The sequence below is a fragment of the Anaerobacillus arseniciselenatis genome, assembly GCF_001865995.1.
Lineage (GTDB): Bacteria > Bacillota > Bacilli > Bacillales > Anaerobacillaceae > Anaerobacillus > Anaerobacillus arseniciselenatis.
In genome coordinates this window covers 57,672-115,342 of the sequence record NZ_MLQQ01000026.1, presented here as the reverse complement: position 1 = coordinate 115,342, position 57,671 = coordinate 57,672, and the positions used below count along the sequence as shown (strand labels likewise).

General features: G+C 36.6%; 56 protein-coding genes. 13 read left to right on the top strand and 43 right to left on the bottom strand.

The genetic code is table 11. From position 1 onward, the window contains the following. Positions 1-699: 699 nt before the first annotated feature. The gene (locus BKP35_RS11910; RefSeq protein ID WP_084031621.1) at positions 700-1,593 is read left to right on the top strand and encodes a polysaccharide deacetylase family protein; all 894 of its coding nucleotides are present in this window, start codon (positions 700-702) and stop codon (positions 1,591-1,593) included. 228 nt (positions 1,594-1,821) lie between these two features. After that, complete coding sequence (locus BKP35_RS19590; RefSeq protein ID WP_169819210.1) at positions 1,822-1,998, top strand: hypothetical protein; 177 nt, start codon at positions 1,822-1,824, stop codon at positions 1,996-1,998. A gap of 115 nt (positions 1,999-2,113) precedes the next feature. Here the strand turns inward: BKP35_RS19590 and BKP35_RS11905 are convergent, their stop codons facing one another. The 7 genes from BKP35_RS11905 to BKP35_RS11875 all read right to left on the bottom strand — a co-directional run bounded on the left by BKP35_RS11905 (position 2,114) and on the right by BKP35_RS11875 (position 7,792). Next, positions 2,114-3,277 carry a CaiB/BaiF CoA transferase family protein gene (locus tag BKP35_RS11905; protein WP_071313569.1) on the bottom strand — a complete coding sequence of 388 codons (1,164 nt, stop codon included), beginning with the start codon at positions 3,275-3,277 and terminating at the stop codon, positions 2,114-2,116. 210 nt (positions 3,278-3,487) lie between these two features. Then, positions 3,488-4,084 carry a DedA family protein gene (locus tag BKP35_RS11900; protein ID WP_071313568.1) on the bottom strand — a complete coding sequence of 199 codons (597 nt, stop codon included), beginning with the start codon at positions 4,082-4,084 and terminating at the stop codon, positions 3,488-3,490. A gap of 299 nt (positions 4,085-4,383) precedes the next feature. Further along, positions 4,384-5,094, bottom strand: a complete 711-nt coding sequence (locus BKP35_RS11895) for a hypothetical protein (RefSeq protein WP_071313567.1) — start codon at positions 5,092-5,094, stop codon at positions 4,384-4,386. Then, positions 5,095-5,844, bottom strand: a complete 750-nt coding sequence (locus BKP35_RS11890) for a hypothetical protein (protein WP_139192869.1) — start codon at positions 5,842-5,844, stop codon at positions 5,095-5,097. Continuing rightward, the gene (locus tag BKP35_RS11885) at positions 5,822-6,724 is read right to left on the bottom strand and encodes an ABC transporter ATP-binding protein (protein WP_071313565.1); all 903 of its coding nucleotides are present in this window, start codon (positions 6,722-6,724) and stop codon (positions 5,822-5,824) included. The genes BKP35_RS11890 and BKP35_RS11885 overlap by 23 nt, the downstream gene beginning before the upstream one ends. Beyond that, positions 6,721-7,107 (bottom strand): GntR family transcriptional regulator, encoded by a 387-nt coding sequence (locus BKP35_RS11880; protein ID WP_071313564.1) that lies wholly within the window; start codon positions 7,105-7,107, stop codon positions 6,721-6,723. Before BKP35_RS11880 ends, BKP35_RS11885 begins: the two co-directional genes overlap by 4 nt. 193 nt (positions 7,108-7,300) lie before the next feature. Next, a complete protein-coding gene (locus BKP35_RS11875) occupies positions 7,301-7,792 on the bottom strand; it encodes a thioredoxin family protein (protein ID WP_071313563.1) in 492 nt (163 codons plus the stop codon). Between the two features lie 289 nt (positions 7,793-8,081). Between BKP35_RS11875 and BKP35_RS11870 the strand changes: the two genes are divergently transcribed. Next, positions 8,082-9,185, top strand: a complete 1,104-nt coding sequence (locus BKP35_RS11870) for an alanine racemase (protein ID WP_071313562.1) — start codon at positions 8,082-8,084, stop codon at positions 9,183-9,185. 207 nt (positions 9,186-9,392) lie between these two features. Here BKP35_RS11870 and trhA read toward each other — a convergent pair whose 3' ends face one another. Continuing rightward, positions 9,393-10,028, bottom strand: a complete 636-nt coding sequence (trhA, locus tag BKP35_RS11865) for a PAQR family membrane homeostasis protein TrhA (protein ID WP_071313561.1) — start codon at positions 10,026-10,028, stop codon at positions 9,393-9,395. A gap of 341 nt (positions 10,029-10,369) precedes the next feature. On the opposite strand from trhA, the gene BKP35_RS11860 reads away from it, so the two are divergent. Next, entirely contained in the window at positions 10,370-10,771 is a 402-nt protein-coding gene (locus tag BKP35_RS11860) for a hypothetical protein (protein WP_071313560.1), read from the top strand. A 135-nt stretch (positions 10,772-10,906) separates the two neighbouring features. Here the strand turns inward: BKP35_RS11860 and BKP35_RS11855 are convergent, their stop codons facing one another. From BKP35_RS11855 to BKP35_RS11820, 8 genes are all read right to left on the bottom strand, one after another. Beyond that, positions 10,907-11,998: a polysaccharide deacetylase family protein gene (locus BKP35_RS11855; protein ID WP_084031619.1), complete on the bottom strand. Its 1,092-nt coding sequence runs from the start codon at positions 11,996-11,998 to the stop codon at positions 10,907-10,909. A 213-nt stretch (positions 11,999-12,211) separates the two neighbouring features. After that, positions 12,212-13,135, bottom strand: a complete 924-nt coding sequence (locus BKP35_RS11850; RefSeq protein WP_071313559.1) for a DMT family transporter — start codon at positions 13,133-13,135, stop codon at positions 12,212-12,214. Between the two features lie 222 nt (positions 13,136-13,357). Then, positions 13,358-15,160 (bottom strand): oligoendopeptidase F, encoded by a 1,803-nt coding sequence (pepF, locus tag BKP35_RS11845; RefSeq protein WP_071313558.1) that lies wholly within the window; start codon positions 15,158-15,160, stop codon positions 13,358-13,360. 253 nt (positions 15,161-15,413) lie between these two features. After that, on the bottom strand, positions 15,414-15,866 hold the full coding sequence (locus BKP35_RS11840) for a hypothetical protein (RefSeq protein ID WP_071313557.1): 453 nt from the start codon (positions 15,864-15,866) through the stop codon (positions 15,414-15,416). Between the two features lie 202 nt (positions 15,867-16,068). After that, positions 16,069-17,046 carry an aldo/keto reductase gene (locus BKP35_RS11835; RefSeq protein ID WP_071313612.1) on the bottom strand — a complete coding sequence of 326 codons (978 nt, stop codon included), beginning with the start codon at positions 17,044-17,046 and terminating at the stop codon, positions 16,069-16,071. A 295-nt stretch (positions 17,047-17,341) separates the two neighbouring features. Beyond that, positions 17,342-18,613, bottom strand: coding sequence for a sensor histidine kinase (locus BKP35_RS11830; RefSeq protein ID WP_071313556.1), 1,272 nt, complete (start codon positions 18,611-18,613; stop codon positions 17,342-17,344). A gap of 286 nt (positions 18,614-18,899) precedes the next feature. Then, positions 18,900-19,190, bottom strand: coding sequence for a hypothetical protein (locus tag BKP35_RS11825; RefSeq protein ID WP_071313555.1), 291 nt, complete (start codon positions 19,188-19,190; stop codon positions 18,900-18,902). Between the two features lie 185 nt (positions 19,191-19,375). Next, positions 19,376-19,843 carry an RDD family protein gene (locus BKP35_RS11820; RefSeq protein ID WP_071313554.1) on the bottom strand — a complete coding sequence of 156 codons (468 nt, stop codon included), beginning with the start codon at positions 19,841-19,843 and terminating at the stop codon, positions 19,376-19,378. 458 nt (positions 19,844-20,301) lie between these two features. Between BKP35_RS11820 and BKP35_RS11815 the strand changes: the two genes are divergently transcribed. Then, a complete protein-coding gene (locus BKP35_RS11815) occupies positions 20,302-20,910 on the top strand; it encodes a class I SAM-dependent methyltransferase (protein ID WP_071313553.1) in 609 nt (202 codons plus the stop codon). A 191-nt stretch (positions 20,911-21,101) separates the two neighbouring features. Here BKP35_RS11815 and BKP35_RS19975 read toward each other — a convergent pair whose 3' ends face one another. From BKP35_RS19975 to BKP35_RS11785, 7 genes are all read right to left on the bottom strand, one after another. Then, positions 21,102-21,218, bottom strand: a complete 117-nt coding sequence (locus BKP35_RS19975) for a DUF6254 family protein (RefSeq protein ID WP_245741955.1) — start codon at positions 21,216-21,218, stop codon at positions 21,102-21,104. A 222-nt stretch (positions 21,219-21,440) separates the two neighbouring features. Then, complete coding sequence (locus BKP35_RS11810; protein ID WP_071313552.1) at positions 21,441-21,980, bottom strand: LOG family protein; 540 nt, start codon at positions 21,978-21,980, stop codon at positions 21,441-21,443. 357 nt (positions 21,981-22,337) lie between these two features. After that, positions 22,338-23,282 carry a DMT family transporter gene (locus BKP35_RS11805; RefSeq protein ID WP_139192866.1) on the bottom strand — a complete coding sequence of 315 codons (945 nt, stop codon included), beginning with the start codon at positions 23,280-23,282 and terminating at the stop codon, positions 22,338-22,340. 445 nt (positions 23,283-23,727) lie between these two features. Next, entirely contained in the window at positions 23,728-23,934 is a 207-nt protein-coding gene (locus BKP35_RS11800) for a zinc ribbon domain-containing protein (RefSeq protein WP_071313551.1), read from the bottom strand. Between the two features lie 173 nt (positions 23,935-24,107). Further along, entirely contained in the window at positions 24,108-26,126 is a 2,019-nt protein-coding gene (locus tag BKP35_RS11795; protein ID WP_071313550.1) for a DUF6449 domain-containing protein, read from the bottom strand. Beyond that, complete coding sequence (locus tag BKP35_RS11790) at positions 26,101-27,003, bottom strand: ABC transporter ATP-binding protein (RefSeq protein WP_071313549.1); 903 nt, start codon at positions 27,001-27,003, stop codon at positions 26,101-26,103. Before BKP35_RS11790 ends, BKP35_RS11795 begins: the two co-directional genes overlap by 26 nt. After that, positions 26,987-27,385 (bottom strand): GntR family transcriptional regulator, encoded by a 399-nt coding sequence (locus tag BKP35_RS11785; protein ID WP_071313548.1) that lies wholly within the window; start codon positions 27,383-27,385, stop codon positions 26,987-26,989. The genes BKP35_RS11790 and BKP35_RS11785 overlap by 17 nt, the downstream gene beginning before the upstream one ends. Before the next feature lie 548 nt (positions 27,386-27,933). Here BKP35_RS11785 and BKP35_RS11780 point away from each other — a divergent pair. Then, complete coding sequence (locus tag BKP35_RS11780) at positions 27,934-28,356, top strand: ferritin-like domain-containing protein (protein ID WP_071313547.1); 423 nt, start codon at positions 27,934-27,936, stop codon at positions 28,354-28,356. Between the two features lie 366 nt (positions 28,357-28,722). Here BKP35_RS11780 and BKP35_RS11775 read toward each other — a convergent pair whose 3' ends face one another. Continuing rightward, a complete protein-coding gene (locus BKP35_RS11775) occupies positions 28,723-29,226 on the bottom strand; it encodes a hypothetical protein (RefSeq protein WP_071313546.1) in 504 nt (167 codons plus the stop codon). Positions 29,227-29,237: 11 nt separating this feature from the next. Then, positions 29,238-30,278 carry a DUF3231 family protein gene (locus tag BKP35_RS11770; RefSeq protein WP_071313545.1) on the bottom strand — a complete coding sequence of 347 codons (1,041 nt, stop codon included), beginning with the start codon at positions 30,276-30,278 and terminating at the stop codon, positions 29,238-29,240. Between the two features lie 251 nt (positions 30,279-30,529). Here BKP35_RS11770 and BKP35_RS11765 point away from each other — a divergent pair, with 251 nt between their 5' ends. From BKP35_RS11765 to BKP35_RS11755, 3 genes are all read left to right on the top strand, one after another. Beyond that, complete coding sequence (locus BKP35_RS11765) at positions 30,530-31,315, top strand: alpha/beta hydrolase family protein (RefSeq protein WP_245741954.1); 786 nt, start codon at positions 30,530-30,532, stop codon at positions 31,313-31,315. A 246-nt stretch (positions 31,316-31,561) separates the two neighbouring features. Then, positions 31,562-32,077 (top strand): CBO0543 family protein, encoded by a 516-nt coding sequence (locus tag BKP35_RS11760; RefSeq protein WP_071313543.1) that lies wholly within the window; start codon positions 31,562-31,564, stop codon positions 32,075-32,077. 80 nt (positions 32,078-32,157) lie between these two features. Then, entirely contained in the window at positions 32,158-32,517 is a 360-nt protein-coding gene (locus tag BKP35_RS11755; RefSeq protein ID WP_071313542.1) for a Lin0512 family protein, read from the top strand. A 76-nt stretch (positions 32,518-32,593) separates the two neighbouring features. On the opposite strand, the gene BKP35_RS11750 is transcribed toward BKP35_RS11755, so the two are convergent. Then, positions 32,594-33,952, bottom strand: coding sequence for an aldehyde dehydrogenase (locus BKP35_RS11750; protein WP_071313541.1), 1,359 nt, complete (start codon positions 33,950-33,952; stop codon positions 32,594-32,596). Between the two features lie 280 nt (positions 33,953-34,232). Here BKP35_RS11750 and BKP35_RS11745 point away from each other — a divergent pair, with 280 nt between their 5' ends. Beyond that, on the top strand, positions 34,233-34,691 hold the full coding sequence (locus BKP35_RS11745) for a hypothetical protein (protein ID WP_071313540.1): 459 nt from the start codon (positions 34,233-34,235) through the stop codon (positions 34,689-34,691). Between the two features lie 214 nt (positions 34,692-34,905). Here BKP35_RS11745 and BKP35_RS11740 read toward each other — a convergent pair whose 3' ends face one another. Then, complete coding sequence (locus BKP35_RS11740; RefSeq protein ID WP_071313539.1) at positions 34,906-35,250, bottom strand: hypothetical protein; 345 nt, start codon at positions 35,248-35,250, stop codon at positions 34,906-34,908. A 300-nt stretch (positions 35,251-35,550) separates the two neighbouring features. On the opposite strand from BKP35_RS11740, the gene BKP35_RS11735 reads away from it, so the two are divergent. Then, positions 35,551-35,976, top strand: a complete 426-nt coding sequence (locus BKP35_RS11735; RefSeq protein ID WP_071313538.1) for a hypothetical protein — start codon at positions 35,551-35,553, stop codon at positions 35,974-35,976. A 275-nt stretch (positions 35,977-36,251) separates the two neighbouring features. After that, a complete protein-coding gene (locus BKP35_RS11730) occupies positions 36,252-37,682 on the top strand; it encodes a hypothetical protein (protein WP_084031617.1) in 1,431 nt (476 codons plus the stop codon). A gap of 509 nt (positions 37,683-38,191) precedes the next feature. On the opposite strand, the gene BKP35_RS19585 is transcribed toward BKP35_RS11730, so the two are convergent. The 6 genes from BKP35_RS19585 to BKP35_RS11705 form a co-directional block, all read right to left on the bottom strand. After that, positions 38,192-38,329 (bottom strand): hypothetical protein, encoded by a 138-nt coding sequence (locus BKP35_RS19585; RefSeq protein ID WP_169819208.1) that lies wholly within the window; start codon positions 38,327-38,329, stop codon positions 38,192-38,194. 284 nt (positions 38,330-38,613) lie between these two features. Next, positions 38,614-40,065, bottom strand: a complete 1,452-nt coding sequence (locus BKP35_RS11725; protein WP_084031616.1) for an alpha-glucosidase — start codon at positions 40,063-40,065, stop codon at positions 38,614-38,616. 285 nt (positions 40,066-40,350) lie between these two features. Next, on the bottom strand, positions 40,351-40,947 hold the full coding sequence (gene cysC, locus BKP35_RS11720) for an adenylyl-sulfate kinase (RefSeq protein WP_071313537.1): 597 nt from the start codon (positions 40,945-40,947) through the stop codon (positions 40,351-40,353). Positions 40,948-40,972: 25 nt separating this feature from the next. Then, positions 40,973-42,049 carry an inorganic phosphate transporter gene (locus BKP35_RS11715; protein ID WP_071313609.1) on the bottom strand — a complete coding sequence of 359 codons (1,077 nt, stop codon included), beginning with the start codon at positions 42,047-42,049 and terminating at the stop codon, positions 40,973-40,975. A gap of 43 nt (positions 42,050-42,092) precedes the next feature. Next, a complete protein-coding gene (gene sat, locus BKP35_RS11710) occupies positions 42,093-43,247 on the bottom strand; it encodes a sulfate adenylyltransferase (RefSeq protein WP_071313536.1) in 1,155 nt (384 codons plus the stop codon). Between the two features lie 154 nt (positions 43,248-43,401). Continuing rightward, entirely contained in the window at positions 43,402-44,112 is a 711-nt protein-coding gene (locus BKP35_RS11705) for a phosphoadenylyl-sulfate reductase (protein ID WP_071313535.1), read from the bottom strand. Between the two features lie 544 nt (positions 44,113-44,656). Between BKP35_RS11705 and BKP35_RS11700 the strand changes: the two genes are divergently transcribed. After that, the gene (locus BKP35_RS11700) at positions 44,657-45,511 is read left to right on the top strand and encodes a vanadium-dependent haloperoxidase (protein WP_071313534.1); all 855 of its coding nucleotides are present in this window, start codon (positions 44,657-44,659) and stop codon (positions 45,509-45,511) included. Positions 45,512-45,659: 148 nt separating this feature from the next. Here BKP35_RS11700 and BKP35_RS11695 read toward each other — a convergent pair whose 3' ends face one another. From BKP35_RS11695 to tatA, 10 genes are all read right to left on the bottom strand, one after another. After that, on the bottom strand, positions 45,660-46,634 hold the full coding sequence (locus BKP35_RS11695) for a 4Fe-4S binding protein (protein ID WP_071313533.1): 975 nt from the start codon (positions 46,632-46,634) through the stop codon (positions 45,660-45,662). 401 nt (positions 46,635-47,035) lie between these two features. Beyond that, complete coding sequence (locus BKP35_RS11690) at positions 47,036-47,692, bottom strand: response regulator transcription factor (protein WP_071313532.1); 657 nt, start codon at positions 47,690-47,692, stop codon at positions 47,036-47,038. Next, a complete protein-coding gene (locus BKP35_RS11685) occupies positions 47,667-49,562 on the bottom strand; it encodes a histidine kinase (RefSeq protein WP_071313531.1) in 1,896 nt (631 codons plus the stop codon). Before BKP35_RS11685 ends, BKP35_RS11690 begins: the two co-directional genes overlap by 26 nt. Before the next feature lies 1 nt (position 49,563). After that, positions 49,564-50,448, bottom strand: coding sequence for a substrate-binding domain-containing protein (locus BKP35_RS11680; RefSeq protein ID WP_071313530.1), 885 nt, complete (start codon positions 50,446-50,448; stop codon positions 49,564-49,566). 414 nt (positions 50,449-50,862) lie between these two features. After that, positions 50,863-52,002: an NrfD/PsrC family molybdoenzyme membrane anchor subunit gene (gene nrfD / locus BKP35_RS11675; protein ID WP_071313529.1), complete on the bottom strand. Its 1,140-nt coding sequence runs from the start codon at positions 52,000-52,002 to the stop codon at positions 50,863-50,865. 56 nt (positions 52,003-52,058) lie between these two features. Then, the gene (locus tag BKP35_RS11670) at positions 52,059-53,147 is read right to left on the bottom strand and encodes a 4Fe-4S dicluster domain-containing protein (protein WP_071313528.1); all 1,089 of its coding nucleotides are present in this window, start codon (positions 53,145-53,147) and stop codon (positions 52,059-52,061) included. A 35-nt stretch (positions 53,148-53,182) separates the two neighbouring features. Beyond that, complete coding sequence (locus BKP35_RS11665; RefSeq protein WP_071313527.1) at positions 53,183-53,815, bottom strand: TorD/DmsD family molecular chaperone; 633 nt, start codon at positions 53,813-53,815, stop codon at positions 53,183-53,185. A 39-nt stretch (positions 53,816-53,854) separates the two neighbouring features. After that, positions 53,855-54,544, bottom strand: a complete 690-nt coding sequence (locus BKP35_RS11660) for a 4Fe-4S dicluster domain-containing protein (protein WP_245741953.1) — start codon at positions 54,542-54,544, stop codon at positions 53,855-53,857. Positions 54,545-54,576: 32 nt separating this feature from the next. Continuing rightward, positions 54,577-57,126 (bottom strand): molybdopterin-dependent oxidoreductase, encoded by a 2,550-nt coding sequence (locus BKP35_RS11655; protein WP_071313526.1) that lies wholly within the window; start codon positions 57,124-57,126, stop codon positions 54,577-54,579. A 204-nt stretch (positions 57,127-57,330) separates the two neighbouring features. Further along, a complete protein-coding gene (gene tatA / locus BKP35_RS11650; RefSeq protein WP_071313525.1) occupies positions 57,331-57,501 on the bottom strand; it encodes a twin-arginine translocase TatA/TatE family subunit in 171 nt (56 codons plus the stop codon). Positions 57,502-57,671: the final 170 nt, after the last annotated feature.

Below are 57,671 nucleotides of genomic sequence, written 5' to 3'. Positions count from 1 at the left end.
TAACAAAATTCACATTATTCGACAATCAGTTTAGTTTATAAGAAAAATAATAGTATGCTTGTTTAATAAAATACCTATTACTTTAACTACAAGCTCTATTATTTTTTTAGAACTGTTATAAGAATAACATGTTCAATTATTTCATTTCTGTGACATTCATCACGCATTGAAATAAAGCGTTTACTAACATTTGTTATAAGACAGATTTCATTTTTCAACAAAAGTTAAACAGATAGAAATTATAGGAACTTTTTCTCTTTAAGTTCGTATGTCTCATACCAAATAAGGATTGTTTATGACTCCACTTTTACACATAGTGTTATTCTAATATAATTTTATTTTTTTAAAACGTTCACAATATGTTCAAATCTTTTTCGACATTATTTTTAAAGTTCGACAATTCCATATTACATATATATTACTTTTCGTATTAAAATAAACTTATACATCTTTCATACAAAACCCGCATGACGGTATTCCGTCACCATTTAACACGAAAAAATTCCGGTCGATTTCCCTCACTGCGCTGTAAATCCGTTCCGGCTTTAGAGGCTTGTTCGGAAAAGTCGACCGTCATTTTACTTTATACAAAACTCTCATTGCGGTATCACGTTACTATAAAACATATAAAAGTCAGGCGGGTGCTCAGCCTAACCAACAATCCACAAACCCACTATTACATACAAAGGATTTGAAATTATGATTCGAAACATTATTTTATTTGTATCAATCGGTCTAATGATTTTCTTTAGTTTTCTTTTGTTTAATTTTAATAAAAACAATACTGTTATGACCGTAAAGGATCACACATATATAACGAAAAGCAATTTGGCGCTAAAAATGACAGAGCCTCCTTCATTTCTTAAAACTGCTGATGATTTAATGGAAAAAGTGAAGCTCATCAAGGAAAATCAATACCCTGAACCGACTCGATGGGGCGAAAGTGTAAATGGTGTCATTCAAAAAATTGATACGGATGAGAAAGTGATCGCATTGACATTTGATGCATGCGGTGGAGATTTTGGAAGTGGATACGATAAGGAATTAATCGACTTTTTAATTGACGAGGGAATTCCGGCTACTCTATTTATTAATAGTCGTTGGATAGAGGCTAACCTTGAACAATTTCACTATTTAGCTTCGGTGGATCTTTTCCAAATTGAAAATCACGGTACTGAACATCGCCCGTTATCTGTTAATGGAGGTACTGCTTGGGGTATCCAAGGAACAACAAGTGTAGAAGAAGTGGTCACTGAAGTTATTACAAATTATAAAATGATCAAAGAACTCACTGGTCACGAGGCGCGTTATTTTCGTTCAGGAACAGCTTTTTATGATGATGTTGCTGTTCAAATTGTTACCGACTTAGGGATGAAAGTTGTCAATTACGACATTCTCGGAGATGCAGGAGCGACTTTTTCAGCCTCCCAAGTACGGGACGCTCTATTGAGAGCAAACCCAGGATCGATTGCTTTATTACATATGAACCAACCGTCGAGCGGAACTGCCGCAGGTGTGAAAGCAGCAATCCCAAAACTAAGAGAACAAGGCTTCACTTTTGTTACTCTTGAACAAGGTTTTAAATTAGAGTAAGATAAACTACTATTTTTATTTTATTGAGTGAATTTCATAATTACCAAAAACGAGCCACATCACGCAATATATAGTTTGCGAATGGTGTTGACGCAACTATATATTGATCTTAGTGGCGAAATTAATGAATTATGAAATTCATTAATTTCAAAACTTTAGTCAAATACTCTTCCTATAAGCTACTATTTTGAATACGTTATTGTAAGAAGTCTTAAGGAGGGTTACAAAATGACTAGTAAAGATTTCCATGAGCTTATGGACTTACTCGATCAGATCGAAGAAATAGTTAAACTGTATCCTGCCTTTTCATACATTCATGTTAATATACTTAATACACGATATGAACTGATAAAAAGGTATTCAGAAGGAAACTTTCAGAATGACGACAAACCAACAAACTATTAGGGGTTTGTTGGTTTGTTGGTTTGTTGGATTATTGGCTAGTGGAAAGGAAAGCGCGCAACTATTACATTTTAATGATGAAGCTACACCTTCATGATGTTTCACAGAAAAGTTAAAGTTATATACGCGCCGTCCGCTCTGTACTGTTAACGATTTGTTTTTGATATAAATCTTCTATTTTATCTCTACTATAACCTAACAAATTGTTAAGAACTTCATTCGTATGTTCACCGATGATTGGCGGATCGCTACATATACTTGATTTCTGTAAATAAAAAGTAGAAACATTTGTGTTTGCAGCATTTTCTGATATTAATTGCCGATCCTTTAAAAATGGAAAGTTATTTATCTCATCAACTTCTAAAATAGGTGCCATACAACAATCTACTTCAAATGAAAAGTTCGTCCACTCTACCAACGTTCTACTTTCGAAAAATTCAGTTATTTGCTGATAGAATTGAACATTATCTTTCTTATTTGTCCCATGTAAAACGATCCATTCTTCTTTACCAACAGCTTCACAAAAATTTTTCCAAAATTTATGCTCTAATGCAGCTAACGCAATATAGCGACCATCTTTAGTTTTGTAATTAGAGTAACAAATGAGGTCTCCATTAAGTTCTGGAACGCCACGATACACTCCACCATCTCTATAATGAACATAGTTTGTGCCCATGATCGAGACAAGTGGGTCAGTAAGCGATAAATCGATGTATGTACCTTCTTGTGTTTGATTTCTTCTTATAATCGCTGCTAAAACTTCCTCCGTACACTGAAAAGCTCCTAAGTGATCAGCAAGCTGAACAGACGGAGTGATCGGTTTCCCATCTTCATCTTTTAACTGAGCTAACACACCACTGATGGCTAAATAATTTAAGTCATGACTTCCTAATTGTTCCATCTCACCACATTGACCATACCCCGAGATTGAGCAATAAATAATATCTTCTTTTTCTTTTTTTACCGTTTCATAATCTAGCCCTAATCGCTTCATCACCGTTGGACGAAAACTCTCAACGACGACATCTGCCGTCTTCATTAATTGTAATGCTACCTCTTGTCCTTCCTCGCTTTTCAAATCGATGGCAATGCTTTTTTTATTACGGTTATTCGCTAAATAAAGCAATCCTGTTTCATTTTTTTTAATACCGATATGACGACTTGGCTCTCCTTCAATCGGTTCAACGACAATCACTTCTGCTCCTTTGTCAGCAAGCCTCATTGTCGCATACGGACCTGGTAAGTACTTACTAAAATCAATGACACGAATTCCTGATAGCAAAATGTTTATCACTCCTTTTAGTTCGATTGTTTTTTAGAAAACTAGAATTCACGTTACTCTTTAATGAATTTCATAATTCATTATTAACGCCATTAAGTATCTATCTGTAGTTGCGTTAAACCGCTCGCAACTACAGATAGTTTGATATGGCTTAATTTAGGTAATTATGAAATTCACTTCCTTACGCATGTATTTCCAGTTTTCTACTATCTAATGAGGAAGTTGTTCTTTCACTTGCCTCCGTTTTCGATTAATCCAATTAAGTACAAATGATCCTAAACTTATCATAAAAATGGAACCAACAGTAACATAAATAGAAAGGTCTTCATGTAAGCCAGTCATTTTCCCTAAGCTAAAAAAGAGACTAAACCAAATAAACGCCGTCGAATATGAAAGTATTGCAAAGCGGAAATAGGAAAGACGCATCATTCCATACAAAAATGGAACGAAATTTCGAACACCAGGGATGAAATAGCTAATAATTAATGAATAAACGTGGTATTTTTTGATGAGGTGTATCGCTTTACGAATCGATGACTTTGTACCACTTTTTTTCTTCAAATAAGCCACTAACTTTCCACCTAACAACCTTCCTAATAAATAACTTGTCGATAAACTCGCTACTATTCCTAAATATCCGATCACAAATACTTTCTCAAATTGTAAATAAGGAGTCGTTGATAAGTAACCGACTGTTGTTACAATAACTTCATTAGGGATCGGCACACCAAACATACCGAGCCATAGCCAGAGGAAAATCCCTACATATCCGAGCTCTCTTATAATATTTAAGATGTCTGACTCCATTTGACCTCCTACTTTCTTTTAGAGAGAATCTAGAAGAACTTTTCACTTCTATTTTATACGGTGGATAGGCCATACGTAAACCGACATGTCTAATTTTTCTAAAAATTTAAAATATAATTCAAAAAAGTACATGTTTGAATTGGCGATCAGTTTCCTCGCTCCCCTTATAATAAATACATAGTGCAGTCTTCAAGAAAAAAGCCGCCTCCAAAGTGTCAGACATTTTGGGACAGCCTCCTATTATTAATTCATTATTTCTCCATTACAAACAACTCGCTATCTTCCCACAAAAAAGTTTTTTAAGGTCTTACATACTCAATATGAACATAGTCTGCAGCGCTAATCTCAACATTTGCTGGCACTTTAATATAAAGAGCATTTGTGCCTACTCTACTAAGATGACCATCGTAAAACATTCCCTCACCCGTAAATTGAGTGATTGTGAACTCTTTATGGAATTTCGCCATCCTTACTGGTTCTCCCCAAGTACTCCCAATTTCTAACGTCCCATTTATCATTTCTAACTGTGGCGAGCGCACTACATGGGTTACATCGACACCCAGTGTAAAGTATGGCGTTGAGTAGTGGACAATATTGACATTTCCATCGTTTGTATCTTTATTCTTTACTAATATTCGCATTGAAGATTGATCCCCTTGATTTAAATTTAAGTGAAGTACGGGTTCTTCAAATGAAAACTCCCATTCATCTATAGTTAGTAAACCTTCAATTTTTTCTAAATTTCCTTCATGTGTTGCATTGTAAAAATTTTCTTCGATTTGTCTTGCTTCATTAATACTGACGTTTTTCTCCTCTACACCTATTGGAACGACAAAAAGAAAAATGGTCGCAGCTACTAAAATCGTAATATAACCGATAAAAATCCACTTGATCGTCGTTGCATTGAAGGAGGCTGCTTTTTGTGAAACCTTCTTTATGATAGAAGAGACAACAAAAATGATAGCCAAAATAAAAATAAGTTGAATGAGAATTAAACCGACGAACTCCATTTATTTTCGCACCTCCATTTTATCTGTCATTATTGCAAGCAAAAAAAGAAGAGCAATTACAGCCATAGCTTTCACAAGAAACAAAAACGGTGACGTTTCTAGTGCAAAAAATTGAACAAGCTGCCCTAACGGTCCCTCACCTTGCATCCGTCCTTCGACGAATAATAAACCGATAAAAACTAGTGGTAATAAAAATACAAAAAGCTTACTCATCTGGATAATCGCCCCGACAAAATAACCTAAGGCTCCAAAGAGTGCCATATAAAAAATGCTTACAACCACACCAAGCACTAACTCGGAAAATGGAACAAACGCACTACCAGCAAGATTATCAACAGTAAAGTAATAATATATAATGACTTTCAATAATGAACCCGCAAGCATCGCTGCGAGTCCCGCAACGGCGGTCGCTGTCATTAAAAAAGCGATATTTGATAAGTTGCTCGTCAATCGATTAGAGACAAACGCGAAGTCCCCATCTTTAGAAGCTTTCGAATTTAACGTAATCCCAATGGTAAATGCCCAAATCATTGTAAAAATGATGATCATATTTCCTGTGTAATAGTTAATATTTAACGATACATTAAATATACTTGTGCCGCTCTGTCCAGTCCCCATAAATGCCGAGAAAAGTAAGGCAAATAACTGTGTCATAAGTAGGGAAGTAAACACACCGTAATTTGCTTTTAACTTAAAAAAGTATTGCTTTTTAACTACAGATATAACATTAGCTTCTTGTAAAAACATCATCGATCCCTCCTTTTGTTGTGTTTGTTAAATAAACACATATATCTTCTGAGGATACAGGAGATAATTCTATCCCGTTTGCGCTCATCTTTTGAATCTCCGCTTCACTAAAGTCATTTTCAACAACTACGTAAGTACTATCGACACCGACTGTTTTTCGATAAAGGACGTCTTTTCCCCGAATTAATTCTTCGATCTTCTCGGCTTTACTACTTAATCCAATCGCCAATTGCTTTAACTCCTCTACAGACATATGGAGTCGTTTTTCACCATTTTTAATTAATAAAACATCTTCTAAAAGTTCATCAATTTCACTTAAAAGATGACTCGATAAAACGACCGTACGTGGATGATCCAAGTAATCTTTCAATAGTGCTCTGTAAAAATCTTTTCGAATTGCTGCATCCATCCCCGTTGTCGGTTCATCAAATATTGTTAAAGGACAACGTGCAGCTAAACCAATGATGATATTAAACGTACTTTTCATTCCTTTTGAAAGATTTTGATGACGTTGCTTCGGGTGAAAAGAGAAATACTCAAAGAGACGTTTGGCTAACGCACTATCCCAATTCGGGTAAAATTGACTAACTGCTTCTAACGTTTCGGTTAAATTTAACGATTGCGGTAAAACCATGTTGTCATCAATGAAAATCATATTTTGTGAGATTTTCAAATTGTTAAAAGGGGCTTCAGAAAAAACTTCGACTTCACCTGATGAAGGTTTCGTAAACCCTGCAATTAGTTTTAATAATGTTGTTTTTCCTGCTCCATTTCTCCCAATCAAGCCCGTAATTTTATTTTGCTCAATGGAAAACGAAAGATCTTTAAGCACTTCTGCATGCCCAAATTTTTTTGTTAAGTTATTACATTGGATCACTTTCATTTTTCTTCCCCCTTACATTTACGGTTTTCTAAACGGATCATCTCGACTATTTCTTCTTCACTCACTCCAAGTTGCCGTGATTCCCTCACAAGTTCCTCTACTAAACGTTGCAATGTTTGCCCTTTTCGCTTCGCTAAAATAATTTTTGCTGCGTTTTCTGACACAAACATTCCTAACCCTCGTTTTTTATAAACGATATTTTCATCCGCCAATAAATTCAGCCCTTTTGCTGCAGTTGCCGGATTAATGTTAAACATCTCTGCTAATTGATACTGAGAATACACTTTTTCATCAGTACGAATATTCCCCGACAGTATTTCAGTTTCTAGCCATTCACTTATTTGTTTGTAAATAGGCTTCGACCCATCTGTATTTAAAATCAAGAGGACACCTCCGTTTACTGCATTCAATGGTCATTAAACACAATTTTTTTTTGATCTGCCGAACATGTAATATAGTGCATTACTGTTGTAATGTACTATATACTATTTTATGAAATAATTCAATAGGGCACTCGCCTTTTTTTTATACAAAAAAAGCCTAGAGAACGAATCTCTAAGCCTAATCAGTAACTTGCTATTTATAATTGTTTTCAAACCACTCAATATATTCTTCTTCTGTATCATGTCCCACAAACCTAGTTAATTCCTCACCAGCTTCAAAGACGATTACTGTCGGAGCGTCTATAATCCCAAACTGTTCATTACCTTGTTCAAACTCTACTAAATCATACATTCTCATTGGAATACCTACTTCTTCACTTGCTTCGACAATGCTTGGTGCTGTACCTGCACAACTAGGACATGTCGGGCTAAAGAAATAAATACTAAACGTTTCCCCATCAATTAATAATGCTTCTAATTCATCATGTAAAATAAGTTTATCGTTACTAGTATTAGTGAATGCTTGTAACACTTCTGGATCAACCTCTGCATTACCACCTGGATTAATTTGTAATGCCCCTTCACTTTTTTCTATCTCATCTTGTGATGAATCGAAAAACAAAAATGCACTAACTACTAATACACCAAAAGTAAAAAACATGATTACATACTTACTTTTTCCCATTTCGTTCTCCTCCATAAAAAAATAAGGCCGTTTCGTAAACAATGGTTTCTTTTCTTTTTGAGGTGATTTAAAAAGCCAAAATTTAAAGCTCCCCTCTAAAGATTCATTATATATATAATTAATGAGTTTTCTATTAAGAATTAGTGAAGAAAACGAAAACACTTTAAATTAATATGGCCCACTACAATTCTTCTTTAGCTAAAACGAAGCTTAATAATCCTCACCACTTTTCTAATAAAAAACGTTATGATAGATTCTATATAACAAATAACTTTTCGAGGTGAAGACTATGTCTACTAATGATATAAATAATCTTGATACCCCTTCTTTACTGCTCGACTTAAACATATTAGAAAGAAATTTAAATTTTATTAGTGAAATTGCTAAAAAAAATAACACACAATGGCGCCCTCATATTAAAACTCATAAAAGCGTTCAAATTGCCAAAATGCAAATGGAAAGAGGGGCTTGTGGGATCACAGTTGCGAAGCTTGAAGAAGCTGAAATCATGGCAGAAGCAGGAATTGATAACATTTTAATTGCTTACCCTCTATCAAATAAACAAAAACTAGAGCGGCTTCGAAAATTAACAAATAGCGCCCACATCATAATTTCCATAGATTCAAAACAACAGGCGGAACTCGTAAATGAAGCTTTTCAAGGCGTCAGTCAAATAGAAGTTTGGATTAAAGTAAACTCTGGTTTAAACCGTTGCGGAGTTGAAGTCGAAGAAGTGTTAGAGCTTGCTGAAGTAATTACTAAATTAAACAATTTAAATTTAACTGGAATTTTTACCCACGCAGGTCACTCGTACGCTGCTACTAGTGAAGAAGAAATAAAAGAAATTGCCATCTGTGAAGCCGAAACCGTAATTAAAAGTTCCGAAGCGTGTGAAGGGGCTGGCATATCGATAACACACCGTAGTGTAGGTTCCACCCCTACTTACAAATATGGAGCTTCCATTGAAGGAATTACAGAAATACGCCCTGGCAACGCTGCTTTTCATGATATGTGTCAAGTAGGTTTAGGAGTTGCTACAACTGAACAATGCGCCTTAACCATTTTAGCTTCAGTTGTTAGTGTTAAAAAAGATCGCCTTATTTTTGATATAGGAAGTAAAGCTCTTGCTCTTGATCAAGGAGCTCACGGAAACACAAGTGTCAAGGGGTACGGCAATGTGTGTGGTCATCCTGAAATAACAATTGCGCGTTTATCTGAGGAACACGGTGTTGCGACATTTAGTAGCGAAACGGCATTGAAGCTCACTTATAAAGTTCAAGTTATTCCAAACCATGCTTGTGTTGTTGCTAATCTTTTTAATGAATATATTGTTCATCGTGATGGTGAAGTCGTCGATACGTGGAACGTTGATGCACGCGGAAAAATGAAATAGTAATTACCTCACCTTGGAGCACTTCATTAATGGAGTGCTCTTTTCTACATAAAAAGGAGCTGTCCCATAGGTGTCTACCTTGTATATAAGTTACTACGGGAATGTTCACTTTCTTTAATGAAGCCTTTCTTAGCGACTTATTTACATTGATGTTGGTGAAAGTGAACTTTCATTTGTGTATGACACTTTTGGGATAGCTCCTTCAAACTAGACAAATAAAAGTATTGCAAAGAAGTGGACGACAGTTCCTGCTAACACGAATAAATGCCAAACCATGTGGTGAAACGGAAACCAACGGAACATATAAAATAGCGCTCCAATCGTGTAGAGTAAGCCTCCAATAACTAATAAAATAACCCCAACATCATGAAGGTTTGTAACGAGTGGTTGCCATGCAAATACGATGATCCAACCCATGACGATATACAATAAAGTTGAAGTGTATAAGAACCTTTTCACAAAAAACACTTTAAAAACGATACCAATGCTAGCAATAGTCCATAGTAAAGCTAATAATGATATTCCTAGCTTTCCACCAATTACATTAACTAAAATCGGCGTGTACGAACCCGCAATAAATAAGTAAATAGAAGAATGGTCAAAAATCTCAAATAAATTTTTCACTTTACCTTCTGGAAACGCATGAAGTAACGTTGATGACACGTATAAAAGGAGCATTGTTACTCCATATACTGTATAGCTAATAATACTAGCTGCCGAACCTTCTAATGAAGCAAAAACAATCAACAATGTTAATGCAGATATACTAAAAACAACTCCAACCCCGTGACTAATAGCGTTTGCAATCTCTTCCCCTTTGGAATACCTATGTGTAGTAGCCATACCTCGCTCCTTTCGATCAAAATACTTATTTATTCATGTCTAATTATCAAGACGAATACCCATTGAATACATCCTATTATAACATTGATACAGTTGTGAAAAAAATTATAAATGTCATATAAGTGAATTTCATAATTACCAAAAATGAGCCACATCACGCAACTATATATTGATCTTAGTAGCGAGAATAATGAATTATGTACTTCATTAATATAACCTAATTTATTACTACGATTGAAACCTAAATGAAACCTAAATTTTCATATAAGCATATAATTTGCTTCTCACTGGTCATACTGATACTGTATTGTCATGTGCAAAATATAGGAGGTACACTACTCATGTCATTATTAATACATCAAATTATTTCCATTCTTTTTCTCATTGTTATCCCACTCCCAATCATTGCATTAATGAAAGTGCGAAGTGGAACTCCACTCGATTCAGCTCGAACATGGAAAGTGCTAGTGATGTTAGCTAATATTGCTTTATTCGTTAGCCTTATAACAGGGTTTATCATCTATCCTATTTTCACTTCATTTCGTGCTTGGTTCTCAGTTGCATTAATTTTAATTATTGGAGCCTTCCTCGGCATTTTCTCTAAACAATTAAAGTTATATATGAATGAAAATAACGAAGAAGCGAAAATTAAATCGTTAAAGAAAATTTCAAAAGTTGGGTATGCTTATATCGCGGTTATTATTATTACATTTGCATTTATGTCGAACTGGTATAACTTTTAAAGTTACTGATCAAATATAAAAAGAAGGGTGAATTTAGCGGCTCGTTCGTGAAACTCGCCCTTCTTTTTATTTACATACAAAACCTTCGCCATCTAATATGGAAAAGGCGGGTGCTTTTCGGCACCCTCTTCTTTATCAATTTGCTAGTAACGTTTGAACTGTTACAAATTGATATCCTTTTGCTCTTAAGTCATCAATAATTTGTTGGAGCGCCTCTACACTCCCGTCTAACAACCGTGCTGTTGGTGCATGTGGTTGGAAATTATGTTGCAAAATGATGCCACCAGGAGAAATATCACGATGAACGATCGCTAAAATCTCTTCAGCAGATAAGCCACTCCAATCAAGAGTATCAACTGTCCACATAATATTGCGCATACCCATTTCTTGTAAAACTAAAGCGTCAGATTTAGTAAGTGCTCCGAATGGAGGGCGAAATAAATCTGGACTTCGCCCAACTGTTTTTTGCATAATGTTCTGTGTTGTTGTAACTTCTTCTTTCAGTTGAGAGGTCATAACTTGCGGAAGCTGCGGGTGACTCCAAGTATGGTTTGCGATTCCATGACCTTCCTCTACGATTCGCTTCATTATGTTTGGATAATGTTCAACTTGTTGCCCCATCACAAAAAACGTTGCTCTTACGTTTTTTTCTTTTAAAATATCTAATATTTGAGGGGTATAATGACTATCCGGACCATCATCAAAAGTTAATGCAACTAGTTTTTGTTCCGGATTCCCTCTACTTATGCGATTTTGAGCATGAGGAATTTTCGTTGTTATCGACGTTTGCTGTTTTTCATGATTATAGGCGACGTCCATATCGAATTTTCTTACCACATCTACCAACGGCACAAATACTTCATCATTAATTTCCACTGTATATGTGGCAAGCGGCCGTCGAATCCAACTTCTGATATTACCAATTAGATCATCCGAATAGTTTTTACCAACCGGCAAGGCAAACATTGTGCCGCCATAACTAAAAACCATCGAACCATATTGTTCATTATGATCGACTTTCACACCAGTATGTTTTAGAAATAATGCCGGAACTAATAAATTCCCTTCTCGCATTACATACTTTGTTTTTATCGGTTGTCCATCAATGATAATCGTTGCTTCAGATAACGTTGATTCTTCAGCAAAAGTCCCCTCGTGGTGAAAAATTAAAAAAACAAATAAAAAGCAGAAAGCAATCAATATTTTGTATGTAATTTTTGTACTCATACCTATCCCCATTCCATTGTTGTGATAGGATTATTTTTTACCAACTGTAGGTGAATTATCAAACATCGCTAGCGACGTTTTTTTGTTTCGGGCGTAAAATTCTAGTTAAGGGCGTATATTTACTTTTGTATGCGTATTTTGTTTTTTCGGGGCGTATTTCCCCAGCTGTGTAAGTATTTTTTATTTTAACGTAGCCCGTCTACATAACTGTTATTAGACAACGGTTTCGTTTCTGTTTCTATTCGATTGCAATTCACTTTTCGGAGTTTTCGTCGATAAGTACACTCCAACTAAAACAAATGTAGCGCCAAACAAATGAACAAAGGTAAATCGTTCGCCTAAAAAAACAACCGCTAATGTCGTCGTAAAAACTGGAACAAGGTTAAAAAATACCGATGCTTTACTAGGGCCTACTTCATCAACTGCTCGGTACCAAAAAAGAAGAGCCAATGCCGATGGAAAGATACCGATATAAAGAAGACCGAGGTAACCTTGCCATTGAAGATCTTCAAAAAAGTTTCCATGTTGTATAAATTCATATCCTGCAAACGGGAGTAAAATGAGCGCACTTATGATCATAGTGACGACAAGGCCACTTAAAACCGGAAATTTGCCACCGTGTACTTTGATAAAAATGGAATAAAATGCCCAAAAAACGATCCCTAACAGCATAATCAAATCGCCACTATTAACCGAAAACGAAAGTAATACACTTAAACTGCCTTGTGTAATGATGAAAACAATACTAATAAAAGATAGAAGAATTCCGAACCATTGAACTTTACTAAGCCTTTCTTTTAAAATCATAAACCCTAATAAAGCTGCGACTGCTGGTGTTAACGCATCAACAATTGCTGCATTCACGGTTGTTGTATAATTTACAGATAAATATAGACAAACATTAAAAAGTACTAACCCACTTGTGGCGATGGCGACTAAAGGCTTCCACTCTTTGATCCAAAGGGGCTTATTGATAAAAACATGTTTATAACAAAGTGGCATTAAAACGAGTAATGCCATTGTCGAACGTAAAAATGCTAACGTAAACGGAGGAATTGTCCCCGCAAATAGCTTCCCGACAATAAAATTACCTGAGAAAAACAACATTGCAAAAATTAGTAGTATGTATGGATGCATGTCCTCCTCCTTTTATATGGATGTAAGTTAGTATCATGATAACATACTTGAAAACTCTCAATCTCCAGTATTAATTAAGCATCAATGTGACGTTTCTACTCTCCTGCCGGTTGCAAACGTCACATTGTCATAGAAAATGAAGGGGCTGTCCAATAAGTGTTTGACACTTTCTTTTTGGACAGTCCCTTCATTAAAAATAAAACTTTTTAGTTTTCCAAATGATTACTCATAACTCTTCTCTAATTCGTCGATTAACGACCCTACATAAGCTACCGCTTTACGGATCGGTGCTGGTGTCGACATATCGACGCCGGCATGTTTCATTAATTCAAGTGGCTTCATCGTGCCACCTGCTTTTAACACTTCTAACCAACGGTCAACTGCGGGTTGGCCTTCCTCTTCAATTAATTGAGCAACCGCTGTTGATGCTGTCAGTCCAGCAGAATACGTGTACGGATATAAGCCCATGTAGTAGTGAGGTTGGCGCATCCAAGTTAGGCTTGCTCCTTCATCAATTTCTACTGTATCTCCCCAGAATTTTTCCAATAGCTCTTTCTTCTGTTCGCTAAGAGTTACAGCAGTAATTGGTTTTCCTGCTTCAGCTAATTCATAAATTCTACGTTGCAGTTCACCTTCTAATAAATGAGTGACGAAATTATGGTAGTACGTACCTAACGATTGTAATAATAACCAACGCTTCATGCGTTTATCTTCTATCGTTTTTAATAAATGCTGACTTAATAACAATTCATTAATAGTTGACGGCGCCTCAATAAAATAAAGTGATGGGCGTGTATTCACGTATCGTTGGTGTCCACCAGCAAAATAAAAGTGACCAGCATGTCCTAATTCATGCGTAAGGATAAACGCACCTCTCATCGTATTTGTCCATGTTAATAAAATAAACGGATGGACACCATACGGACTTGAACAAAAAGCCCCTGTTGCTTTTCCAACATTTTCAGCTAAATCTACCCAGCGCTCTGTTAACGCTTTTTTCATGACTGAGTGATATTCCGGCCCCATTACTTCTAACGATTTTAAAATCGTTTCTGACGCTTCTTCATACGTAGTCGCTGGATTAAATTCAGGATCAAGCGGTGCTTTCAAATCACAAAACTTCATTGTATCTAAGCCAAGCACACGTTTTTTCAATTCAGCAAAACGGCGCATATGTGGAGCTAGCTCTTCTTGAATAATGTCTAACTGATTGTTATACATTTCTAATGTTACTTGATGTGGTTGGAGCAACATATGTGTTACGCTTTCATATTTACGTTGGCGCGCTAATACAACTTGCTTCTTAATCTCAGTTGAATAAGTGGCTGCAAATGTATTTTTATATTTTTTCAAAGTTTCGCAAAAAGCATCGTAAGCGTTACGGCGCACATCAGTATCCGCCGATAATTCATAACGGTCTTCAAATAAAGCAAATGTTAACGGTAGTTCATTTCCTTTTCCATCTTTGAAAGAAGGGAAGTCCATGTCTGATGATTTACTCGTTTCATAAGTCGTATAAGGTGACGAAAGAACTTGTCCTAAAGAAGCTAACACTTCCTCTGTTTCTAGACTTAATGTGTGTGGCTTCTTTTCTAAAAGCTCTTCTAAGTTTTGACGGAAATCCTCTAACTCTTTTTCTTTTTCTATGTACATTTCAACCGTTCCATCCGGTAAAGAGAGAATTTCAGATTCAATAAACGAAAGAGCTGCCTGCACTGTCGCTAGAGCTGCACCTGTTCGAGAGGAATTTGCTTGTGCATCTGGGTTTGTACCATCTTCGGTTTGCTTTAATCTCGCATATGTGGCTACTAGCACAACTCTTTTAAAAAGTTCTTCTTGTGCATTAAGACAATCTAGTAAAACTTTTGCCCCTTCACCTAATCGCCCTTTAAATTGAGTTACTGTCACAATATCTTCTTGAACAGCAGCCAGTTCTTTTTCCCAATCTTCTTTTGATGCAAATAAATCGGTTAGATCCCACGTTAATTCAACTGGAACCTCACTTCTGAGTGTTTTTTTTGCCATAGTTTGTGAGCTCCTTTTCCATTTATTTCGTAACTCTAATGATTTTATTATAACTTAATTCCATTTTAATGACAAAATATTTGTAATTATCAATACATTGTTTTATTAGTTATATCTACTAGTTTTCAGCCCACTGTACTCCTTAATAAGCAGAAGCAGTAGTTTATTAACTAAAACTACTGCTTTATCAGTCGCTCGGGAAAAATAGTCAATGACCGTTACCATCCAAACCTCTTATACTTCATAACAATCACTAATCTCTTTTCCTATTTAACTGCCGTTGGAAATAAATAAAAATTGGTAAAGGAATGACAATCCATCCGAAGCTTTTAATCAAATTATTTTTAGCTCTTTCGACCGCATTTTCTTTATGTGAGGCGACCATCGAATCATAGTTTCTTCTTAATTCTTCTTCAGATAATTGTTGGGATTCTTCACCAGGTTTTTCAGGTCCACCACTCCACCTTTTATATTCTTCAAAAGATTGATAATAAGGTGTAGGAGCGACAATGTCAGCAGCCGCCATAAACGCTGCTACACTCCCACCAATCGTCATCATTAACGTCGCAAATAACACTAAGTAAACGTAAACATTTTTAATCATTTCCTCGCCTCCTCTTTCTGAATTTCCCCTTACTGCGGTGATCAATAAAATAACTAAAACGATTATAATGATCGGTACAAAAATAATAAATAGCGATGCCAACTTTATCTCACTCTCCTTTTGTGAGTATTCTATATAAACTAATAGTCGTTTATGACAAGAATTAGTTACAAAAAGGGACGATCCTAAAGAAAGTGTCAGACATCGTTAGGCACCAAATATATACGGCTAAAAAATTTATACGTATATATTTAGCAAGTTCTAAATGGTGTCAGACACTTATAGGACTGTCCCTTCTAAATCGTTACGGCATTAACTTTCCACGAGAAGCGACATAAAGGCTATACCATTCTTCGCGCGCCATTTGTTGGGATTGACGTAATGCATCTTCACAGTTTTTAATTCGCTCAACATTTGCTGTACCGATGACCGGTTGGATCATCGCTGGGTGGCGCATTAACCAGCCAAGAACAATCGCCTCTAATGTCGTCTCTTTTTTTGCTGCCATTTCTTCGACTAATTTTTTTGTTTGTAAATAGGACTCAGTAGTTTTTTCTACCTCACTACCTGAATAAATTCCTTTCGCTAACGGTCCCCACGCTTGGATTTGAATGCCTTCAAGCTGGCAATGCTCAATGATCCCATCAGAAAAATTAACGTTTTCTCCAGCTTGTTGATTTACTAATACTCCGTGTTCGAGCCAATCTAACTTATGTAAGTTCAATTCTAGTTGGTTAACGACAAGTGGAACTGAACAATATTTTTGCAAAAATTTCATTTGAGCAACATTCATATTCGACACCCCAAAGTGGCGAACTTTCCCTGATTTTTCTAAAATCTCAAAGGTATCAGCGACTTCTTCTGGATCCATTAACGGATCTGGCCGGTGTAATAATAGAACATCTAATGACTCTACGCCGAGCCTGGACAAACTCTCTTCAACTGAGTTAATGATATGTTCTGTTGAAAAATCATACCGGTTCGGAATTTCTCCTTCCGGAAAACGAATACCACACTTCGACTGTAAGACGATTTGCTCTCTTAACTCAGGACGACGTTTTAATACTTCACCAAATACTTTTTCAGCCTTGCCAAACGTATAAATATCAGCATGATCAAACATCGTAATTCCGATCGAGAAAGCTGCATCAATCGCTCGTTCTGCTTGGAGGATGTCATCTTCTGTAATCGGATTGTGGTTCCACCCTCCCCCTAATCCCATGCAGCCAAATACGAGTCGACTATTTGTTATGTTTCTTTTTTGTAACGGGATTTTTTTCATCATAAAAGTTACCTCTTTCTATGTAAATATCTTCTTTGTAGTATACATGGAATAAATAGAAAATCCTACTAAGAAAAGTGTTGCTCTATTGTACAACATCCATCGTGCATTAACTGATAGCGTTAGTACAAGAAGCAAATAAAAATAGGTCGGTTCATAATGAACTGACCCATTTTTATTTTGATTACATATTTCAAGGCACAATTGTGTACCAATTAAGTGAAATATATGCTTGTAAATAGTTTTTTTGCGATAGGAAACAGAACCCGTTATTATGGGACAGTCCTATTTTTTATTATGCACTTTGACCCTTTTCACTCTCTACAACTGGTATAGAAATTTCAAACCGTGTTCCTTTATTTAGTTCACTCGATATATGTATTCTCCCATCTAACATATCTACAATCCGCTTCACTGTCATCATGCCAAGGCCTGTTCCACCACTACCCTTCGTTGTAAAATAAGGCTCTCCAATTCTAACTAACTGCTCTTTTGACATCCCATGACCGTTGTCTTCAATTATAATATATACCAATTTTTTATCTTTCTTTGTCTCTATTGAAAGCTCTCCACTTTCCGGCATAGCTTCGATGCAATTTTTTAAAATATTAAGTAAGCATTGTTGAAAAAGTTGTGATTGACCTTTAATGTAACAAGATTCAATTTTTGTAGTTATTTCTACTGAATTCATATTTGCCATCGGTTTAATCATATCTATTGCTCGTTGAAATTCTTTTTTTAGATTAAGTATTTCCATATTTTGTTCGGTCGGCTTTGCAAAAGATAAATAGTCACCAATAATAATGTTAGCGCGATCAATTTCATCCATCGATATTTTTAAAAACTTTTTTTGCTCGTAACGCGACATTTCTGTTTGCTCCATCATTTGCAAAAAACCTCTAACGACCGTTAGTGGATTTCGAACTTCATGAGAAACAGAAGAAGCTAGATGACTGACGATTTTCATCTTTTCAGCCTCAAACAACTTTTGGTTGATCATATTTTCTTCTCTTATAATTTCTAACGTGTAAATGACGATAAAAGCGGAAAAAACTAGTAATACGGAATACGTAAGTATCTCTAGGCCGCTTACAGGTACTCGAAAAATGGCGTAAAAAACAATTAATTGTAAAAGTCCAGCTGTCAACGAAAAACTAGTAACCATTTTAATTCTATTTTTCTTTATCAAACTATTAAACCTTTTTATTAATAAGATCGATAAAGTCACGAGAAAAACGCAAACAATTAAATTCGGAATTACACCTTCTCCACCTATTAAAAATCGATATCCAATTGTTATTGTGGCCAAAAGAATACCTACCGGAATCCCCCCATATAAAATTCCAATGACTAGTGGAATCCAGCGCAAATCAAAAATAAATCCTTCAACTGCAGTAATAGGAAATGACATACTACTTACTATTGCAATACAAAATGAAAATATAATGATGCTTTTCTTTAACTTAATTGGTAGCGTCTTCAAACTTTTTTCTAAAAAAAGAGGCACAAATAAAAGGAAAACAATTAAAAAGAGTAAGTTTAGTAATAAAGACTCTATTCCATCCATTGGATAAATCCTCCATTTTTCAATATACATATAGAATATTATAAAATTGTGAAAATTAAAAGATTTTTTTAGTTAAAACTATAAAAACCTTATTAATCCTCTTGGATTAATAAGGTTTTTTACTACAATCGCCATATATATAGTTTAATGAATTTCATAATTCATCATTCTCGCCACTAAGATCAATATATAGTTGCTTCAAAACCATTCGCAAACTATATATTGCATGATGTGGCTCATTTTTGGTAATTATGAAATTCACTCAGTTAACTTAAAGCAAAATGATTTAAAACAAATTCACTATCGCAGGGACAACTGTATTAATAAGTAGTACAGCAAACCCTAACAAGGCCATAAATGTTTTCGCCCGTTTATTTTTTAGTTTCGGTCGAATAAGGAAGAACACAATAAGCCCAATCGGGATAATAAATCCTTTCACTGTAAACGAAAGTAAACCTACTATGTAAAAAACAAAAAACTTAATCGCCATGTATGACTCTTCTTCTTCTACTTTTCTATTGGCACTCATTAAACCGATTAAAAAAATAGCAATAATAATTAAAGTTACGATATCCATTAAAGTAATTCCCACCTTATGTATTTAATTTCTGTCGTCATATGAAAGGGACTTGCCCCATAAGGAAGTGTAAGCCACCGTTAGGTACCAAATATAGACGGATAATACCAATTACACGTCTATATTTAGTAAATTCTGCATGGTGCCAGAAACTTATAGGACAGCCCCCTTTGCTCTTCTAGCATTTATTTTAACAAATAAGTTTTCGTCAATCTATCGTAAAGAGGCCTTTTCCCTTTTATAAACATTGTAGGGAACAACACAAGTTTTAAACATTCTCTCTTTAAATAAGTTCCTTTACTTATATCTTTCGCATGTTCATCTTTTAAATACAATCCTACCATGCGCATTCCAATCGTTTTCCTTTTCATCATAGGAAATATAAATTGAAACAAAATACCGACGGTCGCCAACACGATCCAATTGATAACAAACAAATGAAATTCATGCTCCAAAATGTATTCACGAAGTTGAACCCCTTCTAGACTATGAGGAGCATTACTTTGATGCCCCATCCACCATGTTGTGACAACACTGGTCATTACTAACACAACGACTAACACGACCATATCGTAAAAAAATGCACATGACCGATTAAACGCAGTTGCGTGATGCTTTTCATCTAACATTTTCTCAACCCATCTTTGTTCCATTTCTCTGCTCCTTTCGTTGATGAAGTAACTTTCTATTCTAGGCCTCTCGCAATCACTATACTTTTATATACGACATCAGAGCGGAAAAGTTTCAAAAGTTGTGTTAACTTGCTTGCAATTACTCTACTGTATGAAACGGTTAAGCCTAGACCTATCCCCTTCGTTTTAGTCGAGTAAAACGGAGTACCTAACTGCTCAATTTATTCTGCTAAGGAAATTGGATACATCATACATAAATAGATCGATATCCCGCAAAAAATACCGATAATCAATCGGTGATATTGTTTTAGTGATGGTTTCATTTTTATGAAAAAAGGATATAGGTAATTTGTAGTAATAGTTGACTAAACAATTTGTACGTCTCCTTTTTTTTGTTATAATTTCTATCAAATAACTTCTATAAAATAACATAAAAGTCCTTTTTTGATGACAATATGCTGAGGGGATCGATTAATCTAATGAGTAATCACAAAGATGTAATCATAAAGCGCTATAACCGTATTTCTCGGATTTACGATCGGATGGACAAGATGGTAAAAGAAGCATGGCGTATAGAGTTACTTAAGCAGGTAAGTGGTGAAGTTTTGGAAGTTGGGGTGGGAACTGGTGTAAACTTAGCGTATTACCCTAAAGGAGTTTCGTTAACTGGGGTTGACTTTAGTCCCCGAATGCTCGAGCTTGCCCGAAAAAAGGTTGATCGTAACCAATTTCGGTTCGAAGTTCAACTGTTAGAAGCTGATATTCAGGAGTTACCTTTTCAAGATCATACTTTTGACTACATTGTTTCTACTTGTGTATTTTGCTCGGTTCCTGATCCCGTTGAAGGGCTTAAAGAATTAAAACGTGTTTGTAAACCTTCAGGAAAAATTTTGATGCTTGAACATATGCGCAGTGAAAATCCTGTACTTGGCTTCGGGATGGATTTATTCAACCCGATTTCCGTTAGTTTATGGGGCGCTAATATTAACAGAAGGACGATGAAAAATATCGAAGCATCGGGGCTAAATGTGGATAGTAGTGAACTGCTGATGGGTACGGTGATGCGGAAACTAACGTTGAGTCCTTGATATTGTGGCCTATTCATATAAAATACGGAAACCATCTTGCTGCTTTGGTTTCCGTTTGTCCTCTTCACATACAAAAAGGTCTGACCGAACTATCTTCCCACGTCTTAAGACGGTATGTGACCGGCGTGGGCTTTCCCGTTCGGAAAATCTGTAATCATTTCGATACTTTGTGCATTCTAAATAATGCCAAGTTAATCTTTTTTTGCCTCTGCTTCAAGTTGCTTAAAAGATTTAACCTTACCGTGAGCATTTTGAGCTTCTTTACGCTTTCTAAATTGTCTTTCCTCTTGGCTCTTTGATTGTGTCATCATTATCCCACCTTATTTTTATTTAAGCTTTCGACTTATATTTAATGAATTTCATAATTGTATATTCTCGCTATTATGATGCTATATGTAGTTTCGTAAAAACGTTCACAACTACATATAGCTTGATATAACTCATTTTTTGTAATTATGAAACTCACTCTATAAATAGTTTGCCGGATAACTTTTTAAAATATGTGATGGAAATGATATGCAGACTCCACGTTAAATCCCTTTGAGCTTTTGTAGAAGCTTTACCGGATCATCTTCAAGGATGATAAGTTCCTTATATTCTTTTTTTACAAATCCTTGCTCAATCATATGGTCAAATAGTCCGATTAAAGGAGTGTAGTAGTTGTTAATATTCAGTAAGCTGCATGGCTTTTGATGATAGCCAATTTGCGACCAAGTTAACACTTCAAACCATTCCTCAAGCGTTCCCGCGCCACCCGGTAAAGCGATAAAACCATCAGCGAGTTGTGCCATCATCGCTTTTCTTTCGTGCATCCCTTCAACAACATGAAGCTCCGTTAATTGGTCATGAGCAACCTCAACCGTCATCAGCTTTTTCGGGATCACACCGATCGCATTCCCTCCTGCTTCGATGACCGCATCAGCGACTGCTCCCATTAAGCCCATTCTTGATCCACCGTAAATTAAATCGATCTTCTCTTCAGCAAGTAGCTTCCCAAGTGCTCTTGCAGCTTCCATATAACATGGATCACACCCTTGGCTAGCGCCACAAAAAACAGCAATTTTTTTCATTCTCATCAAACCTTTCTACAAGATTGGAAAACTATTATTTTTAAATTTGCGTTAATGAAATTCATAATGCAATATTTTTGTCATTAAGTATCTACATGTAGTTACGTAAAATCGTTCGCAAACTCCATATAATTTGATATGGCTCGATTTAGGTAATTATTTTGAAATTGACTCACGTAACTCTTCTTTTTTTATTTTATGAAGTAATGCACGTTTTCATCCTTATTTAGTTTCGCATAAAAAACAAAGAAAAGCGACCGATAATTTAAGCGATGCAACAGGCTTTATTCTAACGGTTTAACAACGGTTAAGCACTTGCCTCAGCGCAGCAACGAACTACAAGCTTATCGGTTTTTGTTAGCTTGCTGATTGCACCTTCGTCAGTGGCTGCTTCTTTTTTCGATTAACGATAATTATTCCACTCGCTACAAATAAAAGACCGAGAATTACAAAAACATGAATGACTTCATCAAGCAGAAGCGATGACAAAATAACACCAAACACAGGAATTAAAAATAAGAACATTGACACTTGGCCAACAAAGTTATATTTCATGATATTATTCCAAACGACAAACCCTGCTGAGGATAAAAAAGCTAAATACAATAAAAGCCCCACAGAGTATGCTGTAAACTGAAATGGCATCCAACCCGCAAAGACGATCCCCACTAGTAGCAGTGCTCCGCCACCAAGCAACATTTGATAAGCAGTTAAATAGACGACGTTCATCGTTTGTGCACCATTTCGAGCAAGAATATTTCCGTACGCGCATGAGATCATAGCTACCGTCAAGCAAAGTTCCCCAAACCCGTACTGGAATTCAAACGTTCCTCTCGTTATATTAACGAGGACCACCCCAGTGAATCCGACCATTAGGCCGATTGTCTTACGGATAGATATTTTATCATCCTTGTACATAAAATGCGCTAAAATAATTTGGAAAAACGATATCGTTCCTGCAATGATCGCTCCTTGGATGCCAGTGCTATAACTTAGCCCGATGTAAAAGAGGACATATTGAAAAAACGTCTGAAAAAAGCCGATTGAAAGCAGCGGCTTGATTGTCCCCTTTTGGTAACCAACTTTACGTTTCATCATTAGCATGAATGCAAAAATCAATAAAGCTGCTAGAAAAAAGCGATAGCCAGCAAATAACACTTGCTGAGCTGTATCACCTTGCCCAATATTTAACACATCATAACTTAATTTAATGACCGGGAAAGCACTTCCCCAAAGTGCGGTACAGAAAACCGCAGCTATAATCACTCCCATTTTATTCGTAAAAAAACGTTCTGCTGTCAATTTACATTTCCTTTCTCGCTGTCTTTTTTGGTGTCAGACACCATGTGAAAACTTCACATGGTGTCTGACACCGCCCGTGGACAAATCGCAATTTTGTCCGCGTGGGATGGACACCTTTCTATATAATACCGAAAAAACAAAGTACTTCTATACTGCCAGTAGCCACCGCTTTTAATAGTTCTCTAAAAACGTAAGGAATTCGTCTAGATCATACGTTTTTAAAATTATAGATTCCTAACCTTTCTCAGACTACAATCACAATTTGAATTTCTACTCTATACTATCATATATCTTCAAGCTTAGGTGGATGTTTCAGCATCGTTATAGTGTCCACCACACATGGACATTTTGCTAATTTGTCCACGAGCGGTGTCAGACACCAATCACCATAAAAAAAGCACAAACAACTTATTTTCTCTCAAAAGTTGTTTGTGCTCGATCACTGTTATGAACCAAAAAAGAAGTCTATCACATTAGAAGCGGTTGATGTCTCACTATTATAAAGTTCAGAGTAGCCACAATTGGTGCAATACACAACGATAAATTTATTATGCTGGATATCGAACATCTTCGATAATCCTGTTCCTGTTGTAGCAATTTCCTTCGTTTTTGCCTCTGTTCCTCCACATTTTATACAACCCTTTTTCTCCATCAAATCGCCCTCCTCAATTACCTATATATCTCTATACGACTTCTTTAAAGAAAGGTTTCACCATTGTAAATATTTTCAAAGCCGTCACACGGAAGTAACTACCCCACCATCTAATCTGTAAAAAAACGTGCCCTTTCCACCAACCAACTAACCACTAACCAACCAGCCAACTATTACCTTTCATTCAGTTGTTGCAAAATGGAGTCCGGCACATGCTCAGCTGAGATCGTTTCAAAATGTGGACGGTTTAAATCATCTTCGTAATAATAAGCGATGACATATTTTCCTTCGTCATTCCAGACCATTGATGATTTGTCTAGTAACTCTTTCAACTCCTCGACATCTTCTATTCGAATCGTTCCTTCGCGATCTTTAAAATCTTCGCCGACATCGACTCTACCTGTTTCAATCATTTCAGCTTCCCTTTTACCGACGACCGCAAAAGCGATATCTTCAGCTGTAAATCTTGCTTGCCTTGCTAAATCTCGCGCTTCTAGCCACGCTTCAATTTTTTCATAAGACTTTTTCCAGTCAGCATTCAAATAATTTCTCCTATCGTCACTTATCAGCGAATATTCAATCCATGCCCATGATTTGCCATCCGTGAACTCATCGTGCGTCATCTCTTTTATATCTTTTTGCAACAATTGATGAAATTCCTTAATCTCCGTAGCATCTGTGATAATGATTTCTCGATGTCCGCCTCGATTTGAAGAAATTCTAATATGATTGATTTCATCTGTATTCTCGAGCCTCAGCACCGGAAAGTAATTATATTTATATTCTTCTGATTCCATTAACTTTGCCAGTGGTTCATTTGGTTTGGTATAAAATTCTACAGGAACTTGGAAGGCACGGACGAGCTTTCTTCCGTTCGTTAGTTCATAGTAAAAAACCGCTTGACGATAAAATCTTCTATTTTGATCATAGGACCGTTCGCCAGCTATAACCTCTTCATGAAGATTAATAATTCTATCGATATTTTCTCGATCTTCATAAAAATGCTGTTGCCTATAAATAGCTTCTTCATGTTCGGATAATGGCCTTCGAGTACTAAGCCAATGAGCTGAATCACTCAAATAAACACGCTCAACATTTTCAGCGACCGGAACTCGATTTTCGTACCCAGTAACATCAAACTTAATCAGTAATGCAAGAATGGCCATCGCAACAACAAAAACTCCGTAACCTTTCCACTTACCTAACACTCGCCACGTTTTTTCCAAAATCATTTGCGCAACGACGTAGCCGATCAATGATGCGACAATATACCCAAACAAACGCCAACCAAATGTTCCTTGGGTCTGTCCGAAATACATTCCACCTAAAAGCATTGCACAAAACGTTACTCCGTATAAAAACACAGGTCTAAGTACACGAAAAGCGACGGCTTGCGATGCCATTTCTACTTTTCTTCTTTGATAAACAAAGAGAGCAACCAAATAAAACGCAATAGCAATTATGAAAAATCCGAGAAAATCACCTCCGGAAAATGGCGTATGTGTCAGTTCACCGACCCGAACGAACGGCAACCAACGTTCCACTTGATGATCCAAATAGTAATCTACCGCAAAACCGCGCAAAAAGTAATTGACATTCATAAAAAATAAGACGGTAACACCCGCTGGAAATACGAGTAAAATGTATGTCAGAACCCCTTGGAATACAGAAATCCCTGTAAACATTGCCACAAAAACCGTAGCCATAAATACAAATACATTGACTACAATCGTCGTTGCCACCCATGCTGCAATCGTTCCTATATTTAAGACATTCGGTGCATCAACAAAACTGCTTAAAATCAACAATATTAGTCCAGTAATCAACACAGGAATAACTACGACTCCAAGTCCAAAAATCACATTTTGCTGATACAAGGCCTCGCGCTTAATCGGCAAACTATGAATATAATCTGCTGATAGTTTCACTTGCAGATATCGGAAAATAAAGATCCCAAGTAACACCGGAACCGTAAACATTAAGATCATTTGAAAGCCGGAAGAAAATCTAAATAACGTTTCACCGGTAAATTCATACATTCTTAAGTAATCATCACGTGAGCTTGTGACCATTAAAATTCGTAACGGCACCGCAAAAAGTAAACATAATAAGTACGCAATAAAAATCCAGCCGACTGAACGAACATTTTGGACAAAAATCCCCTGATTAAACAATAACGTTTTCAATCGCATAGCCGACATCCCTCATTTCATATATGAAAATTTCCTCTAACGTCAACGGTAAGACGTCAAATAATACAGGCATGAAAAAGTCGATATGGGCAGACATTTCCTCTTCATCCCCTCTAACGATATATAAATGAACACTGCCTCGTTCTTCTTTATACAAAACATCAAATTCTTCTAAAAGTCCGTCAGGCAACACTCCACCTTTAAAAGCAACTTGGATTTTATGAACGTCCGTTTTTAAATCATCTAATTCTTTTTCAATCATCATTTCACCGTGATGTAAAATACCGATATGATCACATAAGTCCTCAACTTCTCGTAAATTGTGAGAGGAAATTAAAATCGTCATTTCACGTTCAGCAACGTCTTGGACTAATAAATTTTTCACTGTTTGTCTCATCACTGCATCCAAGCCATCAAACGGCTCATCTAAAATAAGTAATTCCGGCATCGTTGATAACGATAACCAAAAAGCAACTTGTCGTTGCATCCCTTTTGACATCCGGTGGATCTTTTTATTAACGCTAATCGGGAATACTTTACTTAATTCTTGAAAACGCTCTTCGTTCCACAGCGGATAAATACTTTTATAAAAATTCGCCATTTGTCGTACCGTGTATTGTGGAAAAAAGTAAAGTGAATCAGTGAGCACGATCATTCTACCTTTCAGTTCCACATTTTCAAAGACGGGCTTTTCATCTATGAAAATTTCTCCGGCATCCTGCTTATAAATACCGCCGATCATTTTTAGAAGCGTCGTTTTCCCAGCACCGTTTGATCCGAGCAATCCGTAAATCGATCCTTTTTTTATATGAAGATTTAGACCTTTGACCGCTTCAATATCTTCAAATTCTTTTTTTACATTATGAACTTGAATCATCCGTTTCTCCTCCTTTCACCGATTTTTCTGCTAAGGTAATCAATGATAAAATTTCTTCTTTTTTCATGCCTAAATACATCGCTTCAGAGATGAGTTTCACTAAGTCCTTTTTCATTTTTTTCACCTTTTCGTTATTTGTCGTGTTCGCTTGTGGGGCTACGAACTTTCCTTTCCCAGGGATCGAATAAATATAGCCTTGGTGCTCTAACTCTCGATATGCTTTTTGGATCGTGTTCGGATTAATCGTCAACTGTGCCGCTAGCGCTCGTACAGATGGAAGCTGTTCATCAACTTGAACGACCTCATGAATAATTAACTCCTTTAGCTTTTCAACGAGTTGCTCATAAATCGGCACTCTACTTCGTAAATCTAATTGAAACATCGGCTTCCTCCTTTTGTTTCGTAAACTTACATACAAAACCCTCTCCATCTAAGATGTAAATGCGGCCGAATTCTCTCGCTTAGCTGTAAACCTCTATCGAGTTTTAGAGGCTCACTCGAGAATTTGTCCGGACATTTTACCATCAACCATGGCGAATTTATCTATAAAACAAGGGTGCATTACGCGTATTATGTGTATTACTATAAGTAGTACAGATTTATTATAACTTATTTGGTGATTTTTACAAGTACTTTGTATGAAAATAGTTACTTGGAGGTGGAATTTCTTTCACGAGCCTCTAAAATTCGATAGAAGTTTACAGTGAAGTGAAAGAAAATCCACCTCCAATTTTCATATTAGATGGTGACGATAAAATCGTCATAAGAGTTTTATAAGAAAATAGTTGAACAGTTGGTTTGTTGGAAAGGCCCCCCCCTCGATTATAGTTTTAAGATGCTGACAAAGTATTGATGAGGGCTTTATTGTAATCGGCTTTTTGAATGATCTCTTTACTCCTGTTAAATACTAAAGAAAAGGTGGTGAAAACGATGCAAAACGAAGTAATTGAAGAACTAAATGAATTTTTAAAAGGACAATATATGGGGATCCATTCGTATGAAAAGTACATACAAAAGTTAGAAGATGCTACGATAAAAAGGCAGTTTCAAGATATTCAACAAGGCCATAAAGAGTACGCGATGAAAGTGGCCGAGCGAATTCAAAATCTAGGTGGTGAACCTGTCGATGATGAAGGGGTTTTCGGTTCGATACAAGGTTTTCTAAATCAACTCAACTTACCTGATACGACTGAAGGGTTAATCAAAGGTGCGATTAAAGGAGAAACTCTCGGGATTGAAATGTCTGAGCGGATCGTTCGCGGTGATTTAGATGAGGAGAGTCTAGAACTCATAAAGGAAATCTTGGATCACGACCGCCAGCATACTGATTTATTAAAGCGATTATTGCATTAAATATGCATGCACCGCTTACTTCAACTTCCTTTCTAAATTTAATGAATCGGGTATGGGATAAGCCCCTTGGATCATACGTTTAGAAGAGGTGAAGCCAATGCTGCGTTTTTTGTTAATAATGTACGTGTTAAAAAAGACGAAAGTCATAAAGAAAAAATTTGTTTTTTTTATAGATATTTAAACGTCCCTTTTTCAAACGAAAGTTTCATGAGAAAGGGATTTTTTCGTTAGGTCAAATTCCCCTTTTTTATGCAAAAAAACTTCAGATCCAACATGGAAAATCCAAGCCACACCTTTCCACCTAACCGCAAACCAACTCTCCAACCAACAAACCAACTAATCACTAGCCAACAAAAACGGCACAGATCATATTCCATCTGCGCCAGTCATCTGTTGATTTTGTTTTACCATTATTACGATTTTCCTAATTAAAAACCCGACGGCAAGCCCTGGTATCACGAAAAGCATCGGCAAAAAAACAGGACCAAAAAGAATACCGAAAATCGTTAATCTCGTGGAATACATCAACCCGACGGTCACGAAATAGGCACTGAACACAAATGGTAAAAAAATATATGGTTCTGGTGGATCGTTCGCATCTCTATACGCATCCCAAAGCGCGAAAAAGTATAAACACGGATAAAACATGAGCCATTGGAAGTTTGTTACTTCAATTGCCCCGATAATATTCCCATTAAACGATTGAAGAATCGCAGTGTTAAAATTACTCATTACATTACTGACAAACTCTAACAAGATCAAAATTATCCCTTTAAAGTATTTTTTATTAATAAATTGTCCAAACCCCGGTAAAGCAATGCTCCATAGTAAAGGTTCGTAATTTCTTTTTTGCTTTATACCCTTTTCCATAAAACACCACCCTACTCCTTATTCTCATTAGAAAGATTTTGTCGGTCGGCACTTGTCGGTGGTTCTTCTAACCAACCGTTTTCAATCATTAAATTCATGCCATCATTCGCATATTTTCCAATAGATGCTGTAAAGGCTGCGAGCTGTAACGAAATGTCGTGACGAATTACTTGTGAAAGTGCACTCCCGATATTTTCTATACCCATTGCCGTCGCTAGACCTGCTTGGTAAAGCATGAGCTTGTTTGAAAATGGTGATGTCGTCGAATCACTAATATGAACATCTAGAATATTAGGAACAGTAAGATTGTTAGTTAATAAAATTTTATTTAACTCATTAATTTGATCCTCAGCTAGTGATGCCCCTTGACGGAAATAGCTTACTAACTCTTTTGATGGTGTCACTTGAGAAAATGCAACCATTAATGCTTTACCTAAAACGTTCGTATTGATATTAATTTGTAAGTGTTTAATCTCTAATCCTGTTAGTGGCCGAGTTTTCCCGGTAATCATCGAGACGAATGATTTTTTTGTGACAATATCATTCTTTTTCGGATAAGGTATTTCCGGTGGCGTTATATCAATTCCTTTTGAAAGTAAAAGATGTAATGCTTGCTCACTCGTTGCTATCGTATCTTCTATGCACTCTTTGAAATAATCAATCACATCACTTCTAATAGCCACTGAAAAAGAACTCCCATATAAACTTAGACCTGCTTTTGCCATTTGTTTTATGTAAATGACCATAAAAATATCACTAAATAAGCGCGGTACATTGCGATGAATATCTTCTTCACCAAACCCTTTCGGAATCGGAATTTCTTCTTTCATGTATATATCTTGTAGTTTCCGAACATGTTTTTCCGATATAGATTTTGCACTCAAGATAAACTGTTTAATATCTCCATCTTCAACCACTTCTAAAAAATGTTCGAAAATACAAATACTCATCGTATCTCCTAAATAATTGGCAAACAAATCACCGAGTTCTGAAGCCGTTAGTTTTTTATGCATTTGATGCTTTTGAACCTCTTCTCTACTTGAAAAATCCATGTAACTTCTCCTCCTAAAATAATGACAGATATAGTTTTAGTTAAAAACAACTATTTTATTACATTTGCTGTAACTTATTTACATTTTTAGGTAATGAGTCCTACGATAATACGAAAACAACTTCACTACATCAAGTATGAATGAAAACTCGACTTTTCGATTTTTACGTTAATCTTTGATAAACTATTGGAAAATTGAGATGCGAAAGGCTGGATTCAATGATTTTTCATGTTACATACATATCACAAGGTTTGAAGATAAACGGATACTTAGCATTACCTAATGATCTTAAAGTATCACTTCAGCATTTAAGGTCCTACTTCCCTGAAAGCGTTGAGCAAGTCGCTTATTCAATTATTCCGCAAACGAAAACGTTAGATAATATGAAGTTACCCGGCTTTATTTATTGCCGTGGCGGGATCGGACGCTTTGGGCGTGTTAAAATGCATTGGATTGAACATTTTGCGAGTTTCGGTTATGTCGTATTCGCTCCTTGTTATCGCGGTAATGAAGGAAGCGAAGGGCGTGATGAATTCGGCGGGCGTGATCAAGAAGATGTTTTTTCAGCGTATCGAATCATGGAAAACCTTCCATTTGTTGATAACGGTAGGATTTCTGTTATGGGTTTTTCCCGTGGGTCGATAAATGCTACTCAAACCGCTATAAATATGCCTAATATTCATAAGCTCATCTTATGGAGTGGAGTTTCTGATTTGGGGAAAACTTATGAAGACCGTATTGATTTGCGAAGAATGTTTAAGCGAGTAATCGGTGGAACTCCTACTAAATTTCCGGAGTTATATGAGGTTAGATCACCTATTCATATGGTCGAGAAAATTCAGTGTCCGACACTTGTGATTCACGGGACAAAAGATGAGCAAGTACTCGTAACTCATGGCGAAAATATGATCAAAAAATTAAAGCATTATGACAAAAAAGCAACTTACCACCGTTACGACGGTTACGGTCACCATTTTCCAATAAATGTACACAGTCAAGCCGTAAAAAAAATGTTTCAATGGATCGAATCTAACTGAAGCGACATAATTTTTCATTGCACTCAAATACTAATCGTAATATTTTTACGATTGGATTGTAGTGCGATGACAAAAACAACTTTCCCCCCCTAATACGCTCATTAGTTTGCGTATCAGAAGACAAGCAATCGTAAGCAGGCTTGTCTTTTTAATTTTTCACATCCGGAAAAAAATGAATTTTGATGTGTAAAAAAAGTTTTATTGCAAAACCTATATAATAATTATTAATTGGGAGGAGTGTGGTCGATGCTTTGGCAAAAAAACGCGAGACATAAAAAAGAATATACGATTTTAGTTTCGTCGTGGGTTATAGCCTCTGTCTTGTTATGTACATTGACCCCACGAAATAAAGTGAAGCATTCGATGATTGCCTTTCTCTTCCACCAAGTTCTAACGTGGCTTTTCGGTTTGTTAGTAGTTGAAAAAGAATTGATAAAATACCCCGTGAGATTATTCCAGAAAAGTAAAACAAGTTTTACGTTTGAATATTTTGTTTTTCCAGCACTTAGTGCTCTCTTTAATGTTCGATTTCCTGAAAAAGCAAATTGGTTTTGCAAATTCCTTTATTATTTTTATTACCCGACCATTATAACGCTATTCGAAGTTTATGCTGAAAAGAGAACAAAGCTCATTGAATATATTAGGTGGAATTGGTTTTACAGCTTTATTACGATGTTTTTAAGTTTTTTCGTGTCAAGACAATACTACCTCTGGTTTTTTTCAAAAAAGGAAAGCGATGTTGACGTAGATTTTAAATGTTAATTTTCATCTAAAGCACCTTGTCCCTATTTTTGGCTACGATATATAATAAATGTATATTACAGTCAATTGGAGGGTTTTGCTTGGAAAAATTAATGTTTATTCAAACTGGAATGGGAGCCGACCTTCACGGTCAAGATGTCACAAAAGCAGCGATCCGTGCTGTTAAAAATGCTATTCATACGAATTCAATGCCCGGTTTACGATCTGTTTTACCTGAAAACAGCTTAAAAAATATGAAGGTCACTGTTAAGCTGGCTATCCCTTGTGAAAAAGAAACGTTGAATGAGGAAGAAGTAAAAGCCGCCTTACCGTTTGGGCAAGTGTCTATTAAAGTGATGGATGGCGGAATGGCTACGACTAGTGGTGTTGTAATTGAGGAAAAAGGTGATAAAAATGACTTAATGTACATCGTTATCGCCGCTGTAGAGGTGGGGTATTAATTTTATGCCCTTCAACACGCACCATTTCACAAGAAGTGCGTGTTGAAGCCTACTACATCACCCTCCGAATTACCATTCACTTCAAAAACATCTTGATTTTTTTCAAACCGTCTTTTACGTTCGGGTAGCGGAACGGTAGATCAAACTTCGTCGTTTGCTTTAAAACGCTTTTTTGATGGGAAAACGTGTCAAAGCTTCCTTTGCCATGATAAGCTCCAATCCCGCTTGAACCGACGCCACCGAATGGTAAATATGGTGATGTGATATGGTAAACCGTGTCGTTAATACAACCACCACCAAAAGAAATTTGCCCAATGATGTTTTGCTGAACATCTTCTTTTTCGGAAAAAACATATAGTGCTAAAGGGTTCGGTCTCGTTCGAATTTCGCCGATCACCTCATCTAAACTTTTATATGAAAGAACAGGTAAAATCGGTCCAAAAATTTCGTCTTCCATCACCTCGTCATCCCACGTAATATTCGTAAGTACTGTCGGTTCGATTATTAACTTTTCACGATTTGCGCTGCCACCTACGTATGTCGTTCCATTTTGTAAAAAAGAGTGCAGGCGGTCAAAATGTTGTTCGCTAACGATGCGCGTCATTTTTTCCATATCACCAAACATGTCTTTGATCGCTTCTTTAAGAAGTGATAAAAAGCTATCAGCTACGTTTTCATGGACGTATAAATAATCAGGCGCAACACACGTTTGACCGGCATTCATATATTTTCCCCATGCAATTCGCTTTGCGGCAAGCTTTAAATTTGCATCTTCATGAACGATACACGGACTTTTTCCGCCTAGCTCAAGAGTTACTGGCGTTAAATTTTTTGCAGCTGCTTCCATCACGACTTTCCCGACTCGAACACTTCCCGTAAAAAAGATATAATCAAATGATTGTTTTAGTAGTGCTTGACTCGTTTCAGCGGCACCTTCGACAACTGAAATGTACTCTTCTGGAAACGTCTCCTGAATTAGCTTTGCAAGTACAGCCGACGTTCTTGGCGTCAGTTCTGAAGGCTTTAAGATTGTACAATTTCCAGCAGCAATTCCGCCAATGAGAGGCGCGACCGCTAACTGAAATGGATAATTCCACGGAGCAATAACGAGAGCTACTCCATAAGGTTCACGATAAATCATACTTGTCGAACCTACATGAGTCATCGGTGTCTTTACCTTTTCTGGTTTGACCCAGTCTTTGATATTTTTCAAGACAAACCGGAGCTCGTGAAGGACAAAACCAATTTCAGTTGCGTAAGCATCAAATTCTGTTTTATTGAGATCTTCATTAAGAGATTGTAGAAGTTCCCCTTCATATTTTTTTACTGCTGCGCGAAGCTTTTGTAAAGCATCAATACGAAATTCTAACTCTTTCGTTTTACCTGTATAAAAAAATGTTCGTTGCTTTTCTACGATTGCATTGTAACTGTCCATAATCAAAACCTCCTCATTATGTATGTGACAAGTTCGCACCTAAATGAATTTCATAATAGATATTTATCGCCATTAAGCATCTAGATGTGTTGAGCCTCCCTCAACTAAATATATCTTTGTTGTAGCTATTATTGGAATTTTAAATTCCATTTCTGTTAGGAAATTAGTTACCCTCATCATAACTAATGTAGTGGGAAAATCAAGAAAATAGTTCACCTAGATATTTTACTAAACATTAGATCTGCGAAATGTTATTCTTTGTAGGAAAGGAAGTGACGTTTTGAAGCAAGATAACAGTATTTGGCTAAAAATTGGTTTGACGTACTTTGTAATATTAACGATTTTTTATATTCCTATTGTGTTATTAAATATCTTCCCTAGTAATTACTCGTATGAGGATGTTGGTTATGCTGTAATTATAGAGCACGGCGTCTTTAATAAGGAACTCATTGCAATTGAAAAAAATGCAGAAAACGAACAACAAATTGCTATGCTAAAATATCACATCCATTCCATCCATAGTTTAGTCGTACTCGGAGTTCCGCTTCTTTCATTTATTTGCGTTGGTTTTTTATTTCAATTTTCAAAGCGCTTTAAAATGATAAAAGGAATTGAGGCTAGTAGAAAGCGTGCTGTCGCTTTGCTATTAATGACAACGATTATTTTATTATGGCTCGGTGGTGAGTTCTTTCATCGACGCGGGAATATATTAGCTAGTTTGGCGGAGCTGGTGTATTAAAAGAAACTCGCCCAATATAAGCATCTACGAAGATTGTGTATTATCGAACTAAAACATTTTTTTACTACGTATATCAATGTTGCAACTTCTAACTTTTACGAATAAAAATAAGGGTGTCCTCTAGTATTTAGTCCGACTCGCATAAATTGACTAATACTATTAGAAACACCCTTATTCATCGTTGATTACCGTTCTCTTTAAAAAGTTATGACTTTTACCAGAAAAATGCTGCGCCGAGCGCCAGTCCTCCTACTGCCGCTAATGCGACTGGAGCGAAATAAGGATGGCGGCCAAATCCTGCGCCATAACCAGGCGCTGCGTAACCTCCATAACCGGCCCCATATGCTCCATAGCCTCCTGGTGCTCCATAGCCGCCGAATCCTGCACCGTAACCTGGGTAACCGCCGTAAGTGAAACCTCTTGGTCCCCCTCCCCTCGTATCTAGCCATACATATTCTCTATCTACTTCTACGATTCTACCGTGATGAACTTTTCCGCTTTTCTCATAAATCTGTACCACTTTTCCTTTGTGTTGACAACAAAGTTGATAATAGCTCATTTTTAATAATCCTCCTTATCTCTAGCTCTTATTATTGTATTTTGTAACTAAATTTTTGATTGGACAATTAGTTATTTTTTTAAAAAAAGGTGTTTATCTAGTATTGGGTTGGGACAAATTGGTATACAATTTCATTTTCCTAGTTGTTTACCGTTTCCAACTATACTTGTGTACATAGTGTAAAATAAGCGGCAATAATCCTTACTATAGAATCTTAAAGTTTAGTAGTTTGATAGGTTTTGGTCAATTTTTCAAGAAAAGGATTGATGCTTTATTAATGCGAAAGGGGGAGCAAAGAAAATGTTTCCACAAAGATCTGGAGGTTATCCACCTCAATCTCCGTATCAGATGAGGGCTAACCGTTATCAACAGGCAAACCCGTATGTCGGGTATCCACACCAAGTAAATCAAAGTTATCTCGGTCATTCGCATATGCGGCCTAGAAATGGACTGTTCAGGAGAGCTACACACGGTGTCGGGCAAGGTGTTCAAAGCCATTCATATGGCGTCCCTACACAATATTATCAACATCAACAACCACAAACTTATTTCCCGCAACAACAAATAGCTGCACAACCTTACCAACCATCTGGATTACAATCTCTTATTAGAGATGAACATGGGAAAGTTGATTTCAAAAAAATCGGTGGCGGTATCCAAACTGCGATGGGACTCGCCAACCAAGTAGGTCCAGTAATTAAAATGATAGGAGGGTTTATGAAGTAGATTTTTTTATTACTATATGAAGATTTTTGCTACTAATATTAAGTAGAGCAGTGCCTAAATTTGGGCACTGCTTTTTCATTATGTAAATGATGTCCACCTCACGCGCACAAAATCGAGATTTGTCCACGAGGGGTGTCTGACACCATGTGAAAAATTCACATGGTGTCAGTAGGCATGCACACATACCCATTTTTTTCATAGGTTACGGTAAGACCAAATTGAAGCTTAAGACAACGATCTTAAACTCAAAAAGGTGATTGAAAGGAGAATTCGGTTTGGATACTGTAACGTTAACCCTATCGCACTGGGTGTTTTTAATGATCATCTTTACGATTTTCGGTTTCATGATTTTCAGACGAGATGTTGTACTTCCGTCGATTATCGGGGTATTTGTGCTAGGGTTCATTTATAATTTTGATAAGGGGATCCTCAACGGTACAATTGCTTCATTTCAAGTTGTATTTGATGCGTTTTTAAATGCTGGTATCGAGCTTTTTGATATAATGCTCGTCATTGCTTTAATGGTTGCGATGTTAAAATCACTTCAGGCTGTTGGAGCAGATGTGCTCATGATTTCTCCAATGAAGAAATTTATGGTCAATCCTACGACTGCCTTTTTTGTATTAGGTTCTACAATGTATATAGCAGCTACTTTCTTTTGGCCAACACCTGCGGTAGCTTTAGTCGGTACAGTGTTAATTCCAGTTGCATTAAAAGCAGGATTGCCTGCAATGGGAGCAGCTGTAGCCATCAATTTATTCGGGCACGGTATGGCTTTGTCAGGGGACTTAGTGATCCAAGGGGCGACTCGCCTTACATCTTCTGCGGCGGGGCTTGATTCTGGAGAAATTCTACCATACACTGCTTTATTTTCGCTTATTGTTGGTGTTATCGCAATTGGAATAGCTTATTTGTTGATTTGTCGAGGTATGAAAATTGGCAAATGGAAGTCTACACAAGGAGGGGATGGCTTACAAATAGGGAACGAAAAAGAGCCAGTAACTCCAACGAAATACGCACGACTGCTAGCAATCGTCGTACCAGCTGTATTGTTTGGCATCGTTTCACTAATGTTGTATCGTGCGTTTTTTAATCCTGATGCAGCTATTCGTGGCGGTGATGCTACAGCATTATTGGGAGGAACGGCTGTTACATTATTAATTTTCTCTTCAATTGTAACAAAAGGAAATAAGGCGATTGAAGAAATTGTTAGCCACTTAAAGGAAGGTTTTTTCTTTGCTATTAAAATCTTTGCTCCTGTAATACCGATTGCCGGTTTCTTTTTACTAGGTCATCCACGACATGCAGAAAACGTATTAGGTGAAGGCGCTCCTGGATTTCTATTTGACTTAGGCTCAGCAATGGCTAATCATATCGGCACAAATGATATTACTGTCGTTTTTGGAATTACTATTATTGCTATATTATCAGGAATGGACGGTTCAGGTTTTTCAGGTTTACCTTTAGTAGGATCATTATCCGCTGGCATTGGTGGTGCTGCTGGTATGGATGTTGCCGTACTCGCATCTTTAGGGCAAGTCGCAGCCATTTTCGCTGGTGGTGGTACACTTGCCGCATGGGCATTCGGAGCTGTTGCTGATGCAGGTATCGCAGGTGTAAAACCAATTGATCTCGTCAGGCAAAACTTTATACCGGTGATGATCGGTTTATTTGTCGCATGTATCGTGGCGATTCTTATTATTTAAGTGCACAACTAAAAAGGCACGCAAGTTGATCTCGGGTGACCGAACGATATAAGGAAATTAATTATTTCTCCGTTTCCCATATTGCACACTATATCCGTGCATCAATCAGCTTTTTGATGCGGGATTTTTACATATACTGTAATATTTGCGCGTCAATCAGCTTTTTGATGCGTGTATTTTACATATACTGTAATATCTGTGCATCAATCGGCGTTTTGATGCGCGTATTTTACAGTAACTGTAATATATGCGCACCAATCAGCTTTTTGATGCGTGTATTTTACATATACTGTAATATCTGTGCATCAATCAGCTTTTTGATACGTTGTTTTTACATATACTGTAATTCCGGCACGGTAGTTATGGGATAATTTACAGTTTGTGGTTGGGTGCAATAGGACTATGCTTCACCACCTGATTAAAAGTTCCCACCTACGCTATGCGTTGAGGCGGGCGTCTATGACCCTTAAACCATTTAAGGATCAATCGCAGGTACTGCCTCTTTCTTCTTATATGTTTTCCTCATCTTGAATGATCGTTTGTTGTTTCCAATAATACACTCTTGGTAGTTGTAAATACGTAATATAGTCTTGAAAAAGCGAGATGCTTACGAAACTAATCATTTGTAAATCTATCCCTTTTATCACCACACTCACCTCGTATTTTTTATTAGAAAAAACACTTATTCAATGAATTTCATAATTGATTATTACCGCCACTAAGATCAATATATAGTTGCGTCAAAACCATTCGCAAACTATATATTGCATGGTGTGGCTCATTTTTGGTAATTATGAAATTCACTCTTTAATAAATGGTATGGTAAGTGAAGGATGTCCTATGCTTTACAGTTCATAAATACGCGCTTCATGCGGACGAAGATGCACTGAATTCGGTAACTTCTCATTATCCACATCTGGATAATTTCCGATCACCAATTTTTTATCACCGCTAAATTTTCGTCATTTTTGGAATGGTCCACGAAATCACCGTAAACGATCACTTCATTTTCCTTCCGTAGTTGAATTAGTTTTTTATAATAGTAATAGATGGAATTGCGATTTTGCAAAGCCTCTTTTACATTGATTTCTTTATAATTCGGGTTTACTTTCATCCAAGGGGTTCCAGTAGTGAAACCTGCATTGTGAGAATCGTTCCATTGAACAGGAGTTCTAGAGTTATCTCGACTTAACAAAAGTAAGCTTTCAAAAACTTCTTCCGGATCTCTTCCTTTCTCTACTTCTTCTTTATATTTATTTTTCATCGCAATATCTTGATAGTCGTCAATTGAAGAAAAGCGAACGCCAGTCATCCCAATTTCTTCACCTTGATAAATATAAGGCATGCCAGGCAATGTATGTAATAAAGTCGCCAAAAGTTTAGCAGATTGCTTACGATACTGTTGATCGTTTCCGTAACGTGTCACCTGTCTCGTATGATCATGATTGTTTAAAAATTGAGAGTTCCACCCTTTTCCTTTTAGGCCCTCATACCAACGCTCTTGAATTTCTTTATAACGAAGCATATCCCATGTCGGCATGTTATCCGCTACTTCAAAATGAAACAAAGTGTTTAGTTCGTTGCGATCTTCACCGACATATAAAAGCCCATCTTCCGGAGTTACAAACGGAATTTCACCAACGGTCATCACATCGTAATGACTTAGAACTTTTTCGTTCATCTCCTGCAAATATTCATGAATTCCTGGATTATTACCTAAGTATGAAATGTCATAAGGGTCGTCGGCATCAGGAAAACCTTCGATTTTTGCCAATAAGTTAATGACATCCATTCGAAATCCATCGATCCCTTTTTTCAGCCAAAAGTGCATCATGTCATAAATCGCATGACGTACTTCTGGACTTTCCCAATTAAGATCAGGCTGCTCAACCGCAAACGAATGCATATAATATTGTCCTGTTTGGTCATCAAACTCCCAAACAGATGGCGTAAAATAAGAGCGCCAATTATTCGGTACTACACCATCTTTCGGGTCTTTCCATATGTACCAATCTCGTTTTGGATTGTCTTTTGATGAGGCAGATTCAAGGAACCACGGATGTTGATCTGAAGTATGATTGACCACTAAATCCATGATAATTTTCATGTCACGCTGGTGAACTTCATTGATAAGTCGCTCTAACGTATCCAGATCACCAGCCTTCTCCATTACTCCGTAATAATCGCTAATATCATAACCGTTATCAACATCAGGTGATCCGTAACACGGATTTAACCAAATCACATCAACACCAAGATTAGCAATATAATCGAGTTTTTCAATCACTCCTTGTAAATCACCGTAACCATCGCCATTCGTATCGTAAAAGCTGCGCCAATACACTTGATACACTACAGCTTCTTTCCACCATTTTTTTTGCATTTTTTTCACTTCACTTTCTTAAAATTTGCAGTAAGTGAGTGAATTTCATAATTACCTTAACAGAGCCATATGAAACGATAGGTAGTTGCGAAGGGTTAACGCAACTACCTATCGATCTTGATGGCGATTAAATAAAATTATAAATTCACTAAAGTAGATTATAATAAATTTCTCTCAGTAAAGCGAAAAAATATTTAAAAATTCGGTTGTGCGCAAAAACCGGAGCACAAATTGATACAAATTCATACTCCGGTTCGATTAGCTATTTATTTTAACAACCTTTCATCATCTCACATATCCGTTAACGACTAAATATTGCACGATTTTCTCAACGCTTTGTTCAATCGTTAATTCGGCGGTATTAATTGTCAGTTCTGGATTTTCTGGTTGTTCGTATGGAGAGCTAATGCCTGTAAAATTCGGAATTACTCCTGCTCGGGCTTTCTCATAAAGGCCTTTTGGATCACGACTTTCACACGTCGCAAGTGGCGCATCGACGAAAATTTCGATAAACTCTCCTTCTTCTAAGATTGCTCGAACATTATCTCGATCTTGGCGAAATGGTGAAATAAAAGCCGTAAGTGTAATTACTCCGGCATCAACAAATAATTTTCCAACTTCACCGATACGACGTATATTTTCTTTCCTATCTTCTTCTGAAAATCCTAGACCTTTATTTAAGCCGTGACGAACATTATCTCCGTCTAAGACGTACGTGTGTACATTACGTTTGTGTAACTCTTTTTCAACAGCATTGGCAAGGGTGGATTTTCCCGAACCTGACAATCCTGTAAACCATAAGATAGAACTTTTATGCCCTTTCTTCTCTTGACGTTCCTCTTTTGTGATCGTTGTTTCGTGCCATACGATATTTTCTGACATTAGTAATCCCTTCTTTCTTATAAGTTTAAATTCCACCGCCTTGGTCGTGAATGGCACTTCGCTCTCTTTTCGCTGCTTGGGCGAGTTTAATTGAACCTCCTGTAGCAATAAATACACTTATGATGACAAAACTCGTATAAAAATCAGCTTTTAAAAATAAAATGATCAGGCCGTAACAAATAACGAGAGAAAACACGGGTGATACAACCCAAACCATGGCGATTTTTTTGATAATGTCTTTTTGCAGTACTTTTAAGCCACTATTTACCGTACCTATACCGACAATTGCTGATGTTGTTACTTGTGTTAATGGAACTGGTAATCCAAAAATCGACGCAATAACGACTAACGTGCCACCCGTCATCGAAACGGCACTTCCTTGTAATAATGATAGTCTCGTAATCTTTTTACCGTTCGTCTCCAACACTTTTCCACCTAGAACAACTGCGCCAAACGAAACGAACAACCCGCCAACTATCACTGCTGAATTAATATCAATTAGCCCCGCACCAACAAGTGGACCTACCGCATTAGCAACGTTATTCATTCCGGCTGCGTATGCTTCAAACGCGCCAGAAATAACGAGTAAGTAAACGAGCCACTTATGCCATTTTCCTTTTCCTTTTAATGAAGGAAATCTTTTTTCTAAAAACCGAATAAGTACACCTGCACCAATGGCTAAAAAAAAGGCAACGACCGGTACAATCACCCAAAATGAGACGATGATAAAAAGTCGATCAAAATAAACAGCTTGAAAAGCAATTCCAGCACCAACTAGTGATCCGACAACAACTTCACTTGTAGAAAGTGGGATTCCTAATAAGTTGGCAATAAATAATGTCAAGCATGCTGCCGCTAAAATGATAACTGTCACTTCTACATTAATAATTTCTGAAGGGATAATCCCGCCACCTATCGTTCGGACGACTTCACCACCCGATAATGCCCCTAAGAAGGCGCAAGCTGCAACGATTAACATTGCCGCTCTTTTCGTTTTAATCGCCCCACTCCCATAAGCAGGACCCATCGCTGCAGCCGTTCCACTAGCGCCAATATTCATTGCAAAAAATAACGCAATCGTAAACGCTATGATGACTAATATCATCGCCCTCTTCCTTTCTTGTTAAAAGGATATCCCTCTTACATTATTTCGATAATGATGGTACTTTTCCGGATAAGCCTTTAATTAATACTTCAACAACTTCTTTTCGACTAAATTCTGGCGGTGGAACCTCACCGTTCTTTAACATTTCACGCACTTTTGTTCCCGATAAAATGACGCGATCTTCTTTTCCGTGAGGGCACGTTTTTGTACTTGCCATATTGCCGCACTTTTTGCAATAAAAACTATGCTCAAAAAATAACGGTGTAATCCCTAATTCCTCAGCTGTAAAGTTGTTAAAAATTAATTGAGCATCATACGTTCCGTAATAATCACCGACTCCAGCATGATCACGTCCTACAATAAAATGTGTGCACCCGTAATTTTTTCGAACCATCGCATGGAAAATTGCTTCACGCGGTCCTGCATAACGCATAGCTGCCGGGAATACCGCTAAGAATACTCGGTTTTTAGGGTAATAATTTTCTAGTAACACTTGATAACTTTCCATCCGCACATCAGCAGGAATGTCATCTGACTTCGTTTCACCTACTAAAGGATTTAAAAATAAGCCATCAACAATTTCTAATGCTGACTTTTGAATATACTCATGGGCACGGTGCACTGGATTACGCGTTTGAAAACCGACTACCTTTTTCCACCCTAAACTAGCAAACTGTTCTCTCGTTTCTGTTGGGTCTAAATAAAACTCTTGAAAACGATCATATTTCACACGTTTTACTAACGTTATTGGTCCCGCTATATACACATTCGGACGATCAAGTAATTTTTTTACGCCAGGATGCGCTAAATCAGTTGTTTGATAAACATTTGCAGCTTCTACCGTTTTATTAGGGACATATATTTCTTCAAGTTGTAACACACCGTAAACTATTCCGTTAAACGTCAATTTAATCTCTTCACCAACCGTTAATTGTCCGGCTTTTTCTTCAGTTACAGGGAGTGTGATTGGAATGCTCCATACGGTTCCATCAGAAAGACGCATTTCATTTACAACAGTTTCATAATCTTCTTTTCCTAAAAAACCCGTTAATGGACTAAAGGCACCATTTGCGATTAATGCTAAATCAGATAAGGCAAAATCATCTAACGGCACTTCTTTCGTAATATGTGAAAAATCATAGCTTTCGTTAATGCGATTGACTAATTTGCCACCGTGTGGAATGCTTAATGTCATTTTAAATCCCCCTATTGTTTGTTTGTTAGTTTTGAGTTTTGAGTTTTTGTGAGTAGATTCTATGTTGCACTTCTAGTTCAAAACCAAAACATACAATATGCTTCGAAGCGAAACCTTCACAACTCAACACTCATCACTCAAAACTCAACACTTCTTATTGATGTAAGCCACATTCAGTTTTTGCAGAATTGGCCCAGCGACCTTTACGAGAATCTTGCCCTTCTGCCACTGGAACTGTACAGTTTTCACACCCAATACTCGGGTAGTTTTGGTCGTGTAGTTCGTTGTATGATAATTGGTGAAGTTTGATATACATCCAAACTTCCTCCCACGTCCAATGGATAAGTGGACATATTTTTATAGATTGAAAACGTTGATCACGATTTACATATTGAACGTTCGCTCTAGTCGCTGATTGTTCTCGTCTTAATCCCGAGATCCACGCTTCGTATTTTGACAATTCCTCTTCTAACGGTTTTAACTTTCGTATTTTACAACATTGGTCTGGTGCTGTTTTCCAAAGTTCATCTCCGTAATGCTCTTTCTGTTGTTCAACGCTTAAATGAGGCTTTTTCAGTTTAATATTTAGTGATGGATATTTTTCTTTCACTCTATCAATTAACTGATACGTTTCTTGAAAATGAAGTTCCGTATCTAGAAAAACTATCGTTGCATTAGGATTTACTTTGCTAATTAAATCGATCAAAACAATCCCTTCTGCACCGAAACTACAAGCATAAACAACATCTTCTCCATATTCGTTATAGGCCCATTTCAATACATCAATTGCATCTTTTTTCGCTAGACATTCATTCATTTTGTTTAGTTTATCTTCATTAAATGATGCATAAACTAGTTCCCCCATGTAATCTCCTCCCTATTTGTAATTAAGGTGTTATCCACAAGTCTTTCGCAATATAATTTCCTTGGCAATAAAAAAACGACACTAAGTTTCATTTATCGAAACTTTGTGTCGCCTCTAGTTTTTCTAGTCAGCTTTTATTTCCGAGTTGTTAACCCGTTTTTAATCCCTAGTATTTTTATATGTTTTCTTTACTTAATGTGATTTTAAGGAAATCTTTAAATTTTGTCAAGGGGTAAAAGAAAAAATGTACATCGCCAAAGAAAAATTTTTTTCACTTGGACATAGGCATGAACATAACTATATATGGAGAAAAGCGGAAGCTACTTTTTAGCCAAGCTATCATCATCAACCAATTCAGTAAAAAAGTACGGTGGGTCAAAACTTCAAAGCGAACTCGTTTCAGCAAGCTGAAACATCGAGAAATCAGATGGAGTCTCGACCCCACCTGATTAAAAGTTCCCACTTACGCTACGCGTTGAGGTGGGGCACTATAACCCTTAAACCATTTAAGGATTAAAATAATACTAAGAAAGGATTTTTTATTATGAAAAAAAATGAACGCTTTAAAACACCAAGATGGTCAAAACTAAATCATGGGAAAGTTAAACCTGTTGAACGTGAAGCGAGCTCTTGGCCAATGTTTTATTTCAAACGTAATTGGTGCAATCAATTTACAGATTTGAGTGGAGAACTTGTATCTTTTCGAATACGTAACCCTCAATTTATTGATTTTTATGGAAAAGAGTTAGCATTAGTTAAAGACACACTTAGTGACTTAACTGAACAACAAAGGAATATCGCCAATTACTTTTCGTTCGGCCCACCAACAAAGCAGTGGACGCCAATCATTGACCGCCTTATCGACACATATAACGTAAACCCTCCAAGAGCCGCTCGAATTATTGCGGCTACACAAGCAGCAATCAACGACTGCTTTGTTATTACTTGGTATTTAAAAAACATGTTTGATGTCGCTCGTCCTGATCAACTAGATTCAGAAATTGAAACCATCGTTCCAACACCACATTTTCCAGCGTACCCCTCAGGACACGCTAGCGTTAGCGGCTGTGCGCAAGTTGTACTGAGCTATTTCTTCCCAGCAGAAAAAGATAGGTTAAGAGAAATTGCTGAGGAAACTGCTTTAGCAAGGCTCTATGCGGGTGTTCATTTTGAAGCTGATAACAATGAGGGACTTCGACTCGGACGCCAAATTGGTAAACAAATTGTTGATGATTTAAGGAAAGACCGATATTCTAAAGGTGCTATTATCGACATTCCGTTTAAAAAAGGAAAGCAAGCGGTATTACCACCACCGCCTTTCGAGCAAGTGATACCGTTCCCAGCTAATTCGGAAACAAATGATACTCCACCAAGGCGTCATCCATTCTTTTTTATTTAAAAACAAGTCCTCACTTCGTTTTCACGAAATGGGGACTTGTTTAATTATTAATGCACTTAATTATCTTCATTATTCTACACTAGCAAAAAGTTCACTTATTTGGTTTGTTGACACTCACAACCATAGTTCAATTATAAAATTATTAATATTAGTTACTTTTATTTAAAACGGATACCGTATCAATGTCTTCAAATTCGATCGGTTCTTTTTCAATTTCAATACAACTATGTTCGCAAATGTCGCAATCAATACAGAGGCTTGGGTTAAACATTAAACTATTACTTTCGTTTTCTAGCTGATGAAAAACGGCTCCAGTCGGACACACCTTCGTGCATTTAAAGCATAATTGACAATTGTCAGTAACTCGAATATTGACTAATCCTACTTTTTCAGAAATACTCTGTGGTACTTCCCCTTCTTTATTTATTTTTTTAAAATATGCTAATAAATACATTCTCCGTTTCGTTAAAGGCCATCTATTTAAATTTGAAGCGAGGGTGTCTCGCCCCCCTGAGCGATCATTTAGTAGACGTTTCGCTACTTTATTTTTCGGGAAAAGCATTTCAGTTTTTGGGAGCTTTGGTTTTAAGCTTAACTTCGAGTTTTTTGTAAAAATTATCTCGACTTTTTCATCGGACATCTGGTAGTTATTCCAATCATCGATCCATTCAAGACATCTATTTTGCGTCCAGTTTGAATGACATGAAAGGCATAACTTCTCATTCCAGACGATAAAAACTTTTTTGTTGTGAATAGCCGAGATCATTAGCATTTCAGGCGTTAAAGATAATACACACGGTAAAACAATGTCCGAGTCCTTTGATCCCTGTTCTCTACAAGCAAAATAAACCGTTTCACGTTCATAAATTTGTTGTTCATATTTTTCTAAGTCCTCTATTTCACTTTGAATTGCTTCAGTTGGACAAACATGCACACATAGTTTACAACCACTACAGTCGTTGATATTATAGAGTAATTTCTTTGCATCAACTTTAAGTGCAGGTTGGGGACAAATATCTTCACATTTCGAACATAAAGAATTTTTATTATTTGTATGGAGACAACGATCGTTATTTATTTTTATAAAATCTTTATTTAACGAACCAAGAATTTTTTTCCACATTTATCCACTTCCTTTCTCAATAGTAAAATTAACTAAAGGTTGGAAAACCATCGTTGTCGAACTTCAATCAAATTCTGTACTCCTAATTATACGCATTAATTTTTAATTACTGAGAAAAATGGAAAATTTTCGAAAAAAGTTCACGATAATTGTGGCTAAATAGAAAACAAGGTAAAACAGACCTTAGAGTGCTTACAAACATAGTTATTGAAAAAATAAAAATACGCTAAAAAAGCTACTGAAACAACTTTTTTAACGTAGTGGTTTTTTATTCGATTTCAATGAATTTCATAATTTATTTATTTCCGCCCCTAAGATCAATATATAGTTGCGTCAAAACCATTCGCAAACTATATATTGCGTGATGTGACTCATTTTTGGTGATTATGAAATTCACTCAATTAATCGAGGCTTGTTAATATATCATGCTTTAAGGCGTATCTAACTAAGCCTGATTTTTTCTTTGCACCAATTTTCTCCATGATCCTTGTTTTGTACGTATCAACCGTTTTAATGCTAATAAAAAGTTCTGTTGAGATTTCTTTTTGGGTATAGCCTAAAGCAATGAATTTCAAAACTTCTTTTTCTCTAGCACTTAATAAATCTACACTATCCTCAGCATCAGATTGCATTTCTGTTTCTTGTGATTTTGTATATAAACTTGGAATTAGTGTCGGATAAATGTAATGCTCACCTCTTACTACTGTTTGTATTGCAGTTACAAGCTCTGTATCCACGGCTCTTTTCAAAACGTAGCCTGAAGCCCCTACCTTCAAGCCTTCTTTTAAATATGCTTCATCTGAATACATCGTTAAAATTAATATTTTAATATTCGAGTTAACCTCTTTAATTGCTTTCGTTGCTTCAATCCCATCTTTCTCGGGCATATTGATATCCATAATGATAATATCAGGTTTGATCTCGAGAGCCTTTTCTATGGCCATTTTACCGTTTTCAGCTTCCGCAACTATTTCATAATTTGCTTCTGTTAATATTATATTTTTTAAGCCTGAACGAAAAACGGGATGATCATCAACTAGCATTATTTTGACCGTCAAGCAATTCTCCTCCTCCATCTTTTAAAGGAATTTTCACCATTATCGCTGTACCTTCTTCAAGTTCAGATTCGATATTTAAGGTCCCTCCTAATAATAAGACTCTTTCCTGCATCCCTCTTATTCCTAAGTTATACTTAGAAGGATCTTTATTTAACACGGCCTCAACATTAAAACCAATACCATCATCTTCAATAATGACAGAAATCATTGTTGAACTCTTCATTATTATAACGCTCACTGAGGTTGCTTTGGAATACTTCAATATATTCGTTAACGACTCTTGTACAACCCTAAAAATAGCAGTTTCTACCTCTGGTCTTAGTCTTTCTGTCCCAAAACCATTAATAATTAAATCGAAATCAGCAGGATACTTTTTCTTGAATTCTTCAATATATCGCTCAATAGCTACTTTCAACCCAAATTTGTCTAATATGCTCGGACGTAATTGCCAAGCTAAATCATGCACCTCTTCGATGGTATTATGGGTTAATTGTCTTAGTTTTGAAATCTCATTTTTCCTTACTTCCTCCGAAGGCGCTTCTTGTAGTACTTTTAACCCTAATAAAATCGACGAAAGTGAATGACTCGTTTCATCATGTAATTCTCTCGCAATTCGTTTTCGTTCTTCTTCCTGAACGGTCATTACTTTTTCAAAAAGCATTTGCCGAACTTTTTCTTTCTTTTTTAACTCTTGCCAAAGTTGAATATTTTCAATCGTGACTGAAAGTTGGTTGGCGACCGATTTTAATATATTCACAGAGTAAGGATCTAATTCTTTTGAGTTACAAATTTGAATTTTTCCTACATATTGCTCTTTTACTAAGAGAGGGAAAGTATTAGTCACTTTCGCCTGATCATTTTCACAAACACACTTTTGGTCTTCACGATCGTTATCATTCACTTCTACTAAACACTTTTCTTTACTATCAGAAATCGTTTCTACTTGGTTATTAATTTTGATTTGTATAAAAGCACTATTTAATGATAGTTCACGTACGAGATTTTCAATAAACTTTTGTAACACTGCCCTCAAATCTCCAACTGAGGTTATATTTGCAGATAGTATATTTAATAGTGTTAATTCACGATTTCTCGTTAAAATTTTATTATAATATTCCTCTTTTTCATTTTTTTCATTTTCAAGATTTCCTAACATCCAATTAAAAGAATTCGTTAGTTTTCCGATTTCATCATTAGGAAAATTGTTAATTCGCGGTGTCAAATCACCTTTTGCAACACGTTTCGTTAAGTCCACTAATTGAGTGATTGGCAAAGTAATAACTCGCGTTAGCCCTAAAACAATCACCACCGATAACATTAACACAAGTAGCATTGTGATGAACATTTGTGTCGTTACATCTTTCAAAGCTTGATTTAAAGAATCACTTCGTAATCCGACTCGAGCAGTTCCGCCAAGACCTTTTACGACCGGTACCGCTACGTCACGAATCGTACCTTTTTCAGATTCAAACAAAACTAAACTAACGATATCATCTTGATTTACATTATTTATATGTTTTAACTCTCTACTTAATTTATGGTTCTCATAAGTATGAACAATCGGTTTTCCTTGTTCATTTAAAATAAAAACATATTCAATATCTTTATTATTTTTTTTCGTATCGTTCACAAGCTTTTGCAGAGCATAAATATTATTAGTTAACAATAGATCACCGCTCTTTGCAGCTACATCACTACCGATTGACTTAACTCTCTCATCTAGTTGCTGCGAAAGTGTTTCAGTGATTGAGATTCGTATTGCAAATAAACTAATAATAGTTACTAAAAAAATAACCGCAAAAACCATGCCATAAATTTTTATGTGGATGGATACGCTAGAAAAGAAATTAATAGCCTTTTTTTTATACATATTAGTCACCCATTAAGTGTAAGACGTCTCTAATTGGTTGATAGTTTTCACGGTTAATCGGTACATACTCCTCAATCATTAACTCCTTTAAAATCTGTTGCCCAGTAGGAACTTCATTTAATGATAAAATAACACCTTTTATATCTTCTTTTAATTTAGGATCAGTTTTATGAGATACAACAATTGGCGGCGCACCTGCCCAAGGTCCCTTCTCGATGATTTTAATTTGCAACGCATCTTCATTTTCAATTTCTAATAACATGTCAAAAGTTATACCATCAACAGTAGCAGCATCAACAATGCCTTTTGCTACGGCACTTACTGAGTAATCATGACTATACGTAAAAAATGTATCTTCAAAAAATACGTCTGCAGTATAACCACGTTGATCAAGCATATCGAGCAATGCTAGCTTGCCTGTATAAGAGTATGGGTCTACAAAGGCAAACCTTTTGCCTTTTAGGTCATCGAGTGTATAAAATCCACTATTTTGATGAACAATCACATACGAACGGTAAAGGTCTTTTCCATCGATCTTAGTTGTCGCGATATCTTCCATATACCCTTCATTCGTACCAATAACATAGGATAATGAACAAATAAATGCTAAATCAACGTTTCCTTCTTTTAGTAATTGATTAACTTCATCATACGTTTGTTTTTGAATAATTGTAATGGGGCGTTCTAGTCGATATTCTAAATACTTAATTAAAAAATCATATTTATAACGTGTTTCTTCCGGTGATACAACCGAAGCAAAAGCGACACGAACGGTCTCAGCAGATTGTTCCGTCACAGTTTCTTCTACTACGTCAGGATCAACTAAAGGAATATACGTTCGTTCTACAGTTGAATCACACGCTAATAATCCGATGAAAAAAAGCAAGGTTATTACGAGCTTTTTTATAACAATCACTCCTTATTTACAGTATGCAAGTCTATCCACGATTGTACAATAATCACGAGTTGCGAGCGAACTAGCTTCTAGAAAAATAGGAAAACACTCATTTATTAGTTTACTGAGTGAATTTGATAATTACCTAAAACAAGCCATATCAAACTACATATAGTTACTTAATGGCGAAAATATTGAATTATGAAATTCATTAACTAATAACAATATACAGTTTTTATTGATTCTTATGTGGGAATTTATTTAATTGTCAATGAAGTTTTGAAATATATCCAAAAATATCCTTCTCTTATCGTTTAGTAAATTTATATTTTAGGGACGATAAAGAAAGCTGCTAATCATAATCTCAATGATTAACAGCTTTTCAAGGATTATAATTTTACTTCTTTAACCTGCTTTAGATGGCTTAACCTCTGTTACTTTTTCATCCTCATGGCCGTGGGTCTCAAGTGAGAACTTCTTCACACCATACATGTAGATTAGTACCGACCCAGCGATACCACCGGCAATAATTGCCCATTCTGTAAAAGTCGCTGTATATGTTGCTACTTCTCCAAAAGGTTGAACGAGCTGTCCACCCATGACAGTAATATACTTATCGACGAACATACCAATGAGAACGAACATTCCTGCTACAACTAATTTCATTGGCGTTCTGTTTTTCATTAGCATCACGATTGGAACGATAATCCCTAAAGCGATCACGACACCCCAGAAGACCGTTGAGTACATACCATTTAAAATAATCCCAAAGCTATCTGATCCGACATAAAACAGTGTGATCAAACGCCACAAGTGAAACCCTAAAGCTACAGCTAGTAGAATTGCCATCGCTTTTCCTAAATAACTTAGCACTTCTTGAAGACGATAACTCATTGTCTCTCTTGTAAATTTATACGTTAATACCGTTGCAATCATTAACGTTGCTATTCCTGTAATTAATGCCGATAGTACGAAGAACAACGGTAATGCTCCGCCGTACCATAACGGGCGAGTAACAACAGTTGCAAAGATCCCACCTAAAATACTCGTTGCTGCTACTGCTCCACATAGTGTGATGTACGAAGCAACTTTTACCGCTTTTTCGTTCCCTGTTTGAACCGAGAAAAATTCAAAAAGTAATACGACTACGTAAATACCGTAAGTAGCTCCCATCCACCACATTGGTGCTTGTAAATTAGGTGACGTAATAAAATAAATTGCTCGGTCAATTCTTCCTAAATCCATTGTAAGAACGACTAACGCTGGAATTAATACCGCTATCGCTAAATAAAGTGAGCGTTTACTAATGATTTCAAACCGCTCAAAACCTAATGCATGCCCGAACGTTGATACTAAACACATCCCACTAGCCGCTAACGCTAAAAATACATAAGCGACGATTAATATATTCCAAGGTACTTGGTCTGTGGACCCAAACAAAACTTGACCTTGAACTAACGTGTTTCCCATACTGAAAATACCAATAGCAAGAACGATACCAGCTATGATAACGATCGGTAAACCTTTTGCCGATTTGGCTGTCATGGTTTATTCCCTCCTTAAAGTGTAATTGGAAAATTTCCAATTAATCTTTTCTTTTTTTACCAATTGTGGAGAAGAATGTTTTTGCGTACTTGTTTTACATTACATTCATCACAATAAGTGTCATTCTCAAGCTTCACATCTCCACAACTAGGGCATTTATTTAACTTTTGCTCTTGAAGTACTGTTTTATTTTGTATTTCCTCAAAACAGATAGATTGTTTACTAATCTCTAAGCAAACATGCTCGCAAATATCACAGTCAATACAGTGTTGCGCCTGAAACGTTAAAGCTTTCATCTCTTCTGTTTCAACAATCTTTAGGGCACCTGTAGGACACACCGCGGAACACTTTTGACATAACTGACAGTTGCTTGTCACGTTGATGTTCACTACTCCAAGTTTTTTTGCCATCTTATCCGGTACTTTTCCGGACATGTTTTTTCTCTTCAAATAAGCTACTAAATATTTACGACGATCAGTTAATGAAAGTTTGTTTTTTATATTCGTAAAGTTATCGAAAGAGTCAAAGACAAGTGTCGCAACGTGCTCTTTCGATTTATCCTTTGTAAATGAAAACAACTCTCGCCTTGTTAACTTCCGTTTATTAGTGATTTTTTGCTCTGGATGAGAGATGATGTTGACGTTGCTTTTAAACACATCGCTTTTATTCCAATCATCGACCCAGTCTAAATTTCGTTCATGACTCCAATTTGATTTACACGTTTGACAAGTTTTTTCATTCCAAAAAATTTGCTTTTCTTTTCCGTATAAATCTGCAATCATTAGCATTTCAGGGGTTAGAGCTGAAATGCAAGGCAAGATTACATCTGTACTTCCATTTCCTTGTTCCTCACATGAAAAACATACCGTTTCATAACTTTGAATTTTTTGTTCGTATTTATAAAGCTGTTCATATTCATAGTACATTGCTTCCGTGGGGCAGACGTGAACACATAACTTACAATTAGAGCAATGATCATCTTTAAAGGATAATTGACCATCAACAATTTTTAATGCTGGTTGGGGGCAAATATCAACGCACGCGGAACATTGTGAGTGTTTATTTCGATTTCTCAAACATCGTGTTTCGCTCCAACGAACAAAGCTTTTATCGATCATCCGCTTCATTAACAACTTTTGCCACATACGTTTTTACCCCCTTCCTAAATTTTCAGTTTTAGTTAATTCATATTTGGTGCGGGATTTAACTCTTCACGTTCACTCATCACTGCTTTCGCAGTTACATCTACTAAAACTTTGTAAAAGTTTAAGTTTGCCCGTTTATGCACTTGCTCTTTAAAAGGTAACACCCATTTACTTAAGTGAGTATGAATAAACTTCGTTAATGTATGAAGGTACGTTAATTCGTTCGTTTGTACATATTGGAAATAAAGATAATATGCAAACTCAAGCTCTACTTTTATATGATCCGGAACATCTTTAAAATCATTTGAAATGGCGATACCTGCCTCTTGATACATTTGTTCAGCATAGCGAGTTGATTCCCCTTGTAGCTGACGACCACTTTCTAAATATACAGAGCTATACGGTGGTGCAAGCACATCGAAAGGACCGATAAATAATTTGGCGTGTTCTACTGCTAATGTTGTTAAAGCTTCATCTTCTGCCATAACGTTTTTAAATTCTTTCTCTAACTCTTCACCGTATGTGACAAGGTCTGGGTAAAGAGTTCGTAGACTATTTTTTAATGGTTCGAACAACTCCTCAAATCCTACATTTGGTTTATCAAATAACTCCGACAAAACCTTATATAGATTTGCCTTATGTTGAAAAACTCCTAAATTCTCTCCCATCCCTTAGTCACTTCCTCTTTTTAATAGTTTATATTTCTTTTAGAAACTTCTTAAATAAAATACTTTCGGTTTCGTACCTAAGTCTTCTCGTAACGTTTTATGATCATGTGTTAATAACTCATGAATTTTGTCGTTAGGATCATTTAAATCTCCTACATATCTCGCTTCAGCAGGACATCTACTTACACAGTATGGCTGCTCACCACGATCTAGTCGATGGTCACACATCTGACATTTTTCTACGATCCCACGGTAGCGAATTGCCTCGTAGTTAAAAGCACGCTCTGGGTTGTAATAAGGAACTTCTGTACCGATCTTTTCTTTAATTTCAGCTGGAGTTGCTGAAACATCATCGTACCAAGACTCTTGATCGTTCCAATATTGATGTGGATCTTTCTTGTTATAGGAAATTACTCCATAAGGACAAGATGCCATACATGCTTTACACCCGATACATTTATCGGCGTTGTGTAAAGTTAAACCATTCTCATCATCTTTATACATCGCTTTGACTGGACATGCTTTTACACATGGTGCGTTATCACAATGGTTACATAATGTCGGAATATACTCATATTTCACATTCGGGAATGTTCCTGTTGTCGTGTGAATATGGTGAGACCAGTTCATTCCTGTATCAGTATTATTTTCATTTTTACAAGCAACTGAACACGCTGCACAACCGATACATGATTGTAGATCAATTGTCATTGCATAATTTTTAGCCACAACCGTCACCTCCGTACGTTTTTAACGTTCTATTAAACTTTTTCGATTTTTATTCTTGTTTGTCCACCGTGTCTAGCACCACTTCCGCTTAATGCTTCATGAACAGGAGCTAAAATTGTATTATTGTTACCTCCACGGGCAATTTGTTTTTTGCGATCTAGTGAAGCGATATGGCCGTAAGCCCAGTGACCTTGGCCGTAACATTTTGTTACAACCCCTGGACGAGTTCCTTCCCAGAGCTTCGCTTTTACGGTAATTGTCCCTGTTGGGGATGTAATCTTGATCATATCCCCATTATTAATTCCTAACCTTTTTGCATCAATTGGATTAATTTTTGCCACATCATCCCACGCCTCATCACCAGGATCAGCATCTTTAAATTCTTGATACCACGAACAGTTTGCTGAACGTGCTTCCCGATTTAATTTCGAACGGTGATCACTGAAAATAAACGGATATTCACTTTCGTCACCAACGCGATAAGCTGGCTCATAGTGTGGAACAAACGCTAGTTCTCCACGAGCAGTGTAATTCGTCGCTTCCATTACTTTATCAACATTCGTGTTATGATTTTCAGCATGCGTCGTTAATGCCTTTTTCAATGTTTCACTGTAAAACTCAAAATCGCCAGTCTCAGTTCCCCAATTACCATTCCACTTTTGACGGAAACGATAAGGAATAGAGTTCCACGTACCAATTCTTAAAAACTCATCCCAACCATTGATTACGTCACCTTTCTTTTCTATTGAAGGATCCCATAACGGCTGTGTATACATTTTCGTAGCAATCTCATTAAATTCAAGACCATTTTCAGGGTGTTTTCCAGTTTCAGGATCTCTAAACTCGTTTCTCAAATAATCTATTAAGTTAGAAAAACCTTTTCTTTCTAACGCTTCACCTAACATCCATGGAACTTCTGTTTCGTCAATTTTTACGTCAAACGGCGATTCGATTACCCCAGTTTGCATATGAACATGTCTGTATAAGTTACCATTACTTCCGCGAACTGGACTTAATCGTTCGAACATTGCGTGCGGGACAGGTAAAATAATATCTGCAAAATGTGTTTGTTCAGCTGGGTGTAAAGTCATATGAACCATAAATGGTAGTTTCGCTAACGCTTCGTCCCAACGGTCTGAGCCTTGATTACTATAATTGAAATTCGTCCAGTAACTCATCACGACTTTTAGTCCATATGGGTCATCGTTTAAAATAGAGTCTGCAGTTGTGTTCGTTGGCTTTATTCCCCCAGGTCTTCCAGAGTTCATAGCTGGCATTTCTAATTTTCGACCACCAAAGTCAGCTCGTGGCATGTTGTTTCCCTTTTCTGCAATTTCATCAACGTAAGCATCAATGCTAGGCCAACTATTGACAGGAGCACTTTCTCCACCACAAATAACTAAAGTATCCGCTGAGCCCACTAAGCCATTTAAAGCTGCCATCGCTTGTGCTGTATAACCACCACGAACAACCATATTAGAACCTGGAGACATGAACGAAATTGCCTTTGGTGCTGCACGACCGAAGTCTCTAGCGACACGATAAATTTGCTCAGCAGGAATTCCACTTCTTTCAGCTGCCCACTCAGGCGTTGCATCTTTCAATGCAATGTTCCACCATTTTACTAATCCATATGTTTGAATTTCTTCAAAGTCATCTTCACTAACTGTGCGTCCTTCAACGAATTTATTTTTACCATCTTTAAAATCACCGACAAACGGTTTATACCATAACTCTTCCGTTAATAATACGTGAGCAATTGCTATAGCTAAAGCTCCGTCTTCACCTGGAATAACCGGTAACCATTCATCTGCTTTGGCTGCTGTTGTCGATAACCTTGGATCTACTACTGCAATTTTCGCTTGATCTTTTAACTTACCAAAAATACTTGCTGTATGCGGAACTTGGCGGTTGGAAGCAATAGGATCAGCTCCCCATAAAATTTCATAAAAAGCATTTTCATGATCATAGTCCGCATAACCCCAATAAGCTTCTGTGTAATAGCGGCCATGCTTTTCTGTTTCTGCACAAATCGATGAGTGAGAAACATTATTTGGTGAACCGATAATCTTCGGCATATTTCCATATAAAATTCCGTTTAAAGCTGTATAACGCCCACGCCACACTGAAAACTTATGAGTTTCGTTATTATCACGAAGCTCCATTATCTTATCGGCAATCGTATCCATTGCTTCTTCCCAAGAAATTGGTATAAACCCTGGATCTTCATCTCTCCCCTTTTTCGGATTTGTTCTTTTCATGGGTTGTTTTACACGATCCGGATCATACACTTGTTGAAGCGCAATATGCGAACGAACACATGAATGACCATGATTTGCTTTTGCATGAGGATTCCCTCTTACTTTTGTTGCGCGACCATTAATTATATAAACTTGAACGGCACACCAAGCAGTACAGCCTTGACAAACACTTGCTTTCCATTCACCTTGTGGTTCATTTTTTGATGAGGCCTCCGTGCTTTTGGTAAAAGCATTTAAAGCTGGTTTTGTTTGTGTCGCCCCAGCTACGAAAAGTCCACTAGCGGCTGAAATTTTTAAGAAATTTCTTCTATTTACTTTCACAAGTTCCACCTCCATATAATGATGCTTTCGCTCTATAATTGATTTTTTTGTATTAGCATTTCTTTTCTATTTATTGATGCTTTCTAACTAGTTATCTGGTAAAATGAAATTGAATATTTTTTTAAATTTTTGTTGTTAATCATTGGCGTGATTAACATTTTTTTTTGCGGTTGACGATGAATTTTGTGTTTTAAATATTAAATTTTATTTTCTATCTCCTTCATCATCTGCTGTTAATTCTTTAGTAGACTTCTTAAATTCTTTTAAAGTGTCACCTACGGCTCTACCCATTTCCGGTAGCTTTTTCGGGCCAAAAATTATAAGTGCGATAACTAAGATCAAAATCAACCCTGGAATTCCGATGTTTGTTAACATATTAGTTCCTCCTTAGCAAACTATTAATTTTGTCTTCTTTCGCCTCCTTTTCTTAATACATGTTAAATGTAACATTTCTGTCGATGTCTTTGTGAAATATTTCACAAAGAACATAAAACTTTCAACTTATTGGAAAGCTTTTCTGGTTTATTGCTCTTTGTTGCTGTTTG

Coding starts and splice junctions, on each gene's coding strand:
- BKP35_RS11770 (WP_071313545.1), bottom strand. CDS start 30,278: ATGGATTTTTCAAGTAGAGAAGAGGTTCAAAAGCATCAAATGCATAAA.
- BKP35_RS11895 (WP_071313567.1), bottom strand. CDS start 5,094: ATGGAGTTCGTCGGTTTAATTCTCATTCAACTTATTTTTATTTTGGCT.
- BKP35_RS11790 (WP_071313549.1), bottom strand. CDS start 27,003: ATGATTCAAGTTCATAATGTAAAAAAAGAATTTGAAGATATTGAAGCG.
- BKP35_RS11830 (WP_071313556.1), bottom strand. CDS start 18,613: ATGGATGGAATAGAGTCTTTATTACTAAACTTACTCTTTTTAATTGTT.
- BKP35_RS11860 (WP_071313560.1), top strand. CDS start 10,370: ATGTCATTATTAATACATCAAATTATTTCCATTCTTTTTCTCATTGTT.
- nrfD (WP_071313529.1), bottom strand. CDS start 52,002: ATGACAGCCAAATCGGCAAAAGGTTTACCGATCGTTATCATAGCTGGT.
- BKP35_RS11810 (WP_071313552.1), bottom strand. CDS start 21,980: ATGAAAAAAATTGCTGTTTTTTGTGGCGCTAGCCAAGGGTGTGATCCA.
- BKP35_RS11850 (WP_071313559.1), bottom strand. CDS start 13,135: ATGCATCCATACATACTACTAATTTTTGCAATGTTGTTTTTCTCAGGT.
- BKP35_RS11855 (WP_084031619.1), bottom strand. CDS start 11,998: ATGAGTACAAAAATTACATACAAAATATTGATTGCTTTCTGCTTTTTA.
- BKP35_RS11835 (WP_071313612.1), bottom strand. CDS start 17,046: ATGAAAAAAATCCCGTTACAAAAAAGAAACATAACAAATAGTCGACTC.
- BKP35_RS11700 (WP_071313534.1), top strand. CDS start 44,657: ATGAAAAAAAATGAACGCTTTAAAACACCAAGATGGTCAAAACTAAAT.
- BKP35_RS11820 (WP_071313554.1), bottom strand. CDS start 19,843: ATGGAACAAAGATGGGTTGAGAAAATGTTAGATGAAAAGCATCACGCA.
- tatA (WP_071313525.1), bottom strand. CDS start 57,501: ATGTTAACAAACATCGGAATTCCAGGGTTGATTTTGATCTTAGTTATC.
- BKP35_RS11800 (WP_071313551.1), bottom strand. CDS start 23,934: ATGGAGAAAAAGGGTTGTATAAAATGTGGAGGAACAGAGGCAAAAACG.
- BKP35_RS11665 (WP_071313527.1), bottom strand. CDS start 53,815: ATGGGAGAGAATTTAGGAGTTTTTCAACATAAGGCAAATCTATATAAG.
- BKP35_RS11795 (WP_071313550.1), bottom strand. CDS start 26,126: ATGCGATTGAAAACGTTATTGTTTAATCAGGGGATTTTTGTCCAAAAT.
- BKP35_RS11900 (WP_071313568.1), bottom strand. CDS start 4,084: ATGGAGTCAGACATCTTAAATATTATAAGAGAGCTCGGATATGTAGGG.
- BKP35_RS11825 (WP_071313555.1), bottom strand. CDS start 19,190: ATGGATATCGTAACTTTAATTATTATTGCTATTTTTTTAATCGGTTTA.
- sat (WP_071313536.1), bottom strand. CDS start 43,247: ATGACATTAAGCATTCCACACGGTGGCAAATTAGTCAATCGCATTAAC.
- BKP35_RS11910 (WP_084031621.1), top strand. CDS start 700: ATGATTCGAAACATTATTTTATTTGTATCAATCGGTCTAATGATTTTC.
- BKP35_RS11885 (WP_071313565.1), bottom strand. CDS start 6,724: ATGAAAGTGATCCAATGTAATAACTTAACAAAAAAATTTGGGCATGCA.
- BKP35_RS19590 (WP_169819210.1), top strand. CDS start 1,822: ATGACTAGTAAAGATTTCCATGAGCTTATGGACTTACTCGATCAGATC.
- BKP35_RS11750 (WP_071313541.1), bottom strand. CDS start 33,952: ATGGACAGTTACAATGCAATCGTAGAAAAGCAACGAACATTTTTTTAT.
- BKP35_RS11670 (WP_071313528.1), bottom strand. CDS start 53,147: ATGTGGCAAAAGTTGTTAATGAAGCGGATGATCGATAAAAGCTTTGTT.
- pepF (WP_071313558.1), bottom strand. CDS start 15,160: ATGGCAAAAAAAACACTCAGAAGTGAGGTTCCAGTTGAATTAACGTGG.
- BKP35_RS11735 (WP_071313538.1), top strand. CDS start 35,551: ATGTTTCCACAAAGATCTGGAGGTTATCCACCTCAATCTCCGTATCAG.
- BKP35_RS11780 (WP_071313547.1), top strand. CDS start 27,934: ATGCAAAACGAAGTAATTGAAGAACTAAATGAATTTTTAAAAGGACAA.
- BKP35_RS19975 (WP_245741955.1), bottom strand. CDS start 21,218: ATGACACAATCAAAGAGCCAAGAGGAAAGACAATTTAGAAAGCGTAAA.
- BKP35_RS11870 (WP_071313562.1), top strand. CDS start 8,082: ATGTCTACTAATGATATAAATAATCTTGATACCCCTTCTTTACTGCTC.
- cysC (WP_071313537.1), bottom strand. CDS start 40,947: ATGTCAGAAAATATCGTATGGCACGAAACAACGATCACAAAAGAGGAA.
- BKP35_RS11775 (WP_071313546.1), bottom strand. CDS start 29,226: ATGGAAAAGGGTATAAAGCAAAAAAGAAATTACGAACCTTTACTATGG.
- BKP35_RS11760 (WP_071313543.1), top strand. CDS start 31,562: ATGCTTTGGCAAAAAAACGCGAGACATAAAAAAGAATATACGATTTTA.
- BKP35_RS11695 (WP_071313533.1), bottom strand. CDS start 46,634: ATGTGGAAAAAAATTCTTGGTTCGTTAAATAAAGATTTTATAAAAATA.
- BKP35_RS11740 (WP_071313539.1), bottom strand. CDS start 35,250: ATGAGCTATTATCAACTTTGTTGTCAACACAAAGGAAAAGTGGTACAG.
- BKP35_RS11725 (WP_084031616.1), bottom strand. CDS start 40,065: ATGCAAAAAAAATGGTGGAAAGAAGCTGTAGTGTATCAAGTGTATTGG.
- BKP35_RS11685 (WP_071313531.1), bottom strand. CDS start 49,562: ATGTATAAAAAAAAGGCTATTAATTTCTTTTCTAGCGTATCCATCCAC.
- BKP35_RS11875 (WP_071313563.1), bottom strand. CDS start 7,792: ATGGGAAAAAGTAAGTATGTAATCATGTTTTTTACTTTTGGTGTATTA.
- BKP35_RS11785 (WP_071313548.1), bottom strand. CDS start 27,385: ATGTTTCAATTAGATTTACGAAGTAGAGTGCCGATTTATGAGCAACTC.
- BKP35_RS11890 (WP_139192869.1), bottom strand. CDS start 5,844: ATGATGTTTTTACAAGAAGCTAATGTTATATCTGTAGTTAAAAAGCAA.
- BKP35_RS11705 (WP_071313535.1), bottom strand. CDS start 44,112: ATGGGGGAACTAGTTTATGCATCATTTAATGAAGATAAACTAAACAAA.
- BKP35_RS11815 (WP_071313553.1), top strand. CDS start 20,302: ATGAGTAATCACAAAGATGTAATCATAAAGCGCTATAACCGTATTTCT.
- trhA (WP_071313561.1), bottom strand. CDS start 10,028: ATGGCTACTACACATAGGTATTCCAAAGGGGAAGAGATTGCAAACGCT.